The organism is Pedobacter fastidiosus (genome assembly GCF_014306625.1).
Classification (GTDB): Bacteria; Bacteroidota; Bacteroidia; order Sphingobacteriales; family Sphingobacteriaceae; genus Pedobacter; species Pedobacter fastidiosus.
Genome location: NZ_JACRYL010000008.1, coordinates 161,086 through 218,756 on the forward strand (window position 1 = coordinate 161,086; position 57,671 = coordinate 218,756).

Below are 57,671 nucleotides of genomic sequence, written 5' to 3' on the forward strand. Positions count from 1 at the left end.
AGGAACGATGAAGCAATCTCTTCAATAAATCTTTTTCACCTCAAATGCACAACAGCTCATATTGTCGTCATTGCGAGGAGGAACGACGAAGCAATCTCTTTAACAAGTCTTTTTCACCTCAACTGCACAACCGCTCCTATTGTCGTCATTGCGAGGAGGAACGACGAAGCAATCTCTTTAACAAGTCTTTTTCCACCTTAAATGCACAACAGCCCCCTATTGTCGCCCTTGCGAGGAGGAACGATAAAGCAATCTTCAATAAATCTTTTTCATCTCAAATACACAACAGCCCCTATTCGTCATTGCGAGGAGGAACGACCAAGCAATCTCCTTAACAATTCTTTTTCCACCTTAAATACACAACAGCCCCTATTCGTCATTGCGAGGAAGAATGACGAAGCAATCTCTTCAATAAATCTTTTTCCACCTTAAATGCACAACAGCCCCTATTCGTCATTGCAAGGAGGAGCAACAAAGCAATCTCCTTAACAATTCTTTTTCCACCTTAAATGCACAACAGCCCCTATTCGTCATTGCGAGGAGGAACGTCGAAGCAATCGCTTTTAACGAGTCTTTTTCACCTCAAATGTACAACAGCCCCTATTCGTCATTGCGAGGAAGAATGACGAAGCAATCGCATTTAACAAGTCTTTTTCACCTCAAATACACAACAGCCCCTATTCGTCATTGCAAGGAGGAACGACAAAGCAATCTCCTTAACAAGTCTTTTTCACCTCAAATGCACAACAGCCCCCTATTCGTCATTGCGAGGAGGAAGGACAAAGCAATCTCCTTAACAATTCTTTTTCACCTCAAATACACAACAGCCCCCTATTCGTCATTGCGAGGAGGAACGACAAAGCAATCTCTTCAATAAATCTTTTTCACCTCAAATGCATAAAAGGTAAACTAGCTCCAAAAAAAAACCACAACATCCGTCATGGTTTTTTACAACTAAATAAATTTATGATACTGAAATAAAAGTAAATAAGAGATGTAAGCTTAAAATTAAGCGGGTATTAATTCTCTTACTTTGCACTCTACAACTTAATCTTCACAAAATAAAGACGGTTTCTATCAACCAACTTGGTTAGTGGCAGTATCTTCTGCGCAAAACCACTGGCCCCATTATCCACAACTCCAAAATCGTCATCATTAGAAATCACTAGAATGTTGCCGGGCAACAGCGCAAGCCCCTCAGCTTTATCATGCGGATAAACAGAAGGTAGATCTTTTAAAAGATCCAGAACTACTGTTTTTGTAACCGGCACAATGCCCGCAGCAGTAAGCCCTGCCATGTCGTTAAGCTCTTCTACTGTTTTGCCACCATAAAGTTTCCCTGTTGCACCGTTCAATGGATCAGAAATATCAGTAGCGGTACTCAAATCTATTTTGAATACCTTCTTAAAGGTTGCGGGGTTTGATGTATTTCCGCCATAAAGGCCATCACGCTCTATCGTTAGAAAAACCGTACTGCTCACCGCTACAATATCACTAACGCCGGTAAGAGAAACATTATCCATTAAATAGGCGTATTGTTTGGTAGCCCCAGTCGCAATATCAAAGGTAAGAATCCGCAGTACAACAGAATTCGCAACAGCTGCTTTGGACGGATTGTACATCGGCGACTGCATCATTCCAACCAATGTCTTCCCATCTGGTGTTATTGCAAGACCCTCCATTCCGCGGTTTGCTCTTCTATTGGCAAATACCGATGGGATTTTTCGGTTGCCCGTACCAGTACCAAAGGGATTTATGCGCTCAATTGTTTTTCCATTGGCATCGAAATGCGCAAGGTGTGGGCCATATTCATCGCTCACCCAAAAAGAACCATCCGAAGCACGTACAAGACCTTCAGAATCAATTCCATCTGCACTTGGGGCAATTACCTGACCGTTAAGATCGTAGGCAGTCTCACAAGAAGCACCCATTCCGGCAGGATTTGGAAGGCCATTAAGTTTCTCACCTGCTGCGTTTTTTAACTCGATTACTTGTTCTAGAATCAATTTGCCGTCCTTTAACCTAAACTTTCCAATCTGTGGATCAAAGTCTGGTTTTCCGATGATAATGGAATTGGCAACCTGCCAGCACATGATTAACTTAGAGCCTGCGTCGGTAACCAGATGCAGATATTCATTTCCCACAGCTGTTTGTAGATAGGTTATATCTGAAACCCATAGCTGCTCAGGCCTGGTAAGTTCCAGGTCCTTTGTTAGGTTGGGGTATTTCCTCATCCAGTGCTTTGAATCGGTTGTTCTGGTATACTTGCGTTTACGCTGGACCAGCAGATGCTGTGATCTTAATATCCCAAAAAGTTTGTCGCGTCCAACCGTAATGTTCTTGAGGGACATGCTTTCCCGTAGCATCACATGCAGTTTACGGACTCCGGTCCGCGGTAGCTTATGCCGAATGTCCAGGACCATCTCTTTGATCGCCTGCTCGGCAACCATCTTTTTTGAGCTACTGCACCTTGCCTTATAGAAAGCCTGTTTCGTGTAGCCAAACAGCTTGCACAACTTAGTAATAGTATTCTTACTGGATAGATGTGCTATTTCTTGAACTGCTTGGCGCCAGACTTTTTTCGGATCTCGATGTTCAGTTCCCGCTCGGCGATCTCAACAAATTTCTTGTACATGGAAAGCTGGTGTTCGGCTTCCCTCAACCGCTTCTCCAATGCCTTGTTCTCTTGCTTTAACTCAGACTCAAGCTCCTTGAGTCGCTGTTGATCATGGTCTTTCATAGACCTGCCAATGCTTTTATATACTGGAAAGGCTAATTTACTATATTTTCGCAACCAATTCTGAATGCACTGATTCCCGCGGATATCGTATTTACGTTGCAGCTGGTCTTTATTCAAATGACCGTTCTCATATTCCTCTACCACTAACCGCTTGAAACTCTCACTGTAACTCCGGGGTGGACGTTGCAGTTTCTTTAAATTATTATTGACCATATTGTTAAGATTTGGTCAACCTTTTTTAGGACTCCACACTCGAAAAAAAAGCCTTGAAATGCAAATTTCAAGGCTTTTTTTGTCTTATAAATTGATAAAATACGTATAGCCCTAAAGAAAGCCTTTTAGTTTATACGAATGAGCCTATTAGATTTCAATTATTCTTCCAACCTAACTAATGTTTGATCATTTCTCTGCTGTATTGGACCCCTATTCCATAAGCCCCTCCATATTTAACCACAAGGTTATTAACCGGTAAATATGTTTCATGACGAGCCCAATCCCTTTGCAATTCTAACAGATATTGCATAGAGGTAATAGGATGCGCCCCAGCCTGTACCATTCTCATTATGGCCATTTCGTGCGCCTCTTTGGTTAAATCTCCACAGGCATCGGTTATTACATAAACGGTATAGCCTTCACTAATGGCTGAAAGTACCGGCCCAACAATACATACACTGGTCCACAGTCCGCCAATTACCAAAGTTTTTCTACCTTTTGTCAAAACGGCTTTATAAAACGTCTCATCTTCCCAACTGTTCATTGTTGATCGATCTATATAACCAGATACTTTTTGCGGATAAAATTCCTCCAGTTCTGGAAATACAGGCCCACTAAAGGATTTCTCGGCTACAGTTGTTATAATAGTCGGCACCTTAAATATTTTAGATGCCCCTGCCACAATGGCTGTGTTGTTCCTCAACTGATCTATAGGGATGCTCTTGGTTGGAAAGGCCATTTGCCCTTCATAATCGATTAAGATCAACGTGTGGTTTGTTGGATTCAACAACATTGGACTCGGTTTTTGTGCATAAGAGGCAAAAGATGTGATGCCCACTAGGGCACATAGCAATAATTTTTTCATTTCAATTTTTTTAAGCACTGTTTATTTAATATTTAGGTTGTATAAAATTCTCTTTAACTGTAGAATAAAAGCAGGTTAACTATCCTAGCGATGGAAATCTGTTTTGTTCTATCGGTTCAATCAATCTCCTCAATACGGATGGTGAGGACTTTCATTGGCCTTAAGGAAATCGCAAATCTCAAAGCCAATATTTTCAATCATGATTTATATTATGGCAACCTTAAATCCAAATAGCTAAACACCTTATTTTAAGTTTATTAACAAAATAAACATTCAAAAATTCACCTTATATCGTCAATCCTTTAACGAAATCAAGTAATAAAGTAGTTGATAAATCTTGTGATATTTAACCTAGAGTAGATATTCTGATCCACTTACCTTTTCGAGCAGATCTCAAATAATAATCGCAATTCATTAGATAAGAGAAAGCACAAATCGGGCACCATGCTTAGAGAAGGAGATTAATTAAAAGTTGAATCGCAGTTCCTGCTTTTTGAATAATTAGCAACTTTTGCTAATTCATGAAAATTATATAAGAAAAACTTCGAAAGTTACCCGCTTAAGGTACTTAAGAAAACAATTCACTTATGATTGTTTATCTTTTTTATACCTAAAAGAATTATTAGCAAATCTTGCTAACCAGATTTTACTTATTTCAATTTTCAAAAAATTCTCTCAATCGTTCCTGCTCTTTTGAGAGAAATTATATTATCGATATAATTAACGCATTTTTAGAGTTCAATTTTATCTTAATACCATAAGCTTTCCATCAGCGGTTTCAAAAAATTTAAAGCCAAGGAAAAATTGACATATTTGGAGTAAAACTAGATATGAATATCATCTGATGCTAATCTGTCTGTTTCGAAAATTACCTCTATTGCGAGTCCATCACAGTCCTGGATTGTAAAAGTACCTCCCAATTGTTTGCTTAATCCACGCATTAAATTCATCCCCATGGAATTACTTGTTTTCAAGTCAAAATCCTTTGGTAGGCCGATACCATTATCTTTAATTGTTAATTTGTTATTAATTTTATCGATCTGAAGTAGGGATATGCCAATCAAATTCGAAGCACCATCGGGATATGCATATTTAATCGAATTTGTAATGGCTTCATTCATAATCAAGCTCAGCGGGATTGCCTGCGATACTGATAAGTGAATTTCATCAAAGTCCTTTTCAAACTGCAAACGGTTACCTGGATCACAGCTATCTTTTAAATGACTAATAAATTCTTCCAGATATTCAGCCATATTAATCAGATCAGATCCTTCTGACTGATAGAGTTTTTGATGGATCAGTGCAATGGATCGCATTCTATTTTCACTATTTAGAATGGCATCCTTCGCAGCTTTATTATCAATATAATCTGATTGACGTTGCAATAAGCCAATAACGATCTGCAAATTATTTTTTACTCGATGGTGAATTTCTTTTAACAGCCATTGTTTCTCGTCGAGCAAATTGTCTTTATCGTCTAAAAGTGAATTCAATTCGTCATTTCTTTGTTGTATAATTTTATTGGCTTTTTGTTTTTCTCGAAAACTATTGATGAGTACGCCGAGAAACAAAAGCAATAATATAATCATTCCAATAATCAGGTTTTTGATGTAATTGGCTTGTGATACTTTATCGAGCAATAAAACACGGTCTTTTTGCAACGCCCCAATTGCGGCTTCTTTTTGTAAGGTTTTATAGCGCACCTGTATCTCAGCAATCTGTCTGGCAGAGGCGACATTGAAGAGAGAATCACTCTTTCGCTTAAATATTCGGAAATGATCCAAAGCAGACTTAAAATTTTGATTTGCAGAATCTATTTTATAATAAAAAAACTCATCTTCAGCACTATTCAAAAAGGCTTGGCTATCTGAATGAATATTTTTAAATTCTCTATCCAAAAATATGCGTGCCTTTGCATATTTTTTTTGCGCCATGTAAAAACCGGCCAGTACTTTATTGCCCCAAGATTCGTCCATAAGTCTACAACGATAGTAAGCAACCATTTTTAAGTACCAAGTTTCTGCCTGGCTGTACCGGCCAATCGCATTGTAGTACAGGCCGTATACTTCGGCTTGGCGTCCAATTTGTAGACTATCTAAGGGTGGATATTTGTTAAAGATTTTTACCGCTTCAGTTAAGGCGGTCTTCGGTATATTTAAAAACACACATTCTCTTGCTAACTCACTAATGTGCAAATATGTAACTTCTGATGTTGTATTTCCTTGATTATTTGTTGTTCCAATTTTAATCGCACGCTTGAAATTTTCCAAAGCATTCGCATGGTCATTCATATCTGAATACACATAAGCGAGCTGTCCATACCGCTGTGCCATATTCTGATATTTCAAGGTATCGCCCCTTTCGTTGGCATTATCAATTGCTAATAGAGCATATTTCAATGCCTTATTTAAACTTCCTTTATTCCTGTAAATTGCAGAAAGGTGATAGTAGGTAAAACCAAGATCATTAGAATGGGAGAACTGGTAGGATTTCAGTGCCATAAGGGAATAATGTTCGGCACTATCTAATTTAACTCGGCTATAATATTCTGCACCTAAGGATGAGAAACATTCGGCCTCCTTAATATTATCTCCTATTTCGTGATACAAACCAGATGCCTTTTTTAAATTAGCAATGACTTCAGGCCTATCTTTATATGAGTCTTTCATCATATTTGCAAAGCGTAACCAAGTCCGTGCTTCTCTTTTCTTGTCGCTATCTCTTTGATAAGCCTGAATAACCGACATAAAGTATTGTTTACCACTAGGCAAATTGTTTAGTCTAAAATAAGTTTCTCCAACCCGCAACATACCTTCGTACCTATTATTAACACGAAGCTTAACGGAGTCGGCAAACTTAATGGAATACAAAAAATAGCGAAGACCACTATCTAGGTTTATCTTTTTATTCCCCGGTTTTAATAATTGAATTTTACCCAATTGCTGTATCAGGTTACACTTAATACTATCGTTGGAAGTACTTTGAATCATCGCCTTTACTTTGGTTGCATCAGCTTGATCTCCTGGAAGTACCTGTGCCAAAGCAATACCCTTTTGCAAAATGAAAGCAATCAAGAAGAAATAAATAATTTTCATATTTTATCTAACCAATTTATTCAAATTTCAGGCAATAATCAATATGCGTAAAACTAGGAGTTGGGTATTAGTTTTAAAAATTTTAACGCGTCTTTTCGGACCACTACAGTATTTTGAATGAATGCTAAAGTACACCCTTTAACACTCCACCATCGGCTCTTATTGCGGCACCATTCGTAGCAGACGCAAGCGGACTGGCCAAGTAAGTTACCATATTTGCCACTTCAGTTGTACTTAAAAACCGTTGAATAATTGAGGTTGGGCGAACATTTTTGAAAAAATCTGCTTCCACCTCCACATTAGTCTTATTTTGATCTTTGGCCAAATTTTCAATAAACCCTTCAACACCCTCTGAAAATGTAGGCCCAGGCAGTACACAATTTACTGTAACAGCAGTGCCTTTTGTCATCTCTGCCAATCCGCGAGCAACAGCCAGCTGGGCAGTTTTAGTCATTCCATAATGTATCATTTCCTCGGGAATTTGAACGGCCGATTCACTTGATATGAATAATATTCGTCCCCAACCATTTTTTAACATTTGGCTAAAGTATGCACGGGATAAACGGATTCCACTCATTACATTTATCTCATAAAAATGCAACCAATCTTCGTCGGTAATATCTGCAAAAGCCTTAGGCTCAAATATTGAAATATTATTAACCAAAATATCAACCTGAGGAAGCTGGGTAATGAGATTTTTAATAGATTCAAGCTGGGCAAAATCAGCCACTACTCCACTTACTTGATCATTTCCACTTTCGATTTTGATTTGTGCAACCGCCCTTTCTACACGGTCTGTTGTACGTCCATTAATAATAACTTCGGCACCCTCTTTCGCTAAGTTAAGCGCAATAGCAAAACCTATTCCGGCAGTTGAGCCGGTAACTAAGGCCTTTTTATTTTTTAATTGTAATTCCATATTATTTAAATTTATATCGTTTGAAAGCCCGCACAAGTCCAAACCCATGCCGAACTATAAAACGATGTTTTAATGGTCTTTTAAAGAATTTATTTAAAAAAGACAACGATATTTCATTGCCTATGTACTCGTTCAACGATATTCAAAAGGAATTTAATAAAACCTCGTAATGAAAGAGCCGTTTTTTATCTTCATACGGCTAACCATTTGAGCTGTTATCTGTTAAATGCTCTATCTTAAATTTAACGCAAACTGATGTTCCTTGAGCATCTTCGATACTGAGTTTACCCCCTATCTGTTTACTTAACCCTTTCATTAAATTCATCCCCATAGATTTGATATTTAAGGGATCTAAACCCGATGGAAGACCAGGACCATCGTCTTTAACAATCAAACAATAAAGCCCGTATTCTATGGGCAAAAAGGAAACCACCACAGAACCAAAGACTTTACCTGCAAATGCATATTTAATGGCATTGGTAATTGCCTCATTTATAATAAGCCCTAGCGGAAGAGCTTGATTTACATTTAAATTATCGAATTTTATATCTTTTTTAAAATGTATACGATTACCTAAATCAAAGCTATCCCTCAAATAATTAATCAGTTCATCAATATATTCAGGCATATTGATAAATCCCGGACTATCAGATTGATAAAGTTTCTGATGGATTAGCGCTACAGAATGCATCCTGTTCTCGCTATTACGAATGGCACGAAGCGCTTCCTTATTTTTTATATAGGCCGATTGGCTCTGGAGCAGCCCCATTACAATCTGAAGATTGTTCTTTACTCTATGATGAACTTCTTTCATTAACCACTCTTTTTGCTCCAGAAACTGATCTTTCTCTTTTACTAACATACTGAGTGCGGCCGCTTTTCTCCGGTTTGCCAAATATGACTTATAAAGTAAGATGAAAAAGAAAATCAATGCCGCGATGGCAACGAGCGTTAAGTTGCGGGTAAAATAGGCCTTTGCAGTTTTTTCACGCTCCAATTGCGCATCTTTTTTTAATATAATAATGTCATTTTCTTTTTTTTCAATTTCATATTGCGTGCTCAGCCTTGCCAGCTGATTGCTTTTGGTAATGTTAAAGGCTGAATCGCTTAATGTTTTGTATCTTTTATAATGATTAATTGCAGAGTTTAATTTACCTTCCGCAGAATCTATTTTGAAGTAAGATAATTCATCGTCAATTAATGTCGAAAAAGCCATTGTGTTGATGGGAAGATAATTGTATTGATCTTTTAGCGCCTGCCTTGCTAAAGCATATTTTTTTTGCTTTAAATAAAATGAACTCAGCACCTTATATCCCAATGTTTCTAATGAACCACTTTTTCGATAAAAATGAATCATGGACAGAAATGAACGTTCTGCTTCCCGATATTGCATTAAAGCTTCGTAACATCGACCTCTAATTTCTGCCGCAATACCATATTGGAGGGGATCAGCAGGTGGGTATACTTTCATTATGCTATTCGACATCACAACCGCTTCTTTGGTTTTACCTGCTGAAATTAATGAACGAACAAGCTCATTCAGATAATTATAAGTGATGTCCATAGCAATCCCAACATCCCTATTTCTTAAGGATAAAGCGATAGCTTTTCGATAATTTTCAGCTGATTTTTTATATAGACCGAGATCTGTGTAAATGAGACCAAGCTGACCATAATATGGCACTATGCCTAAAGTTGTTGTATCTCCAATTGAATTTGCGCTTCTAATACTTGCAATGCTATTGGCAAGACTTTGATCGAGTTTACCTTTGTTTCTATAGATAACTGAAAGATTATAAAAAGTTAAAGAAAGATTATGATCCTTATAACCAGCTCTTCTATATAATTTAAGTGCCTGCGAGAGTTGGTATTCTGCACTGTCTAGATTGCCTGCTATATTGCCAATATTTTCTTTATTATAAATTCCCTTTTCCATCATCACATCCCCAACTTCCTTCCACTGCTTTAATTCATTATACATTGTAATGGTTTTTTGCAGATAATAGGGAATTTCCGGATCTAATGGTTCGCCATTTTTTAACTTTATACCTAATCTAAACCATGTACGAGCCTCACGCTTCTTATCGCCTAGGCGCTGATATTCACGAATAACCCGCATATAGATTGATTTTCCCGATCTTATTTCTTTCCTTAGAAAATAGACCTCACCGATTCGGCACATGCATTCGTATCTGAAATTAGCCTTCATCTTGAGTGAATCAACTAATTTTAAGGAATATTTAAAGTATAGCATCGCACTATCAAGATTAATCTTATACTTTCCCGGTTTGTTAAGCATTTGGTACTTACCTAAATTCCAAACAAGCTCTACTCTAACAGAATCAGGCAACCGGCCTTGAAGTGCTTTCTGTGTTAAAGCCGATTCTTTTTGGTCTATCGGTACAGTAAATTGCCCATGCACAACAAAGCTGCAAATATTGAGTATTGTTAGGAACAATACAAAGTGAATTTGCACATTAAACCTGATTAATATTTTTTGCAAGGGAACTTCTTTTTAATTGAAGCCAATTTACATAGAATGTGGCTCATTATCCTAAATAATTTTCCTTCTGAATATGGTAAGCAACAAAAGAAATTGTTAACATGTAAGAATAAAAATGGGCCAATCTTAGGTCCCATTTTTATTCAAATCTATTATTTGGAAATCTCCAGAAATATTTCGGATACTTTTTCTGGCACAGAAAGAAATGGAGAATGACCAGTATCTACAATATAAGTATTTGTTATGCCCGCAGCCTTTGCCATCTGCTTCTGAAGATCTTGCCCTATAGCTTGGTCTTTTGCCGTAAAAATATAATACTTCTTAACCGATCCGAAAGCAGCTGAAGTAAGCTTTATTTTATCAGCAAATGGTATGGCAGGTTCTGACCTATAGTTAGCAATTACGAGCTTTTTTATTAATTCAGAGGCATCCTGACAGAAAATATCTGTAAGCTTATCTTTATTAACATCAAGAGTAAGCTGATCTGCAGATGGAATAAGGTTTGGTCTCAATAGCGAAGTTTTATCCTGAAAAGCCAAATCAATAAGCGACTCACCATCCTGAGGAACGAAAGCTCCGATAAAAACAAGTTTTTCAATACGCTCGGGGATTTTTTCTGCAACTGCAGAAACAACTATGCCACCCATACTGTGCCCAACCAGAATAACTTTTCCTGTTAGATTTTCTATAGCGGCAACAACTTTGTCACGGTAAATATTCATTGATACAGAAACCGCAGGCGTGTTGTCAGCACCGTGAGCAGGTAGCTCAACAACAATTACTTTGTTTCCCTTTTTTTCCAGTTGTGTTTTTACCGTTGACCAAACATATGCTGATTGCCATGCCCCATGTACCAGGACAAATGTCTTTGTTTGCTTAACCATCGGCTCTTTTGAACAGCCAGAAAAACAAAACACCATTACCATAAAACAGGCCATAAGCCACTTAGTTGCCCCCTGTGGATAATTTAAGAATGCTTCTTTAATGTATGGAGTCGCAACCATCATTTTTTTTTCATTTGTTTTCATAACTTTAAATTTTTGTGATTTGAATGCCTCAATTGTTTAGCTAGAGGAGTTAAACCTTGTAATCCAAATAACAACCAAAAACATAAATACTTAATTATCAAAACAGTACAATAAATAAGCATAACTAAACTACTTTATCTCGTCATAATTTTACGGTATATAATAAAATAAACTGACAACATTTACCCAACGATATATAGTTGTTGAGGCAACGACATATCGTGAATACAGATTTTCCTTTACTAAAAATCGCACTGGATAATTTAAAAACCTGTTGCTAAGCTTATATTTAACCTATATTAATCTAAAATGGCATTTTTTGATTTGTGGCTGGATTTATGAGTTCCGAAGTTAAGACAAGCTTACCAGTTAAAATTTTTAGCGCTAGCCCCTACCAATCGTTATAATGAAACTTAGAACCAGAATCAACTTTACATTTTGCGACCTTGTTTTTCTTGACTACCGAAATTTCCAACATCCTGACCCACTAAATTGGAATCGTGCCAAAACTAAGTAAACAATTGATTAGATTTTTGAGCAATAAACTCAAACCCAATAAGGAGTTATGAAGAAAAAAAAGATTCTCATCGTTGAGAACGAATTTATTATTGCCGATGTTTTGGCCAACATTTTAAAAACTGCTGCATACGAAGTTTGCGGGATTGCGGATAGCGTTAAAGAGGCTCTTGAAATGGTTGCAGAGTTCCGTCCTGAGTTTGTACTATTGGATATTTATTTAAAGGGCAAGCTTACCGGAATTGATTTGGCGCACCAGTTAACCGAGATGAATATTCCTTTTATTTACATATCGGCAAATTCCAATCAAAAAATATTAGAAGCCGCAAAGGTGACCAACCCCTACGGGTTTGTTATTAAGCCTTTCCGGGAAAAGGATGTGCTAATTGCGCTCGACATCGCAGTTTATCGTCACGAAAACCATTTAGAAACCGGAACGAGACAAAACGCGGTACTGCAAAAAAAAGCGGCTGAGATATTGTCTTCATCCATCACCTGGGAATCTAAGATCCTAGAGATATCCAAAGCGCTACAGCCTTACATACCTTTCGAATTTTTATCTTTTGGAACAAAGCAGGAAGATGAGGTTAGTTTTTATGAACTCTGCTTCTCAAGGATAGGTTTTGATGAATATCAGTCTATGGGTTGTGCTGAATTAATGGTGGTTACCAATCGCAAGCGACATGAACTGGCCGCATTAAAATCAAACGATCCAAATAATCAAATGGCTACTTGGTATGATGAAAAGGAACTTGAAGCATTATTAGAAAAACCATCACTTAAAAAAATATATGCTGAGCGATATGATCTTAAATCCCATCTATCATTTCCTATTCCCTTAGGCAACGATAAATGGTGTTATTTTAATTTTTACAGCAGACGGCCTGACGCATATCAAGCAGATCATTTAATATTGTGCAACAGATTACAGCCATTATTAATTACTTTTATGGAGGGTATGTTACAGGCTCCAAACAGCCCATTAGCAACTGAAGTACAGAATTATACTGTAAAGCACCACAAAGCGTCGATTGAACAACCCAGCCCTTTTTCTGGCATTATCGGAAACAGCCACCTGCTTTTAACGGTTTTTGACCATGTTATCCAAGTATCAAAATCAGATTCTTCTGTATTGATTTTGGGCGAGAGCGGTACAGGAAAAGAAAAGATTGCAGAGCGTATTCATTCACTTTCACTTCGTAAAGAAAAACCGTTTGTCAGGATCAATTGCGCAGCACTTCCAACCTCACTGATTGATTCAGAATTGTTCGGGCATGAGAAAGGTGCTTTTACCGGAGCTCACGAACGTAAGATTGGGCGATTTGAACAGGCGCATTCTGGCACCATTTTTTTAGATGAAATTGGCGAACTCCCATTGGAATCTCAATCGAAATTACTCAGAGTGCTTCAGGAAAAAGAAATTGAACGGATTGGAGGTCGAGTTACGATTAAAACCGATGTTCGCATCATTGCAGCAACTAACAGGGACCTGGATAAGGAAGTTGCAGAAGGCCGATTTAGACTGGACCTTTTTTACCGCATAAACGTTTTTCCGATACTGATGCCGCCACTTCGGGAACGCAAGGAAGATATCGCTGATTTAGCTATTCATTTTTTAAACATATATACCCGTAAAATTGGCAAAAACATAAGGGGTATTAGTCCTCAGGTATTGCAGAATATGAAGCAATACCATTGGCCTGGCAATATTCGTGAGCTGGAAAACTTGATCGAAAGGAACGTTTTGCTAACCAGAGAGGATATGATCAACAACATGGTTCTCCCAACCCAATTGGAACAATATGCATCCGTAATACCAACAGAAGCTACAGTAATTACAATGAGTGAGGGTGAACGTGCCCATATCCTCGCTGCATTAAAAAAATGCAATGGAAAAATCTGGGGTCAGGGTGGCGCAGCCAGCTTATTAAATTTACCGCCCACAACACTAAACTCTAAAATGAAAAAACTGGGCATCCGTAAAGATTTTGGTTCCTAGTGATCTATTTCTTAAAACCAAGTTAAAAATGTTGATTTAAGCGATTAAAACTTAAGCGTAATTGTACTGCCGGTCATTAAAATATCCTTGCCCGGACCAGCTGTTTTTAAATAGTCACGGGCACTAAACCATGTAATTTCCTGCTTGAAAGACAGGTGTATGTTGGGCGAGTATTCCAGAGCTCCTCCAAGCTGCTTCCCAATATGTTTTGAGCTTCCGACCATGCTGGGATAAATCAATTTACCATTTACTGCGTATAATCCGTCATTGCGGTTCATGCGCCAAAACATGTCATAATCCACAGCAATTAAAAGTTTTTTGGTTAGGTTTAATTGTACATATGGATGGATGTCCATCAAATTATATGGCCCGATCAATGCTGCTAACCCAAAGTATGCACCTTTAGGAAACAGTGGATTAAATGTATTTAATCTATTATCAGCTGTGTTTTTATCGCCGCTGATCGCTTCGGTTTTTAAACCTATCTGCGGTTTTAGTTTACTCCGAAAAAATGTGTAGGAAACATTTGCCGACATGGTCCAGGCAGATATATTGCTTTGTTCAAGGTCTCCGAATTGATAGAGCCCCTCTAAATCATATTGCCAGGTAGGCGTATTTGCCCAAACACGAGCTCCGATAGAATGTCTGGTTTCAGCACCTTTTCCATCATTGTAAATTGCTACTTTCTTATGTATCCCTAGATAATAGAGATCGATATTTTTGATTAGCGGAACTTCATTAAATACACCGTAAACGCCCCAAAATTGCGTTGCATCGCTAAAGCCATCATCAAAAATATTTGATTTTGCAGGAACATAATGTGCATAAAAGAAATCAAGCCTGGTGTTTTTGTTCGCATATACAATTTTCGCAGCATCAAAAGACTGGCGATTATTTGGGGCTTCTCGAACTGCTACCAATCTTTGCGAACCATACGATAATTCTTGCCGTCCAACCCTTAAGGTAATATGTGCTTTATCATTTAGCGGCGTAGAATATTCTATAAAAGCCTGGTGCAGATCGAGCGGATTTTGATCTACCGGCGAGGGTGTTTCTGCCTGACCGTCAGCCAAACTGCTCTGTAACTGAACAAAGGTACGAAAGTGCCTGCCCGCATGAAAATCGACATGCCCCAGATAGCGGCTCAATATAAATCCATCGTTATCCTCTGGTGCTTCACCCCAGTCCTGGTTCTTAAAATAAAAATACTGATAACGCACTTCACCTCCGAAACTGAAATAGATAGATTTGTCAGTTGACAAAGGGCTGAATTTAACTTTATTGTACCAGTTAGTCGAGGTATCTCGGGCCAAATAGGAATAATTTTCATCGTAGCGTAACTGTTTAAATGGAGATTCTTGCGCCATAGCTAAATGAGCGGCAAGCATAAAGCATAGTATGATAATCGTTTTCATAATCGTAGCGGATTTATTCCTTTACAATATCATACCAAGATTAGAACCAACAACACAACAAATTGATTATCAATTATTTACACATGCTACTTTATTTCAATTGCTTTATTTCGGAGTTTTTTAAGGTTTTTTTATGAAATATCGTGATCAGCCAAATTTCCGCATAAAATAATTTGATAAGCAGTTTAAAACCAATTAACTATATAACGTTGATCATAATTTTAATTTGCGAAATAACGTTCATTTACAACTTTAATTCAATATTAAATAACTCATTATCAATACTTTATAAAAAAGGAATGTTATTTGAAATGATCTCTTTAAAAAACGTTATGAAACAGTCATCCTTAAAAAAACTTAACCTTACACTTACCGATCGGATAATCTGCCTACATCAAAAAGGATATACCGATGATTTCTTGTCTATCAATTCAGAAAAACTGCAGTGCATTCAGAACGGCGAAAGTTTTTTCATAGATGATGTTCGCATTAATTTGGTAGACTGTGGTTACGACATACTCACCCGATCTTTCCAGTATATCCATACTATCGATACCCAGATTGGTTGCCGGGGTTTAATGATCCTAAACGGTATTTTACCGCTCTATAAATAAATACCCAATGAGAAGAGAACCAAAAATTACTTTCGCAGAATCTGCTCAATTGAGGGATCTGCTGGCAAACTGCCTCACAAATATATTTATCGATAACAGCATATGTAAATACATGGCAATTGGTGGGCTGGAAACCGAGCTGGAAATCTTAAATTGCTGCAGTGATCATTTGCCCGAGCTTCCCCAAATAAAAATGGCATTTAATATTTGGGGAAGAATGGAAGTGGCCGATAGGCATGCGGTGCTTTGTAAATTTCATTGCCTCTATGCAACCTTACCGATAATGGGGCCTGCCAAAATGAGAACTTTTATCTTTTCCGCACTGTTTATTCATGAATTTCCCTCCATCTTTGCTGAGGCTTTGAGGTGGCCGGATTAATATCCCGAAACATGCTTACGGGTAATCCCCAATCGCTTCATTTTGGAGTTTAGCGTAGTTGATGGCACTTCTAATAATTCGGCAGCACCACCCGGACCCGAAATACGCCCGTTGCATTTTTTCAATACCGATAAGATATAATCTCGCTCGTTATCATCAATAGACTTAATTCGGTTAGTTTCCACAGGCATCTCCGTATCTGTTATTTTATTTGCTGTAATCACATGATCTATTATCAATCCTCTATTGAGCAGTACACTTCTTTCGATTAGATGCTCCAGTTCGCGAACATTGCCAGGCCAATTGTAGCCGGCCATTTCATTAAGTGCATGGGTAGATAATGACATTCCTGGTTTTCCGGCCTTTTCTCCATACTTTTCCACAAAGAACGTTGCGAGTTCTGCAAGGTCTTCTTTTCTTTCACGCAGGGCAGGCAATAAAATCGGAAAAATATTAAGTCGATAATAAAGGTCAAGTCTAAATTTCCCTGTCGAAACTTCCTTTTCCAGGTTGCAATTCGTGGCGGCGATTACCCGTACATCCACTTTTAAAGTTTCTCGTCCGCCAAGTCGCTCGATTTCTTTCTCCTGTAAAACCCGCAATAACTTTGCCTGCGATTCCAGAGGCAATTCTCCGATCTCATCCAGAAAGATGGTACCCCCATTGGCTTGTTCAAATTTACCGATACGCCGATCAACTGCACCTGTAAATGCACCTTTTTCATGTCCAAATAACTCAGATTCGATTAAATGTGTTGGCAATGCAGCACAATTAACGGTTACCATCGGTTTACTCTTTCGAAGAGACATTCCATGGATCGATTTGGCAAATCTTTCTTTGCCTGTTCCACTTTCCCCCAAAATTAAAACCGATGTATCCATTGGTGCTACCAATGTCAGATGATCCAAGGCCGTAAGCAACAAATGGCTTTTGCCGATAATACCTTCAAAGCCCTGTTTTGCAAAAGGTTTTGCTCCTTTATTTTTTGAAATCAGGTTTATTGGGGTTGCTTTAGTTGCCTCTTCAGGTCTTGTATCAACATTCAAAATCCCATTTATGGCATGGCCCATAGGTTTTTGCAAACGTTTTGTCAGCCTAAGATGCTTGCTGTTATAGGTGTCATTTTTCCTGCTATAAAATGAAATCGTAAAACCGTTATGCCCATTAACGGGAATAAATAATGATAAATTTGACATCATTTTGAAAGCTCTACGAATTAAATTTTTTTCGGCATTTTGCTGGGAAGCACTCATAAAATCAGCATCGTTGTAAATCTGTGATTGGCTATCATCAGCACTTGGTTCCTGTATCTTTAACAACTCCTGTTTTTTAAGTCCCGATATATTAAGCAACTCATCAAAACCAATGGTCTGGTACTCATTAAATCCCATCCGTAAAAAACTAATCCCCCGATAAGGTAAGATATCCATATTTTTCATGCCAATAGCCAGATAATCAAAAGGAATTTGCGGTTGCAATAACTTGGCTAATTTTAAAAATTTCTCGGCCCACGAACCGGTTTCGGCAAGGAGATCTGCCAAGGTTCCCTGCAATAGGAGTTCACTATTTTTGCGTACCAACATGTTTTGCTCATGCAGGTATTGTGCTATCTCCAAGCTTACCAATACATCTTTTTCTCTAAAGGGTTTAACCATAAAGCCATAAGGACTGGTGGCTTTAGCCTCTTCTAGAATTTTTTGATTTGAATTTGCCGATAAGTAAACAAAGGCTATGTTCTGCTCTCCCAATTGCTTGGCCAGATCGATACCAGTTAATTGGCCTTTTAAATGGATATCCAACAAAACAAGTTCAGGACCATATTTTCCAATCATTTCTTTGGCCTCCTCTACTGAATCAGCTATGCCACAAACTTCATATCCGGCATTTTCCAAAATGATAGATAAATCATTCGCCACAATAAATTCATCTTCAACTATTAGTATTTTCTTATTCATTTCAGCTTGATTAAATAACTTTTACGATTACCTCATTTTTAAATTCGACAGATAGAATGGTTCCATTGTTGCTTTCGATGCTCAGTTGTCCGCCTAATTGTTTGCTAAGCCCACGCATCAAACTCATGCCCAAAGATTTCCTTTTGCCAATTTCGACTGCTTCCGGCATACCTATGCCGTTATCCTTTATAATCAGCTCAAATGAATTTTCATCCTTATGTTTTAAGGAAATACTGATTTTCCCAATGCGATGATCAGGAAAAGCATATTTGATCGAGTTGGTAATGGCCTCATTTAAGATTAAGCCCAAGGGAACCGCATGTGTTACATCAAGCTGTGCGTGAACAATATCCATTTCGAATGCAATATGCGACCCAGTGTCGAAACTATCGCGGAGGTAAGCAACTAAATCCGAAATGTAGGCGCAAACCTCTACAAGTGCCAGATTTTCTGACTGATACAATTTTTGATGGATCAGGGAGATAGACTGCATCCGGTGCTGGCTTTCGCGAATGGCATTAAACGCAATGTCGTTATCCAAATAGCTTGACTGGGTGCTAAGCAAACTGATTACGATTTGTAGGTTATTTTTTACTCGATGATGTATTTCTTTCATCAGCCATTCTTTATCTGCAAGCAAATTATCTTTTTGACTGACCAGCTCGGTTAGTGACTCGTTTTTATTTTCAATCTCTCTGCTTTGCGAAAGCAACTGACGATTAATCCGTTGCTTCACACGGAAACTGTTATAGCTTAATCCCAACAGAATGAGCAACAATAGGGCACCGCCAATAACCAATTTTTGAGTCGTCTTTTCCTGCTTAAGATTTAATTGTTGCAAGTTTGCCTGGCTGTTCAATAGTTTTATACGGTAATCCTTAACGGCCAACTGCTGGTCCTTTCTTTCAGTTTCAAAAAGCATTTCGAGCAGAGCGATTTGCTTGGTTTTCCGAACATTATAAAGTGAATCTTTGATTACGCATGCAATCTCATAATTCTTAAAAGCTGCAACATAATTGTTTTCAGCAGAGTCTAAACGCGACTCTAACCGATAGGCGTTGGCTAAGGCTACTGGGTTATGATGTGCCAAGGCAATTTTTTTAAAAAATACAAGATGCTTACGTGCCGGCTTATCCTGTAGGGTTGCTACATAGTAGTCGGTTAAAATACCTTGAATCTGTAATTGGTTGTTGCTATTCTGGTCAGTATTCTGGCTAAAAACATCTACCCGGCTTAAATAGCTTTTAGCATCATCAAACCTTTTTAGCTTAGTATAGCATTTTAACATGGCATAATAGAGACCCATATTTTGGGACAATATTTCTGGAGGATATTTTTTTTCCACCCTTTTTAATAGGGCTATACATTCATTATTCCGACCGCTCGTGATCAAAGCACTGGCAATATTAATGTTTAAGTCTAATTGTGTTAATACATCCTTATTTTTCAGAGCGATGTTCAGTGCCTTTCCATAAAATATCCGTGCACGATCGTACTGTTTCATGCTATAAAAGGTTATCCCCACCCGATTATACACGGCACAGGCCTGCATGGTAGTATCCTTACCCTGTTCTGTCATTTTTATGGCTAACAAGCCATATTCCAATCCTTTATCCAGGCTGCCCAATGCCGTGTAAACGCTGCCGAGCAGATCATAAAGGCTCTCTTTATCTAAAATTTTAACATGCTTAACCAGTGTTAGCGCCTGTTTTAGATAAGAAAGCGATTGAGGATAATCGGCTTTTACATAATAGAAATCGCCCAGAACCTTTAAAGTTGCTTCCTCTCTATCTCTTGCCGGCGATGCTCTAAATAATACAAGTGCTTCCTGATAATAAGCGATCCTGATATTAAGATCAGAACCTCCAAAATATTGGTAAAACTCTTCCATGTTTAAAACTGCTTCGCCAGCAGCCTTGAAATGGCGATTTTCAACAAATACGTTTTTGGCCCGCAACAAATACTCTTTAGCCCTAATACTGTCTTTTCGGTTGCGCCAAGCTTTAGCAAAAGCTAAGTAACTGTTACCTATACCAACGTGATCAGTAAGCGAAATACTCAATTTTTCTGCCGCACTGGCATAGACTAGTGCTTTGGTAACATGAGCTAACGGCTGAGGCAGATTATTGTAATAATTACTCAACTGTAATAAAATAGTGGTGCGAGCACTGTCCGGTTTGCTTTTTTGTAAACGTACTTTCAGCGCATTAACATCCGGCGCCTGAGCAAAGGATTTAAAGCTAAGCAACAATAAAAAACAGGTTAGCAGTATAAGCCATGCATATAGATACTTCTTTCTTTTACCAATCATATTCACTTTCTTATGCTCATCTCTAAACGCATGCAATTCTAATACCTTTAACTTAAATTACTTATAATAAGTTAATTAACCATTAAACACCATTTATTTAGTCTAATGAAATTCGTCAGTTTACGGTATTTCGTCATTTATCCGATATCGATTTAAAATTAACTCACCGGAAATTCGATTGTGATATACAAACCATTTTCATTTTCCATAGCGATTTGACCACTTATCTGCTTGCACATTCCTTTCATAAGGTTAATCCCTAGCGATTGACAGATGTCTATATTGAACTCGGGAGGAAGCCCCATTCCATCATCGGTAACCATCAATTTTAACAACTTTCCTTTTAAGCATTTTAGTTCAATGGCAATTTGACCCACAGCATCGGCGGGGAAAGCATGCTTAAGCGAATTCGTAATTGCTTCGTTTAGAATAAGACCAATGGGAACTGCACGCAATACATCAAGATCGATATCACCAATGTTCAACTTAAAGGCGATCCTGTTTCCGGTTTCAAAACTTTGCTGTAAATACTGAACCAGTTCCTGCGTATATTCTTTCATATTAATCAATGCACGGCTTTCAGACTGGTAAAGTTTTTGGTGGATAAGCGATATGGATTGCATGCGGTGCTGGCTTTGGCGAATTGCCTCAGACGCTTTAATATCATTCAGGTAAGCCGACTGTGTATTAAGCAAACTGATAACTACCTGCAAATTATTTTTAACCCGATGATGGATCTCTTTGATCAACAGTTCCTTTTCTTCTAAAAGTGTATCCTTTTGCTTAGAAAGATGTTCCAAAGCATTGTTTTTTTGATTGATGGCATCCTGTTGATTTTCGAGACGCAGATTTGCCTGTTTTTTTAAGCGGTATTGCAAAAAACTAATGGCCAATAAAAAGGCTATAGTCATGATCACGCCAATGGTAATTTTTCGAATTATCCGGGCTTGGTAAATGTTTGTGTTCCTTAAACTATTCTGGCCAATAAGGAGGTTTATGTTTTTTTCTTTTGATTTGGCCTCTAAGTCTTTTTTTACCGTTTGATACCTTAATTGAAGTGCACTAATTTGTTGTTGTTTGTAAACCTCCAAAATAGAATCTTTTACATGTTGATACTGTTTTAAATATTTAAGCGCCGATGAATAATCTTTTGTTGTGGAATAGGCTCTGATTTTTTGAGAAAAAATGCTTAACCGTACCGAATCGCTCGGTTTGACAGGTTGTTGCGAATGGGCAACAGCAGAAAAACCAACAGATAAAATTAATATTAAAAGTATTCTCATCGAACTAACGGCCTTGCACAAAGCAAGCCAAAGTAATGAAAAGCCGCATTAGCTTAGAAAAAGGCTGTGTAGACTTAAGAAAGTCAGGCAAGTTTCTTCTGGGGAGCCAAAGTGCGGCATCTAAATATCGTTGCAGTATTTGCGACAACGAAATATCGTTGCAATTAGTCAAAACCCCTTACTTACCTTATCTCGTTGTCTGGTTTCAGAAGATAACGATATAAAGTCAAATCAAATATTTAAAAAAAAATAAAACACTGTATTTCAATTAGTTAATCAAATGGCTCAGAGCTTGCCAATATGGGTTCATATCAAATAATATGACTATGAATACATTTCAGCAACACACATCGCTTATAACCGGCGGAAATAGCGGAATCGGTTACGCAACTGCTAAACTATTTAAAGCCAAAGGCGCAAACGTGATCATTACCGGCAGAAATACAGATGCTATTGCCAAAGCCTCTACCGAACTGGGTGTAACCGGCTATGTTTCAGATCAGGCAAGCCTCCAAGCAATTGATGCACTCGTGGCTTCAATAAAATCAGAATTTGGCACGTTGGACAGTATATTTTTAAATGCCGGAGTAGCTGAATTTCAGGCATTTGAACAGGCAAGTGAGTCCCATTTCGATACACTAATGGACATCAATGTAAAGGGCGTATTTTTTACCCTGCAAAAATTATTACCCATCCTGAACGAGGGCGGATCCGTAATTTTCAACACCTCTGTAAATGCCAGCGTTGGTATGCCAAATTCAGCCGTTTACTCAGCAAGCAAAGCAGCGATTATTGGTATGAGCAGGATATTGGCCACCGAACTTGCGCCTAAAAACATTCGAGTAAACTGTATTTCGCCCGGCCCTGTTGAAACTCCGGTATATGAAAAACTTGGAATGAACAGTGAAGAACTTAATGGCTTTAGTAAGCTTTTAAGTGAAAAAATCTTATTGAAAAGATTTGCCCAGGCAGAGGAAATTGCACAATTGGCCAGCTTTCTGGCATCAAGCGATTCATCATTCATCACCGGTACCGAAGTGATTATCGACGGTGGTCTCACCGTAAATCCGGTAATAAATTAACGCTACATATTATGAAAATGACTCATTCTAAAATCATTGTTTTTATTACTGGTGCATTCGTAAGCAGCGACGGCTGGAACGACTGGAAAGAATACTTTGAGCAACAGGGCTACAGAACGATTGCACCCGCCTGGCCATATAAAGATGCGCCAGCATGCACTTTGCGCCAAAGACACCCGGACGCGGAAGTAGCCTCCTTAAGGTTGACTGACTTGATAGCTTATTTTATAGGCATTGTAGAAGCCTTGCCAGAAAAGCCCATCTTGATAGGGCACTCCATGGGCGGTCTTATAACGCAACTTCTGGTTCAAAAAGGGTTGGCTACAGCAGGTATTGCGATCCATTCTTTACAGCCTCAGGGCATTTTTACCTTTAAATTTTCATTTTACAAGGCCGGCTGGGCTGCACTCGGTTTTTTTACAGATGCAAAAAAAACTTTTTTAATGTCTTTTGCCCAATGGCAATATGCTTTTACCAATAGCATGTCTTACGAGGAACAGAAAGATGCTTACTATAAGTTACTGATTCCGGAGTCGAAGCTAGTGGTAAGAGATGCAACTACAAGTGCTGCGAAAATAGATTTCACTCGCCCGCATGCACCGCTATTATTCCTATCGGGAAGTAACGATCACTTTATACCCGCATCGCTGAACTACACCAATTATAAAAAATATACGCATACGGGCTCAATAACCGATTATAAGGAATTTGTTGGTCGCAACCACTTTGTACTTGGGCAACCGGGATGGCAGGAGAACGCCAATTTTATATTGAAGTGGCTTAACGAATTATAACCATATATAAAAAACATGAAAAATTTAATTATGATCGGCAGAAAGCTGTTATGCTTGCTGCTAATTTTAACTGCAATGGAGGTCAGGGCCCAGCAAAAGGCTGACCTAATTATCTATAATGGAAAAATTGCCACAATGGCCAAGGAGGGAGAATTTAGACAAGCTATAGCCATAAAAAATGGTCTTATCCTCGCTACGGGCACCACAAAAACTATTCTCAAAACCTATCAATCTTCAGAAGCCAAATTGATTAATGCCGGAGGAAAAACCGTTATCCCCGGATTGAACGATAGTCACATGCATGCCATCCGCGAAGGACTGAACTTCAATATGGAATTGAGATGGGACGGTGTAAAAACCTTAAAACGTGCTATGGAAATGCTGAAGGAGCAAGCTGCAAGAACACCACCGGGCGCTTGGATTAAGGTAGTTGGGGGCTGGAACGAATTCCAATTCGCAGAAAAAAGGCAACCTACAATTGATGAGATTAACGCAGCAGTTCCAGATAAGCCTGTATTCATAACCTACTTATATGGCAAGGCTTTTCTGAATAAAAAAGGTATTGAAGTGCTGGGCTATGATAAGAACACCAGTTATCCCGGAAGTGTTGTTGAGCTTGATAAAGATGGCAAGCCGACCGGATTACTTTACGCCAAAGAAACACCCATGGCCATTTATCGCACACTTGCGCTAACAGGCAAACTTACAGATGAAGAAAGAATAAACAGTTCAGCGCATTTCTACCGTGAGATTAACAGTTTTGGGATAACCAGCGTGGTTGATGCTGCTGGAGGTTCACAAAATTATGATGCAGATTATCAGGCTTCTCTCGCATTAGCCAAAGCAGGAAAATTAACGGTAAGAACATCCTACTATTTATTCGCCCAGCAAAAAGGGAAAGAGTTTAGCGATTATGAAAAATGGATTGCACTCACCCATCCAAATCAAAATGACCATTTGTTAATGGCCAATGGATATACGCTAGAGGGTGCAGGCGAAAACCTGACTGCAACTGCTGCAGACTTCGAAAATTTTTTGGAACCTAGGATTGTGCTATCCCCAGATATGGAGACAGATCTGGAGCCCGTTATCCGTTTACTGGTTAAAAACCGCTGGCCTTTCCGGTTGCATGCTACGTATGGAGAATCTATAGACAGGATGCTAAACGTGTTTGAAAAGGTGAACAAAGATATCCCTTTCAACGGACTACGATGGTTTTTCGATCATGCAGAAACCATTACCGAACCAGAACTCTTGCGAGTAAAAGCTCTTGGTGGTGGTATTGCGGTACAGTTCCGAATGTATTTTCAAGGCGAACTGTATACCAAAATGTATGGACAGCCAAAAACACAATTACCACCCATCAAAAAAATGCTAGAGATGGGCGTTCCGGTTGGAATGGGGACCGATGCTCCACGTATTTCTACCTACAACCCTTGGATGGCATTGCATTGGTTGCTTACAGGCAAAACCATTGGGGGTATGCAGTTCTGGCCGAAGGAAGAGGTCTTAGACAAATTTACTGCACTGCAGTTATATACATCGGGTAGTGCATGGTGCTCTGGAGAAGAAAAACTGAAGGGTAAACTGATTGAGGGCATGTATGCCGATATGGTTATTCTATCTGACGATTATTTTACCTCTGCTCCCGACAAAATTAAAAACATCACCGCAGTAATGACAATTGTCAATGGGAAAGTGGTTTATGCATCAGGTAAGTATGCCGCTCAAAGCCCTCCAATTCCTGAAGTGATCCCGGCATGGTCGCCTGTAAAATACTTCGGCGGTTATCAAAAATAAAATCAACATAAATATTAAAAAAAATCAATATGAAAAAGTTATTAAAAAAATCTGGTTTAAGCCTATTGTTGCTGTTATTGTGCGGCATGGCATATGCTCAAATGCCAATGCCACCTGTTGTACCCATTTGGGATGCCAATAAAGTAACACTGGAACTGCAAAAGATCAGTACAGATATTTATGCCATTATTCCCACTACGGCCGGAACCGAAACCTCCAAAGGTACTCCTCAGGCCACTACTGGCGGATTTATTATCGGCGAAAAAGGCGTATTGCTTATAGAAGTGATGCTAACCAAGCGTCTTTACGATCAGGAAGTAAAATTGATCCGTTCGGTAACGAATAAACCTATCTTATTTGCGGTAAATACAAGCGATCATGGTGACCATTGCTTCGGAAATTATTTATTACCGGCTTCAACAATTATCATTCAAAATGAATTTGCCAAAGACAATCTGGAGAAAAACTACGAAGGCATAAAACAGTTCATGGTCGGTTTGTTTGGCACTGGCAGAGGAATAGAAAATACAGTTTTTCGCCCTGCGGATATCGTTATTCCCAAAAACAGCAATTTAAAGGTTGATTTAGGTGGAGGCAAAATTGTAGAAATGCTTAATGTGGGAACGGCCCAATCTCCCGCAGATTTGTTTGTTTGGATGCCAAATCAAAAAGTTTTTTGGGCTGGAAATCCTTTCATCGCCGAAAGCCCTGCTATCCCTTGGTTGTTCGATGGTTTCTTTCTGGAGCCAGCCGCAAACCTTAAAAAGATGTATGACTTTTTACCGGAAGATGCCATTGTGATCCCTGGTCATGGTAGAATCACCAACAAGGCTGGGATCAAATACACGATAGATTATGTTCAGGAACTTAAAAAAGAAGTAGAGGCGGCCGTAGATAAAGGCCTTAGCCTTGAGCAAACCAAAGAAGTGGTTAAAATGAAAGAATATGACAAAGGCTATGTTTTGTTCAACTGGTTACACAGCAATTTTAATCTACCAAATGCTTACAAAGATATTAGCAACAATAAAAAATAATATACAAATCAAAAACAATAAAAATCATGAAAACAAAAATCAAAAACCTAATTGTTACAATGCTGTTTACTGCCTTTATTGGCAACGTTATGGCTGCCATTCCCACTAACCCACCATCTAATTTCAAACATCAGTATGCAACTGTGAACGGTGTTAAACTCCACTATGTAATTGGAGGCAAGGGCGCACCATTACTGCTTGTACATGGTTTCGGTCAGAACTGGTACATGTGGAACAGATTATTGCCAGAACTTTCTAAACATTTTACAGTAATTGCTCCAGATATGCGGGGTGTGGGCGAATCTGGAAAAACAAAAGGTGGTTATGATAAAAAGAACATGGCCGTGGATATGCATGAGCTTATGAAGAAACTAGGCTATAAAAACATAAACCTTGCCGGCCATGATATTGGCTTAATGGTTGCCTACGCCTATGCAGCACAGTTTCCGACAGAAGTTAAAAAAATGGCATTAATGGATGCCTTATTGCCAGGAATTGAACCCGTATGGAGCCAAGTAAAGGCGCAAGCCTGGTGGTTTGGTTTTTTTGCACAGCCCCATGCTGGGGAATTGGTTTCGGGTAAAGTAGGGCTGTTTTTAACAGATTTCTGGCCGGTTGTTGGTTTTCAAAAAAATGCTTTCACTGTTGCTGAACGTAATGAATTTATTCGTGCCTATTCTGTACCAGGCGCAACAACTGGTGCTTTTCATTGGTTTGGATATTTCGATCAGGATGCTAAAGACAATATGATTTTTGCCAAGCGCAAACTACCTATGCCCGTATTAGCTATGGGCTCAGATCATTTTGCCGCACCGTTCCTTGCAACACACACTAAATTGGTAGCGGATAATGTAGTGGAATCTGTGATTAAAGATTCGGGACATTGGGTTGTACAGGAAAATACCGCACAGGTTCAAAAGGATCTTTTGAACTTCTTTTTAAAATAATAGAGGAAGTTCCAGTATTCTAGTTCAACAAAGCATTCTACATAAACTGTAGGATGCTTTTGTTTATTTAATTGCGACTTAGCCGTGGCAACGTAATATCGTTGAAGCACAAAATATCAGCTTTTGCAGATAAGCCAAAACAAGCTGATTATCAGTTAATTAAAATAATTTTAACCAATACAATTAATATGGATTAACATTTGTCTTTAGTGGAGAAGCCAAAATGATTAAAGCTGACTTTTTCTTATCCACCAAATCCAAATTATTATGAATAAACTCTTTCTAATAACGGTCTTCACCTTGTTTTGGCTGGTGCGAGTATCTGCTCAGCAACCGAAGCAAAAGTTACTGCAGCTACTTGAGAAAAGCAAACCGGACTCCAACCAACTTAAAATTTTAAATGACCTGGGTGAATTCTACAAAACTAGGCGCCACGGAAAAAACGCAGCGGATCTGGATTCTGCCAAAACCTATTTTCTAAAAGCATTAGCACTTAGCCATTTGGTAAAAGACGAATCCAAGTGTGGGAAAGGAACAATCTGGATGAATTTGGGTGAAATTGAAATAGACAATCGCAACATTCCTAATGGAAAAGCCTGGTTTATGAAAAGTGTTAAACTCTTTCAGGACAAGGGCAATCTTGAGTATGAGGCCAAAACCTATGAAAGACTTGGGAGCTATTTGAGGGATCTCACCAAAGAAGGAATAAATGTGGCAGAATATTATAAGCGGGCAATCACAATTTTTCAAAAATTACATAATACAGATAAGGTAATTTTGCTCAGTTTTATGATGGCGGCGGATAAAATGTATTTGGGCAAACCGGATTTGGCAGAGAAAGAATGTGCTGAATTGATTGTTAAATACAAAAACACACGTTTTAAAAACTTAGAAATGGCTTATTACCTGATTTCATTTCTAAGCCGATATAATGGGAACTTAAACAAAGCATTATCCTTTGCTTTAGGCGGTGTACGCAGGATGAGTCTCACCAATGATACCTCCAAAGCAGAAACTTTATATGGTGAGCTGGCACAAGTGTACCAGGCTACTGGGGATATAGACAATAGCATTTATTATTATAAAAAAACAATTTTCATTCGGGAGAAAATCCATGCCAGGCAACAATTTATTTTCAGAACAGCGGGCTTTGTAATTCAGCAACTGATTACAAAAAACAAGGCTGCTGAGGGTTTGAAATATATTATCGGACTCGAAAAAAAACACCCACCAGATAGCGAATACGAAGCCGCAATTGTTGCGCAGATAGAGGGATATTGTTATGAGGCATTAGGTATGTTTAATTCCGCTGAAAAAGCTTATCTGATAATGATTAAAGGACTTGGTAGAGACTCCAGTGAAATAGGTAAAATTGCTCATTTGGATATTGCAAAATTTTACGGGGAGCAGAAGAAATTTAAACAGGCCGCTTTTTATTCCGTTAATATTAGGGTTGGCGATGCCCTGGTGTTGAAAGATCTTGAACTGCTCCGCTTTAAAATCGATTCAGCAGGTGGTGCATTCCGCTCTGCAATCAATCATTACCAAAGGTTTAAAGTAATCAATGATTCGATTTTTACGATTTCAAAAACCAGGCAAATCCAGCAACTGCAGATCGAATATGAAACAGAAAAAAAAGATAAAGACATTAAAATCCTTCGAAGCGACAGTTTGATTCAGCTAGCAACGATCCAAAAAGCAAATAGCATTAGAAATTTGACTTTGGCCGGTGTAGCCATCTTGGTTTTATTTCTGGTGTTGCTTTACAAAAGCTATCGTTTTAAACAAAGGAAAAATGAATCCCTAAATATTTTGGTTAGAGAAAAGGATGACTTATTGATAGAAAAAGACAGTTTACTTGTTGAAAAGCAGTGGCTTCTGAAAGAGATTCATCACCGGGTTAAAAACAACCTGCAGATTGTTATGGGCTTACTACAGCGTCAATCGACATATATAGATAACAGTATCGCCCTCTCTGCCATCCAGAATAGTGAGAATAGAATGCGCTCCATTGCGCTCATTCACCAGAAGCTCTACCAATCAGAAGGTTTAAACCTGATCAGTATGCCTGAATATATTGATGAACTGATCCAGCATCTAAAAGATAGTTTTGACTTGGGTACGAGGATAAATTTCGACAAAATTGTAGATCCAATTTCATTGGATGTGTCGCAGGCTGTACCCCTTGGGCTGATTCTAAACGAGGCGATCACTAATGCAATCAAATATGGCTACCCAGATCAGTCACCGGGCATTATTCATGTTTATTTACGAGGGAAGAAGGACGAAAAAAACACACTTCATATACAGGATAATGGTATGGGCCTGCCAAAAGGTTTTAATCTGGAAAAGATAGATTCTATGGGCATAAACTTGATGAAAGGATTGAGCAAGCAACTTTGCGGAACTTTCGAAATTGTTGAAGGTGACGGTCTGCTGATCAAAATCAGCTTTAAAACGGAGACTTTTATGGCTTCTTCTTAAACCGCCACCTTACACCAAAAAAATTGCATTTAAAATAATTCGACTCTTAAAGAATATTTTTATTGAGGAAAATCTGTTGAAATGCTCACCGCTTCGTATTCTTTCATCTCTGCTTGTAACATGCTTATCTTATAGTTGGCATATTGCACAGCATCTGATCCCAATAACAAACGAAGTGGCGGCTTAGCCAAAAGTGCGGTATTAAAAATTACCTCTGCTGCCTTCTCTGGATCTCCTGGTTGCGAGCCGGGAATCTCGTGGGCATGCTTGCGCTTTATCTCTGTAATTTCAGTATAGGCCTCAACAATCTGCTTCGGTAAGATAACCGATCCTGCATTGAGAAAATTGGTTCGAAAATAACCAGGTTCTATAATTGTAACCTGTATCCCAAAAGGCTGAACTTCTTGAGCCAATGCTTCTGAGAGCCCTTCAACGGCAAATTTAGTAGCACAATAAATTCCCCACCCAGCACCTGCAATCAATCCGAATACAGAGGAAATGTTGAAAATGTGTCCAGAATTCGCTTTTCGCATAAAGGGCAAAACTGCCCTCGTTACACTTAATAAACCAAATACATTCACATCGAAATTATCTTGAACCTCTTCTTTTGAAGATTCCTCGATACCACCCAATAAGCCATAACCGGCATTATTGACTAAAACATCAATCCTGCCAAATTTTTCAATAGCCTTAAGTACGCCTTTAACAATGCTTTCTTCATTTTTGAGATCCATCTGTATGGGTAAGAAACGCCCTTTATCAGCTTCCAAATCCAAAATAGAGGACATGTTGCTTCGGGAAGCGGCAACAACATTGTCGCCAGCAGCCAACACTTTTTTAACCAGTTCAAGGCCAATGCCTTGTGAGGTTCCGGTAACGAACCATGTTTTTGTATTATTCATTTTTTTTATGTTTTTAATGTGATTCAATCTTCGAGGCTTAAACACGTCCACTATTCAACAGGCCTTTATTGATGCTTATCAATAGGATGAGCTCTACCTTAATACCTAAAACTCATGGAGATGTACGGATACCAACCCTCATTTGAATGTGTTGCAACAAATCGAAAAAGAGTGAGAGAAGCGGGCGCAAAATAAAGGCCGCCTCCGATGCCATGGTGCAGCGTTTTAGAATTTTGATTGGAAACAAAAACCCTACCCACATCGTACATGCCCATCATACCGAATTCGCCCGGTAGAATGTAGTTTACGAATTGACCAAGTTTAGCCCGTAATTCCAGATTATTGTATAAGATCTTTTCTCCGGCAAAACGGTACTGTCTAAACCCAAGCAAATTACCTTGCCCACCCAGATAAAGCGATTGATAAAAAGCCTCCTTACCTGCTGTAATTCCTCCTCCAATCCGTTCGGCCAGTACAAGCCCCCCTTTCCGGTTCAGTTTTACATAGCAGGATAAATCAGTTGTAAGTTGCGCGAATGTATTTGAAGAGCTACTGAGCCCCGTATAACCTTTCACGCGGACGTGCAACAAAATCCCTGTATTGGGTAAAAGCTTACTGTTTCGTGTATCCATCAAATATTGAGCGGTGAAACCGGCAAAGGCTTTCGGCTCTTTAATTGTCAAACTATCTGGAGAATACAGGAAATTTCTATTTTCGATAAATCTGCCGGCATTGCCGGCTCCGTAACTGTAAAGTTGTAGAGATGGACCAAATTGAATAAATGATTTTCGCCATCTCCGTTTTAACATCGCATCCAATTGATAGTTATTAAATCTGGCTCTGTAATAATCGACTCCGAATATTTCCTCAGCATTTGTAGTATTATTTCCAAATCCAAAAAAGTTCTGCCTGTTACTTGGCACCTGGATTCCGGCTTCAACAACTAAGCTCGCCTGACCCAAAAACTTAGACCATTCTTCATGATAGTTGACTTGAAAGGCATTGCTGGCAAAGGAATAAACGAACCCAATGGCTTGGACATTTGAATTCGGTAGCTTTCTAAATTCTGGAAACGTAAAATTTGCTGAAAGGCCTAACATTACACCATCATCTTTATTATAACCAACATTCGGAACAACAAACGATCTCTTATACATATCTTTAGCCATGTAGGAGGTATTTGTCGTATCAGATGAATCGTGAATACTCACCTTTTTCAAATTACGACCAGTATATCGTTCGTCGCTTTTCTGTCCATACACAATTGTCCGACCGGCAACGTGATTAAAAGTCATGTTTTTATCGCCTTCACCACTAATTATACGAACTTTTATCTCTGAGTGCTGTTGATCTAAAACGAGGCTATCCGATCCATTATGCAGATAAATTCTGATTTCTTTTGTTATTGCGGGATCAAATAACCTTTGATACAAAACTTTAGCAGCAACACCTAGATCGGAAACTTTGTTCACCGTAACGAGCATTCCCCCGTCTGGGCCATCCAAAATTCTTACAGATTCGTTTTTGTCCGAAAGTTGAATATCAACGATCCTGTTGAAGAACCTATAATAATCATCCATCAACTTTGGCAACAAATCTCTCCTTTGCTTCATCTGAGATAGTATTTGATTATGCCATGTAACATATCCTTCTGTCGGGAGTTTGGCAAGGGCACTCTCCAATACCTGATTGTTCATTTTGGCACAAAAATCTCTGACAATGATTTCACAATCTTTCCTGTCAAGTTCTGCAAGCAATCTGCTGTTAATGTTTCGCCCTTCCCATAAAAACCAGTTAATTTTTGTTAGATTTCTTTCATAACCCTGCATCATTGGTAATAACCAGTTCGATTGAGCCATTCGCTGCACAAAACCATCAGACCTAAAAAAAACCTGGTCCCTGTCCCTTGGGACGGCTAGATATGTCGTTATTCCATTCCTTTTTTCGGGCTTCCACCTCCATTGATCTTCATGTCGATCCCAATCCCCTACTAACACATCCAGCAACTTAGCTCTAAAGTAAAGTTTGGCATCAAACCCAACATCATTGCTTTCATCAAGCCTGTCAAACATTTTAGCTGTATTATCAGATTTACCGATTGGTTCCCTTTCTTCTAAAAGACATACTGTATTTTCAAACTCCTTTGCGAATTCACCTAAACGGCTATCCGGTGCAATAACGCCAATAATTGGATTGCTATGCGGTACCCCCGCAGCCTCAGCCAAGGCAGGAACAACCAAGGCTCCAAATGGATACTCTGCCGACATATTATCTTCAATTATTTCGAGCAGAAAGGTTTGCCTTAGCGGTTCAGGCAATAAAACCCCCGGATATTTCTGTACACTCCTTAGCACCCATTCTTTTCCCTTTAGATCTCGCAACCGAATGGAGTTGGACTGTTTGCCACCACCTTTCTGGATGGCCGTCAAACCCCCTGCAATTTCGGATAGGTGGATAACGGGAAGTTTAACCGATTGTGCATAATCTTTTCGGTAGTTGTCTCCAAAAATTTTTCGATGAAATCTGCCAACGCTGTCATACTTTGGCACCAACCTTAATTTAATGCTATCTGCCTTAGCCTGGCAGAAGCCATAACTAACCACCATGCATAAAACACAGGTGATTTGTATGCGTTGCATAATTAATTCTATTTTCCCGACTAGGCGTGTCCAAGCTGAGGTTCCAGCTCTTAACTTAAATTTGCATTCCATAACGTGGCGATTAAAAAAGAAAATATTGAGATAACCAATCCATAAATAAAGATGATGTAAGCAGTTCTGAGCAGGTGATATTTTTTTGCCAAAGCAACGCCCTGGCCATGTATATCATAAATTAAGTTGGTATAGAGCATATCTTTACTTTCCATAAGTCGAAGCATGGCAGTGCGATAATCTGCTCTGTTCACTTTGTAGAAATTACCGAAGAAAAGCAGATTGGCTTGGTTTGCATCCAATTGAGCAGTGGTAAATATGCCGGAGAAAATATGCGGCCTCGTAGCTATTATCGCCAGCACCATAGTAGCAAGACTCATGGCAATCAGCATAAAGGTTGGCCAGATTAAATAAGGCTGCTCTGAAAGTTTACGTAAAATTAGACTAACAACCGCTGAAAGGATAATGGCATTAACCGTGATTAGAATATGTGCTTTATTATCTGCCATACTGCTCATTCGCTGGTTATTGGCAGAAGCAATTCTGAAAACTGTTTCTATTCCTTTCTCTGGAATGTTATTTTCTCCTTTTAATAATTGAAGACTGGGCTGTTTTTCTTTCCAATCTGAGATTATTTTTTTAATTCGATTAATATTTTTTTGCAATTGCCTATTCAGAAGTAAATGCAAAAATTCAGTTTGAAACCTAAATGCTGAAATCAGATCCCAGGTTTTTAGCAACCAATCTTTTTTATTTATTCTATTTTCTTGCAGGATATTATTTTGCTTGCGAAGCGCTTCATTGTCTTTGAAAAAGGACTTCCGCCCGAGATAATAAAAATCAAGATCCTCAAGAATCATTAAAAGAGAATCTTCTTTTCCCGGAGGTGTAGGTAATGCCTGAGAAAGAATATTTATCCGCTCCATCTGCGCTATACCGATGTTAAGTTCAGATAAAAAGGTCGTCAGGGATTTCGCACTATCCGAATGATCATATTTTAGCTTTATTAAAAATGCCATTTCTCTAAGCCAGAGTGAGCTAATTAGAACAACATGATCGGCTTCCGATAAGACCTGATGCTTTGAGACCTTTTCAGCCGTTTTTACCTTTTCTTTTATATGTTGATAATTATGAAAGGGTAGTTCGCCACTATGAAATTCCATAAGGCTGTTTTTGACAAATTGCTTGATTGCTATAATTGGTGATGGCTTTCCCATTGATTTTAGATTGATTATTCTGAGGAGAGGCCAAAACCACACCAACACCATAAACCACTGTAAATCAAAGCAATAAACCTATACCACGAGGTTTAATCTGCGAAATATCGTTATTCAACGAAAAACGCTTTAATTTTTTTTACCAGATGAAAAAAATATAACGATATCCAGCAATCCAGGCTGTGACTTTGGCGAAATAACGCAGGTCAAAAAAGCATCAAAAAATACAACAAACTGTTTTACAGGTAATTAACACAAAGGCGTATTAATTGTATTGATAACAGAAAAAAAAATATGACAAACCATTGGAAAATTGATCCTTCGCATAGCGAAGTAGAATTTAAGGTAAAACACCTTATGATTACAACCATTACAGGACACTTTGGAACCTATAAGTTGGATGTTACAACGAATGATGACGATTTTACAAGTGCAACTGAAATCGATTTTACTATTAATGTGAATTCGATCAACACGAAAAATCAACAACGCGATGAGCATTTAAAATCTGCAGAATTCTTTGACATCGAGCACTACCCAGAAATTACACTAAGGGGTGGCAGATTAGAAAAGAAAAATGATTTATATATACTTCTTGGCGAACTCACGATTAAAGGTATAAGCAGAGAAATAACGTTTGAGGTAGAATTTGGTGGACAAATTACGGATCCGTATGGTCAGCAAAAGGCAGGTTTCACAATTATAGGTGCAATAAGCCGCAAGGAATTCGGCCTGATATGGAACGCCATAACAGAGGCTGGTCAGGTTGTCGTTGGTGATCTAATCCGTATCAATTGCAACATTCAATTGATCAAAACTGAGTTCTAAACTGCAAATAAAATGAAACGCATTATCCACTCTATTATAGCTTATTGGATTTCAAGAAAATTCAAAAAACTTTAATAGAATCAATTTAAAGATAATTATTGTGGTTGAATGTAATTAAACAATAGCGTAATGAGCTTATTTAAAATCTTATCATTTCGTGGCACCAGCAAAAGAACAATGGATTTTTGCATGCTGTTTTATAGGATAGCTATATCACTGGAGCTAATTATTGTACACGGACTTAAAAAAATTGGAATTGGGGGCGTTGCGGAAGTCGTGCCCAATCCGTTTGGCATTCCACAGAACCTAAATGAAATCCTTGCAATAACAGCCAATCTTCTTTTGCCTCAATTGATTATAATAGGATTGTTTACAAGATTTGCCACTTTACCAATTCTTGCAGTTACATTAACAGGTTATTTTGTTGTGCATGGAAACGATCCCTTAATTGTGAGGGATGTTCCATTTATGTTCAGCTTAGGCTATTTATTGATTGCAGTTGTTGGGCCCGGAAGATTTTCGCTGGATCATTATTTCTTTCGTAGCGTATCTAATAAACTATAAGTTTATTTTAAAAATGTGCTGTCTATTTTGCATTCATTTCTTCCAGACATCATTCGTTCAAAATTATTTCAAATTTTGAAGTTATCTGATATCGAGTACTACATTGTGAAATAATCAGCAACTTTCACCAATTCCTGCAAATCAGGCAAGAAAAAGTTCGAAATTTGTCCAGTAACGGCTACCATAGTAGGCAAATCAAAATTATCCTTTGATTTGCCTTTTTTTTTGCCCTCAAAAACCCCTTTTAAACTACCTAGAACGCGGATTGCCTCATTTAGCCGAACAGTTCGATGTAACTCTCCGTCAAAAGTCCAATTTTCGGGATAGATCGAACTGATTAAACGCCTTTTCCCTTCAGAATCTGCATTTAAATAGGTTTTAGGCAGATTTGTTAGCATTCCAGTCGCTTTTGCAACTATTGGCTCTAAATTCAAATTTCCACGGGAAATCTCGAGCAGTTTTCCCTCAAGAATCGTAATGCTTCTTTCGCATTCAATCTTAATTTTACGGTATTCAAAATCAAGAATTACATCTTGCAACATCTTGTCCCTTGCAAATATTCGTTTTTATGAGGCTGATTTTGAAAGGCATCCAAGAAATAGAGATTTCCAATACTATCTATCCAGAACCTAATAATCATTTATTAAGTGTATTTTGGAAAAACCAGTTTTATTGATTTATTTACGACAGAAAAACACCACAATTTAAAGCAATATTTTAAACAGGGTAACTGCTTAAGCATTAACATTCCTTTATTAGATTTTACCGGATTTTTCCAGTCTGCAGATCTACCCTATTTACGAAGTCAACGATATCGAATGGCTTTTTGATAAAATCCTCCGCTGAACAGTTATAATTCGCATCAGTTGTTGAATAATTTGCGCTCATCATCAGCACGGGTATATGCATGGTTTCGGGCAGGGATTTTAATACTTTGCATACCTCTATACCATTTCCATCCGGCAGCATTACATCGAGTACAAAGGCATTGGCTTGCCTAGTTAGTGCACCGTTCATAAAATCACATACATTGGCGTAACTGAATACCTCATATTGTTCCGATTCAAGAAGAAATTCAACGATTTCTCGTATATCATTATTATCTTCAAGTACACATATTCTCATCCTCAAATCCATTTTAAGGCTTACCCATTAAACTTATAAGTATTTATAATCAACTCCATTTATCGCGGAAACGTTTGCGAACTTATCATAAGATTCAAAACAATTAACACTCCTCAGAAATATATCAATTAACTGACATTCCGATAACTATCTAATCCCTGGGATCATATTTTACTCCCGGAGTTAGCCAGAACAACAACATCACCCTGGAATATCTAAAATTAAACGGTGCGAGTAATAGAACAGCTATGGTAAGCACGGCAATATATAGCCAGAAAGAACTCAGATCGCCCGTGATCATGTAGGTCAATATACAGGCAAAGAGCAATTCGATAACGTTCATTCCGTAACTGACGTACATCGCCCCGTAAAAACATCCTGGCTCACGCTCAAACCTGTAATGGCAGACCGGGCAGTACTCATTCATGTGCTGAAAGTGAAACCCATACATATTGTTTTAAAACATATTGCCCAGCCTGCACCTTGGGCATTTGGCGTGTATAAAAGCAAAGGTTTGTGATACGTTCATAGAAATAAAATCAAAGTATGCCTAAAAAAAAAGATAGTTGAAGAGCTGTAGGACTGTAAACAGGGAATGGAAGATAAATCCTGATTTCGTTATCAAAAATCATCTCCATTCCAATTAAAAAATAACTTATGTCGTTGCTAGTTCAAGCTTGAGATTATCATCAAGTTTCGAAAGAAATTCCTCGGTATAAAGATAATCTTTGCCATGCTCAACTGCGTTTCCATGAATACATACCGCAAGATCCTTGGTCATACTGCCTGACTTTACCGTTTCTATACAGACTTTTTCCAGTGCTTGGCAAAAATCTATAAGCTGCTGGTTCCCGTCAAGCTTCCCGCGGAACTCCAGTCCCCTGGTCCATGCAAAAATTGATGCAATGGGATTGGTCGAGGTGGGCCTGCCAGCCTCGTGTTCCCGAAAGTGCCTGGTAACTGTTCCATGTGCTGCTTCAGCTTCCATGACCTTTCCGTCTGGAGTAATCAGAACTGATGTCATAAGTCCCAGAGATCCAAAGCCCTGTGCAACGATATCCGACTGCACATCTCCATCATAATTCTTGCATGCCCATACAAAGTTTCCGTTCCATTTTAGTGCAGAGGCAACCATATCGTCAATCAGACGGTGCTCATATGTAATCCCTAATTCAGTAAAAGCACCCTTAAATTCTTTTTCAAAGACTTCCTGAAAGATATATTTAAAACGCCCGTCGTATTTTTTTAGGATGGTGTTTTTTGTAGATAGGTAGAGTGGCCATTTTTTTGCAATGGCCTGATTAAAACATGCCCGGGCAAAGCCATATATACTCTCGTCGGTATTGTACATCGCCATTGCAACGCCGTTCCCTTTAAAGTTATACACCTCGTAGCTTTCCTCCCCTTGCCCGTCATCGGGTTTAAAAGTTATAGTCAGCTTTCCGCTGCCCTTTGTACGGAAATCCGTAGCCCGGTACTGATCACCAAAGGCATGCCTTCCGATACAGATGGGGCTCGTCCAGTTGGAAACCAGTCTTGGAATGTTCTCGATAACAATTGGCTCGCGAAAAACAGTACCGTCCAGAATATTTCGAATCGTACCATTTGGGGACCTCCACATTTCCTTAAGCTTGAATTCTTCCACACGCTGTTCATCTGGCGTGATTGTGGCGCACTTGATTCCTACACCATATTTCTTAATGGCCTCGGATGCATCTATAGTCACCTGGTCACCGGTCATATCTCGGTGCTCAATCCCAAGGTCAAAATATTTAATATCAAGATCCAGATAAGGAATTATGAGCCTATCCTTTATAAACCTCCATATAACACGGGTCATTTCATCACCATCCAGCTCAACTATCGGTGATGTTACCTTGATTTTTTTAATTTCCATAATGATATTTTTTTGGCGGAGAAATAAATTTTTCCCCATCAACAGAATCGATCGGACCTTAATTAGTACCCAGGCCCGTGAAGTATGGAAGCAGTTTTAGCGGTAATTTGATCTGATAATCAGTTTTTCAATATTCTTGATCCAGATTTTCCTACCCTCGGTATAGATGATATCCTCAGACTTTAATTCTTTCAGTAGCCGGATTACATTTTCTTTCGCCAGCCCTGCAAGGTTGGCGAGATCATTTCTGGAGATGTTGATGAGGATCTCACCCTGCTCATTAAGATCCTGTTTATATTTTTCCCTGAGAAAAATTAGTGCTATTGCAAGCCTTTCAATCGCCGAGCGCTGCGAAAAAACAGAGATGCTGTTCGCCAGCACGGTAAACTCGTGGCTGAGCGCCTTTAACATCCGTGAGGTGAGCAGTGGCGAGTTTCCCAAAACCTGAAGAAAATCCTCTTTGGGTATGAAGCTCAATATACTCTCCTCTATTGCCGCCGCAGAATCCGGGTAGCGCTCTTCCGAAAGTACTGCGTGGTAACCGATAAACTCGCCCTGGTTTGCCACATAGATAATCTGTTCCCTACCAAGGTGGTCAACCTTGTATTTTTTTATCTTGCCCTTATGGATGAAATATATTCCCGAGGGCACGACTCCTTCCCTGAAGATGACCTCTCCCATCGTATATTTCTGGGCAGGCTGATCGGAGATCAGAAATTTATATTCCTCCTCGGTCAGCACATTCAATATGGAGTGTGTACTAAAATTCCATTTATCGATGGGAAAAATTCCGGATAGGCTCATTTATAAAGGTACAACTTATATCATGCGTAAACGCCTTGCTCTACACTCATCAGCAATTACCTCAATATGCGGTGTGCTCAACTAGTCCTTTTTGTACATTTTTAGTTCTGGGTGGTAAAATTCCTCAGCAATCTTAAAAGACGGCGGAATCTGTGCAGGCTTGGTATAATAGGTAACCAGTCTGCAACCTGAGGGCTGTTCATCAAGTTTCCTGTAAAGCAACTGGGTATAAAAACGATAGAGGTCACAGTTTCTGTTTACCGTTGAATCAATCCCTGCAAGGGTATTTAGATTCTCATAAAATGAATTAAAAAAGTAAAGGCTCCTGTATTCCCTGAAATCTATATCTGTTATGTTGCCGCTTATAAAATCGACATTGGAGAGATGAAGGCGTTTTTTGGTATCGTTTGCATGTTTTATAAGCGACGGTCTCTGATCAATTCCATAGAATCGCGTATCTGGATGAAAAAAGGCCGAGGTCAGGCAAAATTTACCTACCCCGCAACCGATATCCATCACCTTATGTCCAGGGCAGGAAAGGAATTCGGAGGCCTTTCTGGCAACATCAATCGGTGTCCAGTGGACCGAGGATAGCTGCTGAATATGATCCGGATACAGGTAATCAAAATGGATATCGTGATCGAAATAGGTATTTATCATTTTTTTGATTTCAATTATTATTAATAGATTAAAGTCTCTCAAGTGATCTTGATGTACATCTTGAGAAGATTGTTGATTGCGCTACCGACCAAGCTAAAGTTTTCGGAAACCTCCCTTCCGGAACTCTGGTAGGTCACTATTTTTGTGCCTATCGGCATACGGTCCAGATTTGCCCTCAGGTATTGGGTATAGTAGCTATATAGTGCAATGGAAGTTTCCACAGAATCGTCGATCCTGTTTACAAAATCAATGTTTTCAAAAAAAGAGTTATAAAAATAAAAATGATCAAAAGCTCTGAAATTTATCTGGGTGATGTTGGCGTGTATAAATTCAAGGTTTTCAAGCTTCAGAAGGTTTTTTGCATCGTTCGCATAATAAACAAGTCTGGTCCGCTGCTCCACACCAAAGAACATGGTTTGCGGATATTGCTGGGCACCAATGAGACAAAACTTCCCGATACCGCTTCCTATATCCAGAATATTTGAGCCTGGGGAAGCAAGGAAGGCTGCAGATTGAATGGCAACAGCTAAAGGAGTCCATTGCTTTTTGGACATCAGCTGAAGCTGCTTGGGATATAGCCAATCAAAGGCCTGGTCGTTATCGAAAATCTTATTAATCATGTTGATCCCTTATGTGAGGTTATTGCCTGTGTAATGGAACAAAAAAATATATTCCTTTTTCTTTATGTATAAAACCCCCTTAACCTGCCTAGCATAATCAGGTTTTCTTAAGCCATCGCTGAGCGATAATGTGCGTCAACTTGTCTAGGAGCCCAGCCTCAATCTGTATATTTCCTTTGATGATCTGCTGTGACCATACATTATCCTCTCCGAGAACAAGGCTATAGTTTCTGCCCTCCAGGAGTATTTCAACCGAGGTAATCTTCTCCTGCAGGAAGGAGATAACATAGAACATATATACTTTAAAATTATATGTTACCGATAAGGGAATCCCATTCATCTGATTTCATTTTAAGACATGAACTTTCCAGGTTCACTTTTTCAAAAGGCCCACATTCTTGGAGTTCTTTAGATACCTTTTTCAAAAAGCTTGCTAAAAATAGCATGATCCCGATTGATATTCTGTTTTTCAACCTCACCGCTCCCATCTAGAGCGAGTACAACAATAGGCATTAGTTCAGGTTGCGAACCGGTAAAATCGATCAACATCTCCCTGATTGATTGCTCGTCCAACTTTGCCCTGGTTTTAGAGAAGCGCACAAAGTCTCCCACTATCCCGCAAAGAATTTCCAGGTTCTCCTCATTTTCCCTGCCCCTTGCAGAAAAATTGAAACCCGCCTTTTCAAGATCGTATCCTGCATAAAAAATCTCGTTCATTCGCTTTATTTCTTTCTCGGAGTAGCGGTAGCCAACGGCACAATGGCCGTAGACTTCTACTAATCCGGCATACAAAATTACATGCTTATGAATAGCCTTTTCAGGTAAAATGTCATACCGGGCAATGATATTTATCATCTCTGGGGCTGATAAGTTTCCGGTACTGCACGGGATAGAACAGTTAGATTTGAAACCGGTTAAACCCTGCCGAATAACATATTGTGGCAGTTACCCAATATATAGTAAAGGTCGTAATAACGAGAAAGTCATGAATTTAGTAGAAAAAAACCTGTTGAAATTAGGCCCATTGGGCATTCACGCCCATTATGCACATGGTTATTTTGCCTATCCAAAACTGGAGGGAGAAATCGGCAACAGGATGATTTTCAATGGAAGGGAAAAACTCGTCTGGAGCCTTAATGATTATCTTGGTCTCGCCAACGACCCCCTAGTGCGAAGAGCAGATGAGGAAGGTACCAGACAGTATGGACTTGCCTATCCTATGGGAGCAAGAATGATGACAGGAAATACCATTCTGCATGAAATGCTGGAGGCCAAATTATCTTCATTTGTAAAAAAAGAAGATACGTTCCTGCTCAACTATGGATATCAAGGCATGTTATCAATAATCGATAGCCTACTTGACCGCCATGATGTTGTTGTTTATGATGCCGAGGCACATGCCTGTATTATCGATGGGCTCAGGCTGCACATTGGCAAGCGATTCGTGTTCAAGCATAACGACATTGCCGATTTTGAGAAGCAGCTGATCAGGGCACAAAAAATCACAAAAAAAACCAATGGAGGTATTTTGGTGATTACTGAAGGTGTTTTCGGAATGCGTGGTGATACCGGGAAAATCCGGGAGATTATAGGTTTTAAAAAGAAGTTTGATTTTACCCTTCTGGTTGATGACGCGCACGGAATCGGCGTAATGGGACAAAGTGGTGCGGGCACTGGAGAAGAGCAGGGTATCCAGGAGGAAATAGACCTATATTTTGCAACCTTCGCAAAATCATTTGCTGCAATCGGAGCCTTTGTTTCCGGAAAAAAAGAAATCATACAATATCTCCGGTACAATATGCGCTCGCAGATTTATGCAAAAGCTTTGCCTATGCCACTGGTATATGGCCTTCACCAACGGTTGCGTATGATCAGGGAAATGCCTGAGCTTCGGGAAAGGCTTTGGAATATCACGAAAAAACTGCAGAATGGACTTAGGGAAGCAGGGCTGGAGATCGGCAATACAGAAAGTCCGGTTACGCCTGTTTACCTTAAAGGATCAATCACCCAGGCTGCCAACCTGGTGAGGGATCTGAGGGAAAACCATGACATCTTCTGTTCGATGGTCGTATATCCGGTAGTTCCCCATGGCATCATTATTCTCAGGCTGATACCAACCGCTAACCATAGCGAGGAAGAAGTCACGGAGACTGTCGCCATTTTTAAAAACATTAACTCCAAACTAGGAGGGGGCTTTTATGATCAGGAGCGAAAAGCGCCAGAAAACATAACTGGTGAGCTCGCGGTCCACCATCCCTAACCTGCAGCGGATCTGAAATTCCTGATCATGATTTATCGCTGAAATGCCCAAAACAATTCACGCTGCAGCATGTTGTTCAGACAATTATCGGCAATCAGCCTATCCATGTATCTCTTCATCAAAAAAACTCGATTTATTCTAAATCCATCAAGTATGACGGTTTTTAGCGTTAGTCTGAGGTTGCCGACAACAATACCCGTGGGAAGGTTCAACGCTGCACAAATTACCGAGCTCTATCAAAAATACAGCGATGCAGTTTATGGGAACATACTTCTTCTTTTGATTTTCAGGGAAATTTCTGAAAAAACATTGGAAAACACGTTTATCGAGCTTAATCTAAGCCATACAAAATATTGTTTAAAAAGCTGCAGTGATTTTACCTTTATAAACCGGATTGCCAGGAAGCATTGCATGGAGATTATAAGGACTAACGCCCTACTTGATTAAACAGGCAAGCTAAAACAAAATACCGAACCTTTACCCATCTCGCTTTCCACCCATATTTTTCCCTTATGGGACTTTACAATTTCTGCTGATAGGTATAGCCCAAGACCAAATCCAGCAACTTTTCTGGTCTGGATATTATCCACCCGGTAGTATCTGTCAAATAGCCTTTCCTGATCCTTCTTCTTGATGCCAGCTCCCTGGTCCCGGACCAAAATGGTGACCGTTTTTTTGGCTGCCTTAAATGAGACTTCGATATCCGTTCCGGTAGGGGCATATTTTACCGCATTGCTGATCAGGTTGTTTAAAACCTGCCCGATCTTATCCCTGTCTGCAGTTATAGCACAGTCCGCATTGGGCAGTAAAAGGAGGTGGTGCTTCAACAGCATAATTTTAGCCTCTTCTGTTATTTCTTCCAGCAGATCGTTTAGCTCAAAAGTTTCCATGTTCAGATAAATCTTACCAGCCTCAAAGCTTGAGGTATTCAGAAATCCGTCAATAAGGCCTGCCATCTTTTTGACCTGTGTATTTACTTTTCCCATCGAGTTGGTCAGAAATTCATCACCACCTTTCTTTGTCCTCGATTCGATGAGCTGAATATAGCCCTGAAGCGTAGTCAGGGGTGTTCTAAGTTCATGGCTTGCCATGGCGATAAAATCATTTTTCCTGATTTCATCCTCTTTATGTATAGTCACGTCATTTAAGAGTCCGGCAAAATAAACCGGTTTATCGTCCTCATTATAAACAACATTACCGATGGCCCTCACCCAGCGGGGCTTATGGTCCAGTGGAAGGTTAATTGGATATTCGATATCCATTTTTTCTCCATTTATAATGCTGTTTTCAATTCCATCGGTAAATAGAACCTGATAATCTTTAACCACTCTTGCAACGGCCGCCTCAAGTGGCATTTCCTGTCCACTGCCGTATCCAAAAATTTCTTTCAACCTTGTCGAGGGAATAAAAGCCCTGGTATTGACATCAATGGAGTAGGTTCCCATTTCCGCCGCATCTACGGCCATGGCCAGTGTCCTGTTGCTAACATCAAGTTCTCGCTGGACCCTTTTAAGTTCTGTAACATCGTTGAAGGTGACAATCGCCCCACTGTTTTTCTGGTCTGACTGCTGTACGTATGGCATGGTCATTACCTGGTACCATTTACCATTATTGGTCTCAATTTCTTTTGTGATGATTGTCCCGTCTATGAGTACCAGTTTGATATCCTCGATGATGGTCTCGAACTTTATGTTCGTTGTGATATTGCTTAAAGGCCTGCCGATATCGGTTTCCAGCAGATTGATCTGCTTTACCGTACCAGGGGAAAACTTCATCAGTAACAGATCATTATTAATGAAGAGCTGCCCGTTGATATTGCTCCTGAAATAGTTGTTCAGGTCATCATTGATATCCAGTAGTTCTTTGTTCTTGAGCTGGTATTCAGAATTGATGGTATCCAGTTCTTCATTGACAGACTGCATTTCCTCATTGGTGCTCTGCATCTCTTCGTTGGCAGAGATCATTTCTTCATTGAAGGACTGCATATTCTCATTGGAGGCATCGAGCTGCTCATAGGTAGATTTGAGTTTTTCCTTCAGATCCCTGAGTTCCTCCTCCAGATTGAGGGTATACTGGTCATGATATACTTTTTCATTGAAATCGATCCCTTCCTGCTCAGAGACCGCAAAAGATTTGTCCTCCGTAAAAGTTACCATGATCAGTTTCTGTTCGCCGCCCTTTACAGCGATTGGCGTCAGACTTAAATTAACGCGTATGAATGAATCACCCTGTTTTACCTTGATCCGGTTCAGTGTAGCCTTTTTTCCGGTCTTGATTACATTGTTGCTCATGGTATGAAATACCATTGCCAATTTCTTAGGCAGCAGTTTTTCCAAATTGGTCGTAAAAAGTTTTGCAAGCAGGAATTTGGAAGTGTTTCCGTAGGACTTGATCACATTTTTGTGTTCATCTATACAGAGGGCGAGATAGTCGAGGTCTTCTGCGAGGCTTACCTGCATCATCTCTGTTAGCGAGCTATTCGAATCGCTATTCATCCCCTCACTGGAAGCAAAAGCAGGCCGGTGTTTGACCTCTAAGGTATCGGGCATGGAAAAGGCATCAAAACTGAACATCCGCTTTGATTTGATGTTCCGGTAAATCTTGTACTGTTTGCTGACCACTTCAAGGTTCTGGATGATCGGCATTGGGTTTTCGCTCGACCCCAGGAAAAGATATCCGTCCATTTTAAGTCCGAAAAGGAGCATAGAAAACACCTTGCGCTGCAGAACGGGAGCCATGTAGATCAGAAGATTGCGGCAACTGATGAAGTGCATATTGCAATATGGTGGATTTTTGACCAGGTCGTGCTGGGCGAAAATGGCCATCTTCCGGAGTGTTGGTTTTATCCGGTACTGATCCCCCTCTTTAATAAAATGTTTTTTTAACCGTTCTGCGCTAACATTTTTTATGGTATCAGACTGATAGATTCCTTTGCCTGCGTGGATCAGTGCGGCACTGTCAATATCGGTCGCAAAAATCTTGACTACAGTGAAGGCAAGATCTCCGGTGAGCTGTTCTGAGATGAGCATGGCCAGGGAATAAACTTCTTCGCCTGTTGCACATCCCGCAACCCAGAGTTTAAGTTCCTCATTGGGCACCAGTTTTTTTAATATCCCGGGAATCACGTTTTTTTGGATATAGTCAAAAGCTTCCTTGTCCCGGAAAAATGCGGTTACGCTGATAAGGAAGTCCTTGGAAAGCGCTTCAATTTCTTCGGGTGAGCTTTTCAGAAAATCATGGTATTGGGCAAGGGTAGCAAAATCATGATAGGCTGCCCGGCGTTTGGTCCTGCGCAGTATGGTGGTAGGCTTATAATCAGAAAAATCAAGCGGTGAGCGCTGTTTGATCAGATCAATGATCAGACCCAAGTTCTTATCATCATCCTTTGCAACGTTTCTGGTCTCCCCTTCGTAATTAACATAATCCTCTATTGCTCCCGGCATGGAGGCAGGCTCCAAAATAAAATCGACCATTCCAGTAGCGATCGCCTTGGAGGGCATACTCGGGAACGGTGAGGTTTCGGGATTTCTGGCCATAACCATTCCACCTGCTTTCTTAACAGCAATCAGCCCTTCAGCGCCATCACTCCCTAATCCAGAAAGTACAACAACGATGGCCTTGTTGCCACAATCAAGCGCAAGCGAATTAAAGAATGTGTTTATGGTCAGGTGCGGACTTTTTGTTTTCTCTTTCTCACGCAGGTATAGATGTCCCTTTTGGATGGTCATAAATTTATCGTGTGGAATAAGGTAAACGCGGTTGGTCTCTACAAGGATCCCTTCAGTTGCCTCTTCTACGGAGAGTTTGCTATGTTTGGCAAGCACTTCGCCCATTCTGCTTTTAAAGTCGGCCGAGAGATGTTGCACAACAATATAGGAAACACCATCGAGGGGAGTATGGTCGAAAAAGGAATTGATTTCCTCCAGTCCACCAGCAGATGCACCAATTGCTATAATGTATTCAGGGTCTTTCATTTTATTTACGGTATATCTATTGGGCAAAATCAATCACATCGATTGGAAAAACAGCACGGTTTGTACTGGTGAAACAGAAAGGTATTGTGAAAATATGTGATTTAAAGATAGGTATTAATACCTGCCAAAATGTTATTTATACCTTTTCATTTTTGTCGGTTGATTTTGACTGGCGTTTATTCTTCTTGCGAGAGCGCAAATTGGAATAGTATCTCTTAATGTTCAAACGAAACACATCGTACAGGAGTATAAAAGAGAGCATTGATGCCGGGATAAAAAAGGAACGGAAGCTGATGTAAGTGAAAAGATATGCACCAGACAGCGCCCCGAGCATAAAGAAAAGTATAATCGAAAACCGGAGCTTTATCCTAGACAGGAGCTCGCCCTGCGCCGAATAATTATCAGTCCGGAGCTGAGCAAGTTCTATACCCAGATCCGTAAAAGTGCCGGTAAGGTGCGTGGTGCGAACAACTGAGCCTGAAATTACCGAAACCAGTGCATTTTGTATCCCCATTGCAAACAGGAGGCACCCCGCAAAAAAATTACCTGAAAAACCTAAATCCCTTACTGATGGTGAAAACGCACAGAATAGCAGGATCATGGTTTCTAAAACAATGGGAATGGCGAAAGAAAACCTTGCGTTATGGCCGATTTTGGTTACAATTAAGCTACTTGTGAAAGCTCCGGCAAGAAAGAGCATCATCCATGTTGCAACAATTCTGGCCATCAACCAGTCCTGCCTTGCAATGCCTTCGGCAAAGAGCGCAGCATGCCCTGTAACATTTGTAGTTAGTGCAGAAAAACCAAGAAATCCTGCCGCATTCACAAAACCGGCAGTTAGACTTAACAGCACAGCGAGTTTCAGGTTGTGCTTATAGGTTCTCTTAACTCCGAAATGTCTTAGCATGGTGGTCCTCTCTGTATTTTATTAAAAACAAAACGCCATATCGTATTCTATTTCCTGTACTTCAAATCTTGCATAGGGAATCTTTTTCCCATCTATTTTCCAGCTGGCTTCGGCCAAAAGGGGAATACTGACTGAGTTGATCTCCTTGTAGCCAGAAAGACTGATCTCCCAGGTTTCTAGGGTACCATTCATATATCTTTTGGTTGATAATGTTGCAATTTCTCCCCTTTTGTTAAAAGATACAAGATAGTTCAGGACCAAACCATCTACGCTTACCCTAAGCCTGGCGTTTTTTGAATCAATTACAAACCACTTCTTATTTTCATCCTGAAGAAAGTTTGTTGGAAACCAAACGCTTTCAGCCAACCAACGCAACAGTTCACCCTGATCAAATTTCTCACCCTTGCCATTAACAATTCTTAGCGCATCGAGCAAAAAAACCTCCAACCTTCCCTTAGCGCCTATATACATATCTCTAGCACTGAATAAGGCGGTATTGCCTTTCCAGATAAAGCCGGCAGGTACGGTGGTAAAATACTGTTCGCCGCGGATCGGGATCCATGGCTTATCCAGAGCAGTTTTGAACTGGCCTCCGTGTTTTAAACGGATGGTTCCGGGGTAAATTGAGCCTTCTTTAAGCACCAGCCTGAAATATTTCTCAACCGGCGAGGGAAGCCCCGAAAGTTGGTTAAAGTTGAAAATCCTCGGAGCAGATTTATCCATGAGCGAAAACAATCTGTTGACTTGTATTTTATAGCGCCAATTGGATAGCAGCACCAAAATGGAATATAAAACCAAGATAATAATCACAATGTATGCAGCAGTTATCATTTCGTTATTTCCTTAGTGCAAGCGCCTTATTGTACTCATAATTCATCCGTCCGATGTGAAGAACCGATATTTCCTGAGGACATTCTACCTCACAGGCCTCTGTATTGGAGCAATGTCCAAAACCTTCGGTATCCATTTGGTTAACCATACTAACAACCCGGTCAGCGGATTCCAGTTTTCCCTGTGGCAATAGTACCAGATGGGAAATCTTGGCCGATGTAAACAGCGCAGCACTTGAATTTTTACAGGTAGCCACACAGGCACCGCAGCCTATGCAGGCAGCGGCATCGAATGCTGCCTCTGTAACTTCATGCGCAATCGGAATACTATTGGATTCGGGTGCCTGACCGGTAGATGCGGATATATAACCGCCCGACTGGATGATATGATCAAAAGCAGAGCGATCTATTTTCAGATCCCTTAAAACCGGGAATGCGGTTGCACGGAAAGGCTCAATATACACAGTTTCGCCATCATTAAAGCTTCTCATATGCAACTGGCATGTGGTTGTTCCGGTGAGTGGGCCATGCGCCCTCCCGTTGATCATCATGCCACATGCGCCGCAGATGCCTTCTCTGCAATCGTGGTCGAATTCAATTACCCGCTCTCCTTTTTGGATCAGTCTTTCGTTTAACAGGTCTAACATTTCCAAAAAGGACATATGCTCGGAAATGCCATCAACCTCGTAACTGATCATGCCACCTTTTGAATCCCTGTGCTCCTGACGCCAGACTTTTAAATATAATTTCATAATATACTTCTTGATAATTAACTATTTGTAACTCCTAACGGTAAGCTTGACGGTCTCAAAAACCAATGGTTCCTTATGCAGTTCGGGTTCAACTGCTTCCCCTTTCCATTCCCATGCTGACACATAACAGAAATCTTTGTCATTGCGAACTGCTTCACCATCGGGTGTCTGATATTCTTCTCTGAAATGTGCGCCGCAGGATTCTTCACGCTGCAATGCATCATGACACATCAGCTCGCCAAGTTCCAGAAAGTCCGAAACGCGTCCAGCCTTTTCCAGTTCGGAATTCACGCCTTCATCACCGGTAATCTTCAGCTCATGATCAAACGATTTTTTGAGTGACCTGATTTCGACGATGGCCTCTTCCAGGCTTTTTCTCGTTCTGGAAAGTCCGCATTTATCGTAGAGCAGCTTGCCTAGTGTTTTATGGAAATGATCGGCAGAAAGATGCCCTTTTAGGTTCAAAAACCTATTCAGCTGTTCTCTTACATTATTCTCTGCATCAATAAAGGCAGGATGGTCAGTAGTTACCTTTTCCGCTTTAAGTTCTCCAGAGAGATAATTCGGGATGGTGTATGGCGCAATAAAATAACCATCTACACAGGATTGGAGCAATGAATTTGCGCCCAACCTATTGGCTCCATGATCTGAAAAATTAGCCTCGCCTAAGGCAAAAAGACCGGGAATAGTGGTCATCAGATCATAATCCACCCACAGACCGCCCATGGTAAAGTGTGCAGCGGGAGAAATCAGCATGGGCTCTTTATAGGCATCAACACCATTTATTTTATCGTACATCCTAAAAAGGTTGCCATATTTCTCCTCGATCTTGTCCCTTCCCTGTTCCCTGATCGCTTTTGAAAAATCAAGACAGACTGCATTTTTCATCGGCCCAACTCCACAACCGGCATCAATCCTTTCCTTTGCTGCTCTTGAAGAGATGTCTCGTGGAGAAAGGTTCCCAAAAGTGGGGTAACGTCTCTCCAGATAATAATCTCTTTCTTCTTCGGGTATATCGTTTGGCACCCGCTCATCACCGGCTTTTTTGGGCACCCAGATCCTTCCGTCATTGCGTAGGGATTCGGACATCAGGGTGAGCTTGGACTGGGTCTCACCGATCTGTGGCAGACAGGTCGGATGGAACTGTATCCAGCTTACCCCCGACATAAAGGCACCTTTTTTGTGTGCCCTCCAGATCGCAGAACTATTGCAGCCCATGGCCAGTGTGGAGAGATAATACACCTTTCCATAACCGCCCGTAGCAAGTACCACCGCATTGGCCACATGGCGCTCAATTTCTCCTGTTTCCAGGTTACGGGCGATAATGCCACGGGCTTTTCCATCGATTAAAACCAGGTCGAGCATCTCGTGGCGGGTGTAGGTTTTCACCTTGCCTGCCGAAACCTGCCTCATCAGCGCTTGGTAGGCGCCTATCATCAGCTGTTGGCCGGTCTGCCCCCTCGCATAAAAGGTTCGCGATACCTGCACGCCGCCAAAAGATCTGTTATTTAAATATCCTCCATATTCCCTTGCAAAAGGCACGCCCTGTGCCACGGCCTGATCGATAAGCGCCAGCGAGCATTCGGCAAGGCGGTAAACGTTGGCTTCGCGTGAACGAAAATCTCCTCCCTTAATCGTATCATAGAACATGCGATAAACGCTATCTCCATCGTTCTTGTAATTCTTTGCTGCGTTTACCCCTCCCTGGGCCGCAACCGAATGCGCCCTACGTGCAGAATCCTGAAAACAGAAAGACTTTACATTGTATCCCTGTTCTGCAAGTGTTGCCGCACAGGAAGAACCTGCAAGCCCGGTACCTACTACAATGATATCGAGTTTTTTACGGTTGGCAGGGTTGATGAGTTTTGAGCTGTCCTTATAGTTGTTCCATTTATCGGCAAGGTCACCGGCAGGAATTTTAGCGTCTATCATAATACGTTTAGATTAAAATATATGTAAATCGGAATCAGCATAAAGCCCAAGGTGATCGCTAAAGAATAGATCCATCCGAAAACCCGAACCAAACTTGAATATTTGGGATGATAGAGACCAAGCGTTCTTGATGCGCTGAAAAAACCATGTAAAAGGTGGAAGCCAAGCGCAATGAAGGAAAGCTCATAAATAATGATGTACCAGCCCTGTTGGAATGAGCTGATCACAATGGAATACAGATCTTTGTTCCCCTTTGCATCCAGCGGCAAATGACCGAACTTATACACATACCAATAATCCTTAAAATGGATAATCAGAAAAATCAGGATAATCGTTCCCAATATCCCCATGTTCCGGCTGTTCCATGAGCTGACCTGACTGCGCTTATCGTAAACATACTTTTCGCCGTTTGCTTTGGTATTTTTCCTGTTGATGACCAGTGCATAAATGGCATGTCCGATCAGCGAAAGATAGAGTACGTAGGAGATAATTTTGATCAGAATATTTCCCGACAGCAGATGCGAGTACCAGTTGAACTGTTCCCGAGCCCCAGATTCAGGCAATAACAGCTGCAGGTTTCCCAGCAGATGGATCACCAGAAAGAAGCACAGGAAAAGTCCCGTTAGGGCCATCACCAGTTTGTATGTTAATGTGGTCTGTTTCATCTATTATTTATATATTTTTATTTGTTGTATAGAACCTTTGATGATTATATTTTATATATTTTCAGTAATATAAATTGAATTTATCCTACCAAAGCCCGATGACTTTCCACCATAATCCACCAACCAGGAACCAGACCAGTAAGAACAATACGCTCATAAAGAAGCCTTGTTTCCACCAATCCTTCAAATCAACGTAAGTGCTCCCAAAGAATATCGGTGCAGGACCGTGGCCATAATGGGTAAGTGAACCCATTAAGGAAGCACAGGCTCCCAAGAAAATAGCGAGCATTGTTCCCGGTACGCCAACTGCAATACCAACGGCCAAGAAAACGGAGTACATGGCCGCAACCTGCGCCGTTGCGCTGGCAAACATATAATGGCAATAAGAATAAACGAGAATGATGACCGGGAAAGCCAGTTGCCAGCTCAAATGTACCATCTGTCCACCTACCAGGTGACCAAACCATCCGATAAAGCCCAATGAATTCAAGAATGACCCCATCATCACCAGGGAAGAAAACCACACAATGGTATCCCATGCCCCTTTTTCTGATTTAACATCTTCCCATGTGAGCACACCGCATAAAAGCAGGATACAAAGCCCAATCAATGCACCGGTTGTGGCATCAATAGCAAACAGATTTCCAAAAATCCAAAGTACCAAAAGAATGATAAAGGTTGCAACCATAAGCCATTCCTTAATACTCATTGGTCCCATTTCCTTCAACTGCCTGGCAGCAATGGCAGGCGCTTCCTTAGTTTCTTTTAGCTCAGGTGGAAAAACCTTATACAGAAATATTGGCACTAAAAGAAAACATACCAGTCCTGGAACCAGCGCCGCAATGGCCCAGCTTCCCCAGGTAATGGTTACACCAAGATCCTTTGCGAATTTCTGCGCCATAGGGTTACTGGCTGTAGCGGTCAGAAACATGACCGAGGTAATCATATTCGCGTTGTAGCTGCTTAAGGTAAGGAAAGCACCGATTTTCCGGTGTGTTTCTGCTTTCTCGGGAATAGATCCCATGTTTACGGCGATAGATTTCATGATTGGAAAGATTACCCCTCCCGCCCTTGCAGTATTGCTTGGAATGGCAGGAGCTAAAATAAGATCAGCTGTGTTCAATCCATAAGCCAGGCCCAATGGGCTTTTGCCAAAGATCTTGATAAAGCTATAGGCAATCCTGGTACCAAGGCCGGTCTTTATAAATCCCCGGGCTATAAAAAATGCAAGGCCGATCAGCCATATGGTGGAGTTGCCAAAACCACTAAGTGCATTGAGTATGGATTTTGTCGGATCACCGGGTGCTAAGACTTGTGTGGCGGCACAGAGAGTGATTCCTATAATGGCCATAGTACCCATGGTTGCGGCTTTGGAAATAATGCCGACAATGGTTGCTACAAAAATAGCCAGCAAATGCCAGGCATTGGGTTTCACCCCATCGGGTACTGGAATAAACCAGATGGCCACACCGACCACAAGGGTGATGATGAGCGATTTAAAATTGATCTCTTTCATAATATTTAATTTAAAAGCGTATTTGTAACTGAACATAACCTAAGCTGTGATTGTAGGTTGTAGTTAATGGCAACTGGTTTTTAAACTGATCTATCGCTACCCCAACCTGAACGGCGGCATAAAAATCATCGGCAAAAATCAGGGAGACATTGGGAATGAGAGTCTGGCGGGGATTGCTCGCCAGTTTGTAGTTCTCATCAAAATATTCATATCTGCAGGAAAACTCTACCGCTCGCAGCCTTCGGCTTTCGTGGTTGTATCGAAGCGTTGGGAAAAAATAAAATCCATGCATCTGGTATTCGCTTATATCCGGACGGAGGAGCTGCTTATCGGCATTATAGGACAGAAAGTTTGCCCCTGTTTTAAATTCAGCCATTAAAAGCAGATCGAATTTTCTGGCTAAGGGAATCTTGGCCGTCGCATCAGCGCCATAGGCCTGGCCGATGCTGCTGGATGCCATACTGCCCGATCCTGCATTAATGCCAATGGTGAAATCCTTTAAAAAATCTGCTTCCAGTCTACCATAAAGATTTTTGGTGTTGTTGTCATCGGATGATTGGTTCTTGTTGTTTCCGTTGTAGGCGCCTGCAAAATAGCGGATTTTGCCTCCTGAGACAACATTGCCCAGAACGGAAATTCCGGTCTGAAAACTCTGCCAGCCATTTTTCCCAAAGGCATAGTACTGGTTTGAAAAATCCAGTGTGCGGATAATATCCACTGCCATGGCATCCTCTATCCCAAAGAACGGACGAAACTGCCCAGCTTGGATGTGGAAATACTCACTAAGCGAATATTTGATATAGGCATTTTCAAGCACCTTGTTGGTGGGATCGGTATTGAACTCTGCTAAATTGGCCAGAATATTTGCCGAAAAATGATCATTGATATCTCCCTTAACCATTACCCTTGCCCTTTTAATGAGGAAAGTATTGGATATCGCCTTTGATGTGGCCGGATCGAAATTCTTTCCGTTAATATCGACATCCTTATCCAAAGAGAGTACATATCTGGTCTGCAAGACTCCAGCAAAGGTCAGTTTTCTTTTATAGGCTGAATAGTTTTTGAGCGTATCGCTCAATCTGGTGCGGTCCTTCTGTTGCGCTTGGCCAACAAAAGAATTGGCAATCAGAATTACAAAAAGTATGTAGAGTTGTTTCATGATCTGGATGTTTTGTAGTTGGTTATATGCTCTCAATAAAAAATTGCTATTTAATCGTTCCGATCATATCCTCAGGCCGTACCCATTCATCAAACTGCTCATTCGTAACCAGCCCAAGCGCTATGGCAGATTCCCTCAGCGATTTGTTATCCTTTAGGGCTGCTTTAGCAATCCTGGCAGAATTATCATAACCAATATGGGGATTCAGGGCTGTTACCAGCATGAGTGACGTTTCGAGGTGTTTTTTAATACCGTCATAATTGGGCTCAATGCCTAAGGCGCAGTGTTCATTAAATGAACAACAGGCATCGCCGATCAATCTTGCTGACTGCAGAAAGTTAGCGGCCATTACGGGCTTAAATACATTGAGCTGAAACTGTCCGTTTGATCCTGCAACGGTAATCGCCACATCATTACCCATCACCTGCGCAGCAACCATGGTTACTGCTTCATTTTGGGTCGGGTTTACTTTGCCGGGCATGATGGATGAGCCTGGTTCGTTTTCGGGTAGGTGTAATTCCCCAATACTGCATCTAGGCCCTGAGGCCAGCATGCGGATATTGTTGGCAATGTGCATAAGGGAAACTGCAATCTGTTTTAGTGCGCCATGGCTTTCCACTACGGCATCATGAGCAGACAGTGCCTCAAATTTATTGTCCGCCGTACGGAAAGGTAGACCGGTAAAATCTGCAATGTATTTTGCAACGGCAACATCATATCCCTTTGGTGTATTCATGCCCGTACCAACTGCTGTTCCGCCAAGTGCCAGTTCAGAAAGGTGATCCAATGTATGTCGCAGGGCCTTTAACCCATGGTCCAGCTGTGATACATAACCTGATATTTCCTGTCCGAGGGTTAAGGGTGTTGCATCCATTAAATGGGTACGGCCAATCTTAACCACATTTGTGAAGTTTTCTGATTTTATCCTTAAGGTATCCCTAAGTTTTTCAATACCGGGAATAGTGATATCCACCAATATCTTATAGGCTGCAATGTGCATAGCCGTTGGAAAAGTGTCGTTTGAAGACTGTGATTTGTTTACATCATCATTTGGGTGAACATACAGTTTACCCTCACCCATTTCATTGCCCTGCAGCACATGGATCCGGTTAGAGATGACTTCGTTTGCATTCATATTCGACTGGGTTCCTGACCCGGTCTGCCAGATCACCAACGGGAATTCCCCGAAAAGCTTTCCATCTATGATCTCATCACATACCTTTGCGATAAGGTCCCTTTTATCTGTGGGAAGAACATTGAGATCTTTATTTGCATAGGCGGCAGCTTTCTTCAGGAAGCCAAAAGCCTCAATAATCTCTTCGGGCATGGATGCCTTCGGGCCGATCTTAAAGTTGTTTCTTGAGCGCTCGGTCTGCGCTCCCCAATAGCGGTTTCTTGGTACCTGAACATCGCCCATACTGTCGTGTTCGGTTCTTGATACGGATAGACCTGTGTTATTTATTTCTTTTAAGATAGACATATATGCTTCGTTTAGGATATGCAGTAAAGGTGCACAAGGTTAGCTGGCTCAGCCATGACCGCAATCAAGAGATAAGATGATGTGAATCAGCCGAAATCACATACAAATAAGCCTACCTTGTATATGGGATAACCAATTCCGGTCTATGCCTACAAAAAAACATGCTATGCCCTATCTTCAGTTGGAAGTCATCAGAAACTACCCTTACGCTACTAAAAAATTATTGGCAAAAAGAATCGGAGAAACTTATTCAAAGATTATGAAAGCAGATCAAAACCGCATAACGGTAAGCATCCGTGAGCTTGGCGAAGGCTCCATTTGGCGTTGTGGCGATGAGGAACCCATGCCGGCAGCCATTATGATGTGCGATATCCGAAAAGGAAGGGATGCGCATCTCAGAATAGCACTTTCTAAAGCGCTTATTGAAATGTGCAATGAGGTGCTTGGACTGGAAACAGGCCAGCTAAACATCGAATTTACTCAGCATAGTGGCGATGAAATGTACCACCAGCGCTTGGGAAGTTTTAGTGCCGATTGGACTGCTAACGAGGGATCTTTATAATCGATCCCTCAAAAGATTATCGCCTCGAGCTGATTTTCTTATCTGAAGCGAGCAACCTTTCGTAGCCGTACATCGCCATTTCCAGCGACCGATCTTGAGCATAAATATCCTTGTAAATAACGAGCTGACTGTCTATCATTTCACAGGTTAGGTAAGTTATTTTTAATGGAATGGGTCTGTCCAGCTTAAAATCTGTAGTCTTATCTTCTACAATGGCGGTATGCAATAAAGTTCTTCCATTGGCCGAACCGTCCTGAATCAATAATAATCCAGCCAATTTTTCGGCCTGATCAATATAGATACAGCCAGTACTCAAGGCTCTTTGGGGGAAGCGGGCCAATTTAGATAAAGGCATATCATGTAGATAAATATCGGAAGCTCCTGCAAAGC

Annotated in this window: 46 protein-coding genes (1 of these 46 running past the window's edge); 14 read left to right on the plus strand and 32 right to left on the minus strand. The window is 40.3% G+C overall.

The features are described 5' to 3' along the window. Positions 1–1,040 precede the first annotated feature (1,040 nt). From H7U22_RS10745 to H7U22_RS10775, 7 genes are all read right to left on the minus strand, one after another. Entirely contained in the window at positions 1,041–2,144 is a 1,104-nt protein-coding gene (locus tag H7U22_RS10745; RefSeq protein WP_222621836.1) for an esterase-like activity of phytase family protein, read from the minus strand. A gap of 404 nt (positions 2,145–2,548) precedes the next feature. Beyond that, a complete protein-coding gene (locus H7U22_RS10750; protein ID WP_187071363.1) occupies positions 2,549–2,953 on the minus strand; it encodes a hypothetical protein in 405 nt (134 codons plus the stop codon). A gap of 175 nt (positions 2,954–3,128) precedes the next feature. After that, positions 3,129–3,818 carry a hydrolase gene (locus H7U22_RS10755; protein ID WP_187071364.1) on the minus strand — a complete coding sequence of 230 codons (690 nt, stop codon included), beginning with the start codon at positions 3,816–3,818 and terminating at the stop codon, positions 3,129–3,131. 824 nt (positions 3,819–4,642) lie between these two features. Continuing rightward, positions 4,643–6,913 carry a tetratricopeptide repeat-containing sensor histidine kinase gene (locus H7U22_RS10760; RefSeq protein ID WP_187071365.1) on the minus strand — a complete coding sequence of 757 codons (2,271 nt, stop codon included), beginning with the start codon at positions 6,911–6,913 and terminating at the stop codon, positions 4,643–4,645. A 124-nt stretch (positions 6,914–7,037) separates the two neighbouring features. Then, positions 7,038–7,832 carry an SDR family NAD(P)-dependent oxidoreductase gene (locus H7U22_RS10765; RefSeq protein WP_187071366.1) on the minus strand — a complete coding sequence of 265 codons (795 nt, stop codon included), beginning with the start codon at positions 7,830–7,832 and terminating at the stop codon, positions 7,038–7,040. A gap of 199 nt (positions 7,833–8,031) precedes the next feature. Further along, positions 8,032–10,335 (minus strand): sensor histidine kinase, encoded by a 2,304-nt coding sequence (locus H7U22_RS10770; protein WP_187071367.1) that lies wholly within the window; start codon positions 10,333–10,335, stop codon positions 8,032–8,034. 152 nt (positions 10,336–10,487) lie between these two features. Further along, positions 10,488–11,363, minus strand: coding sequence for an alpha/beta fold hydrolase (locus tag H7U22_RS10775; RefSeq protein WP_222621837.1), 876 nt, complete (start codon positions 11,361–11,363; stop codon positions 10,488–10,490). A gap of 565 nt (positions 11,364–11,928) precedes the next feature. On the opposite strand from H7U22_RS10775, the gene H7U22_RS10780 reads away from it, so the two are divergent. Then, positions 11,929–13,878, plus strand: a complete 1,950-nt coding sequence (locus tag H7U22_RS10780) for a sigma 54-interacting transcriptional regulator (protein WP_187071368.1) — start codon at positions 11,929–11,931, stop codon at positions 13,876–13,878. A gap of 44 nt (positions 13,879–13,922) precedes the next feature. On the opposite strand, the gene H7U22_RS10785 is transcribed toward H7U22_RS10780, so the two are convergent. Beyond that, complete coding sequence (locus H7U22_RS10785) at positions 13,923–15,293, minus strand: alginate export family protein (protein WP_187071369.1); 1,371 nt, start codon at positions 15,291–15,293, stop codon at positions 13,923–13,925. A gap of 332 nt (positions 15,294–15,625) precedes the next feature. Here H7U22_RS10785 and H7U22_RS10790 point away from each other — a divergent pair, with 332 nt between their 5' ends. Together H7U22_RS10790 and H7U22_RS10795 are read left to right on the plus strand one after the other, a co-directional pair. Then, on the plus strand, positions 15,626–15,907 hold the full coding sequence (locus H7U22_RS10790; RefSeq protein WP_187071370.1) for a hypothetical protein: 282 nt from the start codon (positions 15,626–15,628) through the stop codon (positions 15,905–15,907). Between the two features lie 7 nt (positions 15,908–15,914). Beyond that, positions 15,915–16,286 carry a hypothetical protein gene (locus tag H7U22_RS10795; RefSeq protein ID WP_187071371.1) on the plus strand — a complete coding sequence of 124 codons (372 nt, stop codon included), beginning with the start codon at positions 15,915–15,917 and terminating at the stop codon, positions 16,284–16,286. Here the strand turns inward: H7U22_RS10795 and H7U22_RS10800 are convergent. The 3 genes from H7U22_RS10800 to H7U22_RS10810 all read right to left on the minus strand — a co-directional run bounded on the left by H7U22_RS10800 (position 16,283) and on the right by H7U22_RS10810 (position 21,835). Next, positions 16,283–18,241 (minus strand): sigma 54-interacting transcriptional regulator, encoded by a 1,959-nt coding sequence (locus H7U22_RS10800; protein ID WP_187071372.1) that lies wholly within the window; start codon positions 18,239–18,241, stop codon positions 16,283–16,285. The genes H7U22_RS10795 and H7U22_RS10800 overlap by 4 nt on opposite strands. 10 nt (positions 18,242–18,251) lie before the next feature. After that, the gene (locus H7U22_RS10805; protein WP_187071373.1) at positions 18,252–20,552 is read right to left on the minus strand and encodes a tetratricopeptide repeat-containing sensor histidine kinase; all 2,301 of its coding nucleotides are present in this window, start codon (positions 20,550–20,552) and stop codon (positions 18,252–18,254) included. 158 nt (positions 20,553–20,710) lie between these two features. Beyond that, complete coding sequence (locus tag H7U22_RS10810) at positions 20,711–21,835, minus strand: sensor histidine kinase (protein WP_187071374.1); 1,125 nt, start codon at positions 21,833–21,835, stop codon at positions 20,711–20,713. A 326-nt stretch (positions 21,836–22,161) separates the two neighbouring features. Between H7U22_RS10810 and H7U22_RS10815 the strand changes: the two genes are divergently transcribed. The 6 genes from H7U22_RS10815 (at position 22,162) to H7U22_RS10840 (ending at position 29,976) form a co-directional block, all read left to right on the plus strand. Next, entirely contained in the window at positions 22,162–22,917 is a 756-nt protein-coding gene (locus tag H7U22_RS10815; protein ID WP_187071375.1) for an SDR family oxidoreductase, read from the plus strand. 11 nt (positions 22,918–22,928) lie between these two features. Further along, complete coding sequence (locus tag H7U22_RS10820) at positions 22,929–23,711, plus strand: alpha/beta hydrolase (protein WP_187071376.1); 783 nt, start codon at positions 22,929–22,931, stop codon at positions 23,709–23,711. 15 nt (positions 23,712–23,726) lie between these two features. After that, positions 23,727–25,511 carry an amidohydrolase gene (locus H7U22_RS10825; protein ID WP_222621838.1) on the plus strand — a complete coding sequence of 595 codons (1,785 nt, stop codon included), beginning with the start codon at positions 23,727–23,729 and terminating at the stop codon, positions 25,509–25,511. Positions 25,512–25,540: 29 nt separating this feature from the next. Continuing rightward, complete coding sequence (locus tag H7U22_RS10830; RefSeq protein ID WP_187071377.1) at positions 25,541–26,545, plus strand: MBL fold metallo-hydrolase; 1,005 nt, start codon at positions 25,541–25,543, stop codon at positions 26,543–26,545. 26 nt (positions 26,546–26,571) lie between these two features. Next, a complete protein-coding gene (locus tag H7U22_RS10835; protein WP_187071378.1) occupies positions 26,572–27,492 on the plus strand; it encodes an alpha/beta fold hydrolase in 921 nt (306 codons plus the stop codon). 267 nt (positions 27,493–27,759) lie between these two features. Continuing rightward, entirely contained in the window at positions 27,760–29,976 is a 2,217-nt protein-coding gene (locus H7U22_RS10840; RefSeq protein ID WP_187071379.1) for a tetratricopeptide repeat-containing sensor histidine kinase, read from the plus strand. Between the two features lie 59 nt (positions 29,977–30,035). Here H7U22_RS10840 and H7U22_RS10845 read toward each other — a convergent pair whose 3' ends face one another. The 3 genes from H7U22_RS10845 to H7U22_RS10855 form a co-directional block, all read right to left on the minus strand. Then, complete coding sequence (locus H7U22_RS10845) at positions 30,036–30,878, minus strand: oxidoreductase (protein WP_187071380.1); 843 nt, start codon at positions 30,876–30,878, stop codon at positions 30,036–30,038. A gap of 98 nt (positions 30,879–30,976) precedes the next feature. After that, positions 30,977–33,589 carry a BamA/TamA family outer membrane protein gene (locus H7U22_RS10850; RefSeq protein ID WP_248284721.1) on the minus strand — a complete coding sequence of 871 codons (2,613 nt, stop codon included), beginning with the start codon at positions 33,587–33,589 and terminating at the stop codon, positions 30,977–30,979. After that, a complete protein-coding gene (locus H7U22_RS10855) occupies positions 33,568–34,794 on the minus strand; it encodes a Pycsar system effector family protein (protein WP_222621839.1) in 1,227 nt (408 codons plus the stop codon). The genes H7U22_RS10850 and H7U22_RS10855 overlap by 22 nt, the downstream gene beginning before the upstream one ends. Positions 34,795–35,040: 246 nt before the next feature. On the opposite strand from H7U22_RS10855, the gene H7U22_RS10860 reads away from it, so the two are divergent. Together H7U22_RS10860 and H7U22_RS10865 are read left to right on the plus strand one after the other, a co-directional pair. Continuing rightward, a complete protein-coding gene (locus tag H7U22_RS10860; RefSeq protein WP_187071382.1) occupies positions 35,041–35,574 on the plus strand; it encodes a YceI family protein in 534 nt (177 codons plus the stop codon). Between the two features lie 129 nt (positions 35,575–35,703). Continuing rightward, entirely contained in the window at positions 35,704–36,138 is a 435-nt protein-coding gene (locus tag H7U22_RS10865; protein WP_187071383.1) for a DoxX family protein, read from the plus strand. A gap of 98 nt (positions 36,139–36,236) precedes the next feature. On the opposite strand, the gene H7U22_RS10870 is transcribed toward H7U22_RS10865, so the two are convergent. From H7U22_RS10870 to H7U22_RS10905, 8 genes are all read right to left on the minus strand, one after another. Then, the gene (locus tag H7U22_RS10870; RefSeq protein WP_187071384.1) at positions 36,237–36,680 is read right to left on the minus strand and encodes a hypothetical protein; all 444 of its coding nucleotides are present in this window, start codon (positions 36,678–36,680) and stop codon (positions 36,237–36,239) included. A 220-nt stretch (positions 36,681–36,900) separates the two neighbouring features. Then, positions 36,901–37,275: a response regulator gene (locus tag H7U22_RS10875; protein ID WP_248284722.1), complete on the minus strand. Its 375-nt coding sequence runs from the start codon at positions 37,273–37,275 to the stop codon at positions 36,901–36,903. A 139-nt stretch (positions 37,276–37,414) separates the two neighbouring features. After that, positions 37,415–37,714 (minus strand): DUF983 domain-containing protein, encoded by a 300-nt coding sequence (locus tag H7U22_RS10880; RefSeq protein ID WP_187071385.1) that lies wholly within the window; start codon positions 37,712–37,714, stop codon positions 37,415–37,417. A 204-nt stretch (positions 37,715–37,918) separates the two neighbouring features. Beyond that, on the minus strand, positions 37,919–39,160 hold the full coding sequence (locus tag H7U22_RS10885) for an NADP-dependent isocitrate dehydrogenase (RefSeq protein ID WP_187071386.1): 1,242 nt from the start codon (positions 39,158–39,160) through the stop codon (positions 37,919–37,921). Positions 39,161–39,256: 96 nt separating this feature from the next. Continuing rightward, positions 39,257–39,964, minus strand: a complete 708-nt coding sequence (locus H7U22_RS10890; RefSeq protein WP_187071387.1) for a Crp/Fnr family transcriptional regulator — start codon at positions 39,962–39,964, stop codon at positions 39,257–39,259. Between the two features lie 81 nt (positions 39,965–40,045). Next, positions 40,046–40,624, minus strand: coding sequence for a class I SAM-dependent methyltransferase (locus H7U22_RS10895; protein ID WP_187071388.1), 579 nt, complete (start codon positions 40,622–40,624; stop codon positions 40,046–40,048). Between the two features lie 38 nt (positions 40,625–40,662). Continuing rightward, a complete protein-coding gene (locus H7U22_RS10900) occupies positions 40,663–41,244 on the minus strand; it encodes a methyltransferase domain-containing protein (protein ID WP_187071389.1) in 582 nt (193 codons plus the stop codon). A 408-nt stretch (positions 41,245–41,652) separates the two neighbouring features. Next, entirely contained in the window at positions 41,653–42,099 is a 447-nt protein-coding gene (locus H7U22_RS10905; RefSeq protein WP_187071390.1) for a hypothetical protein, read from the minus strand. A 130-nt stretch (positions 42,100–42,229) separates the two neighbouring features. On the opposite strand from H7U22_RS10905, the gene H7U22_RS10910 reads away from it, so the two are divergent. Both H7U22_RS10910 and H7U22_RS10915 read left to right on the plus strand, forming a co-directional pair. Further along, positions 42,230–43,504, plus strand: a complete 1,275-nt coding sequence (locus tag H7U22_RS10910) for an aminotransferase class I/II-fold pyridoxal phosphate-dependent enzyme (protein WP_187071391.1) — start codon at positions 42,230–42,232, stop codon at positions 43,502–43,504. A 153-nt stretch (positions 43,505–43,657) separates the two neighbouring features. After that, on the plus strand, positions 43,658–43,951 hold the full coding sequence (locus H7U22_RS10915) for a hypothetical protein (RefSeq protein WP_187071392.1): 294 nt from the start codon (positions 43,658–43,660) through the stop codon (positions 43,949–43,951). On the opposite strand, the gene H7U22_RS10920 is transcribed toward H7U22_RS10915, so the two are convergent. The 9 genes from H7U22_RS10920 to fumC form a co-directional block, all read right to left on the minus strand. Then, positions 43,948–47,478 (minus strand): chemotaxis protein CheB, encoded by a 3,531-nt coding sequence (locus tag H7U22_RS10920; protein WP_187071393.1) that lies wholly within the window; start codon positions 47,476–47,478, stop codon positions 43,948–43,950. The two genes, H7U22_RS10915 and H7U22_RS10920, sit on opposite strands and share 4 nt — an antisense overlap. A gap of 136 nt (positions 47,479–47,614) precedes the next feature. Continuing rightward, the gene (locus tag H7U22_RS10925) at positions 47,615–48,385 is read right to left on the minus strand and encodes a YoaK family protein (protein ID WP_187071394.1); all 771 of its coding nucleotides are present in this window, start codon (positions 48,383–48,385) and stop codon (positions 47,615–47,617) included. 21 nt (positions 48,386–48,406) lie between these two features. Further along, entirely contained in the window at positions 48,407–49,216 is an 810-nt protein-coding gene (locus tag H7U22_RS10930; protein WP_187071395.1) for a DUF6544 family protein, read from the minus strand. A 4-nt stretch (positions 49,217–49,220) separates the two neighbouring features. Continuing rightward, a complete protein-coding gene (locus H7U22_RS10935; protein WP_187071396.1) occupies positions 49,221–49,967 on the minus strand; it encodes a succinate dehydrogenase/fumarate reductase iron-sulfur subunit in 747 nt (248 codons plus the stop codon). Positions 49,968–49,988: 21 nt separating this feature from the next. Further along, positions 49,989–51,899: a fumarate reductase/succinate dehydrogenase flavoprotein subunit gene (locus H7U22_RS10940; RefSeq protein WP_222621840.1), complete on the minus strand. Its 1,911-nt coding sequence runs from the start codon at positions 51,897–51,899 to the stop codon at positions 49,989–49,991. Next, entirely contained in the window at positions 51,896–52,564 is a 669-nt protein-coding gene (locus tag H7U22_RS10945; RefSeq protein WP_187071397.1) for a succinate dehydrogenase cytochrome b subunit, read from the minus strand. Before H7U22_RS10945 ends, H7U22_RS10940 begins: the two co-directional genes overlap by 4 nt. An 85-nt stretch (positions 52,565–52,649) precedes the next feature. Further along, positions 52,650–54,080: an anion permease gene (locus H7U22_RS10950; protein WP_187071398.1), complete on the minus strand. Its 1,431-nt coding sequence runs from the start codon at positions 54,078–54,080 to the stop codon at positions 52,650–52,652. A 10-nt stretch (positions 54,081–54,090) separates the two neighbouring features. Next, positions 54,091–55,239 carry a porin gene (locus H7U22_RS10955; protein WP_187071399.1) on the minus strand — a complete coding sequence of 383 codons (1,149 nt, stop codon included), beginning with the start codon at positions 55,237–55,239 and terminating at the stop codon, positions 54,091–54,093. A 46-nt stretch (positions 55,240–55,285) separates the two neighbouring features. Then, on the minus strand, positions 55,286–56,719 hold the full coding sequence (gene fumC / locus H7U22_RS10960) for a class II fumarate hydratase (protein WP_187071400.1): 1,434 nt from the start codon (positions 56,717–56,719) through the stop codon (positions 55,286–55,288). 145 nt (positions 56,720–56,864) lie between these two features. On the opposite strand from fumC, the gene H7U22_RS10965 reads away from it, so the two are divergent. Beyond that, entirely contained in the window at positions 56,865–57,281 is a 417-nt protein-coding gene (locus tag H7U22_RS10965; RefSeq protein WP_222621841.1) for a tautomerase family protein, read from the plus strand. Between the two features lie 16 nt (positions 57,282–57,297). On the opposite strand, the gene H7U22_RS10970 is transcribed toward H7U22_RS10965, so the two are convergent. Then, positions 57,298–57,671 carry the 3' end of a L,D-transpeptidase scaffold domain-containing protein gene (locus H7U22_RS10970; protein ID WP_187071401.1) on the minus strand. The gene runs 1,129 nt beyond the window's last position, so the window shows 374 of its 1,503 coding nt (coding positions 1,130–1,503); the start codon falls outside the window, past its right edge; it ends in the stop codon at positions 57,298–57,300.

Excerpts from the sequence above, each read along its gene's own strand:
- H7U22_RS10750 (WP_187071363.1), bottom strand. The coding sequence starts at position 2,953 with ATGGTCAATAATAATTTAAAGAAACTGCAACGTCCACCCCGGAGTTAC.
- H7U22_RS10755 (WP_187071364.1), bottom strand. The coding sequence starts at position 3,818 with ATGAAAAAATTATTGCTATGTGCCCTAGTGGGCATCACATCTTTTGCC.
- H7U22_RS10760 (WP_187071365.1), bottom strand. The coding sequence starts at position 6,913 with ATGAAAATTATTTATTTCTTCTTGATTGCTTTCATTTTGCAAAAGGGT.
- H7U22_RS10765 (WP_187071366.1), bottom strand. The coding sequence starts at position 7,832 with ATGGAATTACAATTAAAAAATAAAAAGGCCTTAGTTACCGGCTCAACT.
- H7U22_RS10775 (WP_222621837.1), bottom strand. The coding sequence starts at position 11,363 with ATGAAAACAAATGAAAAAAAAATGATGGTTGCGACTCCATACATTAAA.
- H7U22_RS10780 (WP_187071368.1), top strand. The coding sequence starts at position 11,929 with ATGAAGAAAAAAAAGATTCTCATCGTTGAGAACGAATTTATTATTGCC.
- H7U22_RS10785 (WP_187071369.1), bottom strand. The coding sequence starts at position 15,293 with ATGAAAACGATTATCATACTATGCTTTATGCTTGCCGCTCATTTAGCT.
- H7U22_RS10790 (WP_187071370.1), top strand. The coding sequence starts at position 15,626 with ATGAAACAGTCATCCTTAAAAAAACTTAACCTTACACTTACCGATCGG.
- H7U22_RS10795 (WP_187071371.1), top strand. The coding sequence starts at position 15,915 with ATGAGAAGAGAACCAAAAATTACTTTCGCAGAATCTGCTCAATTGAGG.
- H7U22_RS10800 (WP_187071372.1), bottom strand. The coding sequence starts at position 18,241 with ATGAATAAGAAAATACTAATAGTTGAAGATGAATTTATTGTGGCGAAT.
- H7U22_RS10805 (WP_187071373.1), bottom strand. The coding sequence starts at position 20,552 with ATGATTGGTAAAAGAAAGAAGTATCTATATGCATGGCTTATACTGCTA.
- H7U22_RS10810 (WP_187071374.1), bottom strand. The coding sequence starts at position 21,835 with ATGAGAATACTTTTAATATTAATTTTATCTGTTGGTTTTTCTGCTGTT.
- H7U22_RS10815 (WP_187071375.1), top strand. The coding sequence starts at position 22,162 with ATGAATACATTTCAGCAACACACATCGCTTATAACCGGCGGAAATAGC.
- H7U22_RS10820 (WP_187071376.1), top strand. The coding sequence starts at position 22,929 with ATGAAAATGACTCATTCTAAAATCATTGTTTTTATTACTGGTGCATTC.
- H7U22_RS10825 (WP_222621838.1), top strand. The coding sequence starts at position 23,727 with ATGAAAAATTTAATTATGATCGGCAGAAAGCTGTTATGCTTGCTGCTA.
- H7U22_RS10830 (WP_187071377.1), top strand. The coding sequence starts at position 25,541 with ATGAAAAAGTTATTAAAAAAATCTGGTTTAAGCCTATTGTTGCTGTTA.
- H7U22_RS10835 (WP_187071378.1), top strand. The coding sequence starts at position 26,572 with ATGAAAACAAAAATCAAAAACCTAATTGTTACAATGCTGTTTACTGCC.
- H7U22_RS10840 (WP_187071379.1), top strand. The coding sequence starts at position 27,760 with ATGAATAAACTCTTTCTAATAACGGTCTTCACCTTGTTTTGGCTGGTG.
- H7U22_RS10845 (WP_187071380.1), bottom strand. The coding sequence starts at position 30,878 with ATGAATAATACAAAAACATGGTTCGTTACCGGAACCTCACAAGGCATT.
- H7U22_RS10850 (WP_248284721.1), bottom strand. The coding sequence starts at position 33,589 with ATGGAATGCAAATTTAAGTTAAGAGCTGGAACCTCAGCTTGGACACGC.
- H7U22_RS10860 (WP_187071382.1), top strand. The coding sequence starts at position 35,041 with ATGACAAACCATTGGAAAATTGATCCTTCGCATAGCGAAGTAGAATTT.
- H7U22_RS10865 (WP_187071383.1), top strand. The coding sequence starts at position 35,704 with ATGAGCTTATTTAAAATCTTATCATTTCGTGGCACCAGCAAAAGAACA.
- H7U22_RS10870 (WP_187071384.1), bottom strand. The coding sequence starts at position 36,680 with ATGTTGCAAGATGTAATTCTTGATTTTGAATACCGTAAAATTAAGATT.
- H7U22_RS10875 (WP_248284722.1), bottom strand. The coding sequence starts at position 37,275 with ATGGATTTGAGGATGAGAATATGTGTACTTGAAGATAATAATGATATA.
- H7U22_RS10880 (WP_187071385.1), bottom strand. The coding sequence starts at position 37,714 with ATGTATGGGTTTCACTTTCAGCACATGAATGAGTACTGCCCGGTCTGC.
- H7U22_RS10885 (WP_187071386.1), bottom strand. The coding sequence starts at position 39,160 with ATGGAAATTAAAAAAATCAAGGTAACATCACCGATAGTTGAGCTGGAT.
- H7U22_RS10890 (WP_187071387.1), bottom strand. The coding sequence starts at position 39,964 with ATGAGCCTATCCGGAATTTTTCCCATCGATAAATGGAATTTTAGTACA.
- H7U22_RS10895 (WP_187071388.1), bottom strand. The coding sequence starts at position 40,624 with ATGATAAATACCTATTTCGATCACGATATCCATTTTGATTACCTGTAT.
- H7U22_RS10900 (WP_187071389.1), bottom strand. The coding sequence starts at position 41,244 with ATGATTAATAAGATTTTCGATAACGACCAGGCCTTTGATTGGCTATAT.
- H7U22_RS10905 (WP_187071390.1), bottom strand. The coding sequence starts at position 42,099 with ATGATAAATATCATTGCCCGGTATGACATTTTACCTGAAAAGGCTATT.
- H7U22_RS10910 (WP_187071391.1), top strand. The coding sequence starts at position 42,230 with ATGAATTTAGTAGAAAAAAACCTGTTGAAATTAGGCCCATTGGGCATT.
- H7U22_RS10915 (WP_187071392.1), top strand. The coding sequence starts at position 43,658 with ATGACGGTTTTTAGCGTTAGTCTGAGGTTGCCGACAACAATACCCGTG.
- H7U22_RS10920 (WP_187071393.1), bottom strand. The coding sequence starts at position 47,478 with ATGAAAGACCCTGAATACATTATAGCAATTGGTGCATCTGCTGGTGGA.
- H7U22_RS10925 (WP_187071394.1), bottom strand. The coding sequence starts at position 48,385 with ATGCTAAGACATTTCGGAGTTAAGAGAACCTATAAGCACAACCTGAAA.
- H7U22_RS10930 (WP_187071395.1), bottom strand. The coding sequence starts at position 49,216 with ATGATAACTGCTGCATACATTGTGATTATTATCTTGGTTTTATATTCC.
- H7U22_RS10935 (WP_187071396.1), bottom strand. The coding sequence starts at position 49,967 with ATGAAATTATATTTAAAAGTCTGGCGTCAGGAGCACAGGGATTCAAAA.
- H7U22_RS10940 (WP_222621840.1), bottom strand. The coding sequence starts at position 51,899 with ATGATAGACGCTAAAATTCCTGCCGGTGACCTTGCCGATAAATGGAAC.
- H7U22_RS10945 (WP_187071397.1), bottom strand. The coding sequence starts at position 52,564 with ATGAAACAGACCACATTAACATACAAACTGGTGATGGCCCTAACGGGA.
- H7U22_RS10950 (WP_187071398.1), bottom strand. The coding sequence starts at position 54,080 with ATGAAAGAGATCAATTTTAAATCGCTCATCATCACCCTTGTGGTCGGT.
- H7U22_RS10955 (WP_187071399.1), bottom strand. The coding sequence starts at position 55,239 with ATGAAACAACTCTACATACTTTTTGTAATTCTGATTGCCAATTCTTTT.
- fumC (WP_187071400.1), bottom strand. The coding sequence starts at position 56,719 with ATGTCTATCTTAAAAGAAATAAATAACACAGGTCTATCCGTATCAAGA.
- H7U22_RS10965 (WP_222621841.1), top strand. The coding sequence starts at position 56,865 with ATGCCTACAAAAAAACATGCTATGCCCTATCTTCAGTTGGAAGTCATC.